Genomic DNA, 57,671 nt, shown 5'->3' with positions numbered 1-57,671 from the left:
TGCGCCGGAAGCGGCAATGAAGGGGCTGCGGCAGGCCATACCTCCGGACGGCTTCCGGGAGGACGTACGATGGGCACAACGGGGCAGACAGGGGGAAGGCAGACGGTAGAACTGGCGGTGGGAAATTATGAAAGCACAGTCAATGTACAGCTGTGGAAAAATTTTGCGGACAGTTTCCGGATTACTCTTCAGGCCCCTTCCGGAAGCCAGGCCGTGGTGCCGATGGATCAGCCCGGAAAAACCGAGCTTGTCATTGAGCAGACCCAGATTCTGATTTATGTGGGGGAACCCTCCCCTTATTCCGTGAATCAGGAGATCTATTTTGATTTTCTGCCGGTGGAAAATTATATCAATGCAGGAGTATGGGCCTTTTTGCTGGATCCGGTCAATATCCTTACCGGAGAATATCAGCTGTATCTGCCTGGGCAGGCCGTGAGGTCGGAGGATACCCGCTTTTTTGCCCCCACACCGGAGCTGACGCTCACCATTCCTTCCACGGCGGGGAAACTGATTACCGTGGGGGCGATTCAGGGAGCTTATGACGCCTATGCGGATTTTTCAGGAAGGGGTGTGCTGAGTATGGAGGAGATGCCGGGCTTCCCGAATACCAAACCGGATATAGCGGCTCCGGGTGTGAATATTATGGCGGCAAGAGCAGGTGGCGGCTACGAGTCTTATACGGGAACCTCCTTTGCAACCCCTCTGGTGACGGGGGCTGCGGCGCTGATGATGGAATGGGGGATCGTAAGAGGAAAGGATCCTTATCTGTATGGGGAAAAGCTGAAGGCTTTTCTAAGAAGGGGAGCAAGGAATGTGCGCGGGGAGAGAACTTATCCGAATGACAGGACGGGGTATGGGGCTTTGTGCGTGAATGACAGCTTTCCTGGATAAGGTGGGCCCAAAACGCCATCAGCAGGCATGATTTGTACCAGCGGCGGAGTTATCTTTTATAATCCTTTGAATAACATTGACGGTATGATAAGTATTGTATATAATAATACCGATGACCAGGTGGTCATTAGAGGAGAAAATAAATTTATGCCTGCTAAAATTTTTGAAGAGTTAAGTGAAGAAAAGCGCAGAAGGATTATAGCCGCCTGTATAACAGAGTTTTCCGAATATGGATATACTGGCAGCTCCACCAATAGAATGATACGGAATGCCGGTATCAGCAAAGGGAGCCTGTTTCAGTATTTTCGGAATAAGGAAGAACTTTATTTCTATGTACTTGATTGTGTGATTCAGGAACTGACGGAATATTTGGAACCAGGGAGTAAGGCGCTTCCGGAAGAGTTATTTGACAGAATAATCAAGTATGCTGAACTGGAGTTTTCCTGGTATATCAGAAATCCGGAAAAGGGCAGGCTGATTATAGATGCGTCGGCGGGGAAAGACACGGCAGTCTGCCAAAAGGTTGAGGAACGGTACCGCCTGAAAGGGCAGGATATTTATGATAGCCTGCTGGAGGATATCGATGTATCAATGCTCAGCGGAGATAAGCAAAAAACGGCAGATATCCTGAAATGGTTTCTTAAAGGATTTAATGAGGATTTTAATACACGTATTGAGCTGCAGGAGGGTATGGATTTCGGCGGGCTGCAGCATGATTATATAAAAAGTCTGAGTGATTATATGGAGCTTCTGAAGTCAGGCATTCTTACCGGAGAAAAGGAGAGGTGAAATTATGTTTTATGGGGCCCGCTGCTGCAAGGCAGTTCTGAAAAATGATACTATGAACTATATTATGTTTGGAAAAGGTACGAAACCTCTCGTTATTTTACCGGGCTTAGGCGACGGGCTGGCCCCTGTCCATGGACAGCTGCAGGCAGTTATTTTTGCAATTAATTATAAAAAGTTTGCGGAACAGTTCAAAGTATACATATTCAGCAGAAAGAACAGCCTGACAGAAAATTACTCTACAAGGGATATGGCAGAAGATCAGGCGGAGGCTATGAAAACACTGGGGATTTCCAACGCATATGTAATGGGAGTCTCGCAGGGAGGGATGATAGCCCAGTATCTTGCCGTGGATCATCCGGAGTTGGTTGAAAAGCTTGTGCTGGCAGTCACTCTTCCGGGGCCAAATGAAAACATGCGGAAAACGGTCAATGGCTGGAAGAAGATGGCGGAAGAAGGGCAGTATAAGAATTTAATGATCGATACGGCGGAAAACTCATATTCGGCTGAATATCTGAAAAAATACCGTGTTTTTTATCCGATTCTCGGGAGGATTGGAAAACCGAAAGATTTTGAAAGATTTCTTATTCAGGCGGATTCCTGTCTCCGGCATGATGCCCGATCCGAATTAGATAGAATAAAGTGTTCCACATTGGTTATAGGAGGCAGCTGTGACAAAATCGCAGGGGCTGATGCATCTGTTGAACTAAATGAAAAAATAAATAAAAGTGAATTGATCATGTATCAAGGCCTGGGACATGCCGCCTATGAAGAAGCAGAGGATTTTAATGACAGAGTTATCCGTTATCTGATGAAATAAAGGCTGATGAAATAAAAAAGGAAATGAAGTGGACACAGGGTTTTGACTGCCATTATAATAGGAGAGGGGGAGTCTTTTTACAGAAAGGGGACGGTTATGAAAAAGACACAATTTGAAAAGAAAAAAAAGTTCCGCCGCCTGGCAGCGGTATCTCTGGCATTATGTATGGCAGCTGTCGGTATGGCGTGCGGGAATGGGGAGGCTGTTTCTTCTTCCACAGAGGATCTTACATCAAAGTACCGCAGCGAAGCGGCTTCGCAGGAGGATGTACCAATAGAGGAGGCATTTGCCATATCCTATCTCGATTTTTCCCTTCAGCTGCTGCGGGACAGCAGAACTTCCGGAGAACAGAAAAAAACGGAGGGCGGAGAGGAAGATAAGGCTTCCCGGGGAAGCAATACCATGGTATCCCCTCTTTCCGTGCTGACAGCGCTGGAAATGACCCGGGGAGGAGCCGGAAAGGATACGCTCCGGCAGATGGGAGAAACCATGTATCCCGGAATAGATCCGGAAGAGGGGAGAAAAGAATTATTATCCTGGTGCAGACAGCTGCCGGACGGAAAGGGCGGTCAAATGAGCATGGCCAATTCCATCTGGTTTAACAACAGGAATGAGGATTTTGTCCCGAATGAGGAGTTTTTGGAAAAGAATGCAAAAGAATGGAAGGCTCAGATTTATGGAGCGCCTTTTGATCAGACAACGCTTAAAGATTTGAATGGCTGGGTGGAAAAGAACACGGACGGGATGATAACCAATATTCTGGATAAGATACCGGAGGCGGCGATTATGTATCTTGTCAATGCGGTGGCTTTTGACGGAAAATGGGAAAAGCCTTATGAAAGCTATCAGGTTCATGATACAGACTTTTATCCGGAAGACGGAAGTGAAGCTGAGGTTCCCATGATGTATTCGGAAGAATCCCGATTTCTTAAGGATGAGCATTCGACGGGGTTTGTTAAGCCATATGTAACAGGTTATTCATTCGTGGCGCTTTTGCCGGAGGAAGGCCTGGCTTTGGAAGACTATTTAAAACAGATGAGCGGTGAAGGATTTTTACGTTTGATGGAGGAGGAAGAGCAGACGGCTGTTTCCGCGGGGATGCCGAAATTCAAGGCGGACACAAGCCTGGAGCTGTCGGAAATCCTGTCCGGCATGGGGATGCCTCTGGCTTTTGACGCGGACCTGGCGGATTTTTCAGGGATCGGAAGCTGCGGAGACCTGACGATTCATATTGACAGGGTTATTCACAAGACACATATTGATGTGGATGAGCTGGGAACGAAGGCGGGAGCGGCTACCGTGGTGGAAATGCTGGCGGAGGGTGCTATGATGCAAATGGAGAAGGTTATATTGGACAGGCCGTTTCTTTACGCGATTGTGGATGAGAATACAAAGCTGCCGGTGTTTATTGGGACGGTGGAAAAGCCATAATGGCAATATCCCGGCATAGAGTTTCAGGAATGCTGTACCGGGCAGACAAAAATGGATAAAGTACAAAGGAGAGCGCCATGGCAACCTGGATGGTTCATTTAAGAATTGCGGACGGAATCATGAAAGAAATCCCCAAACTGGAACGACAGGAATTTATTATGGGGAATATAGCTCCTGACAGCGGAGTGCCGAATGAAGACTGGTCGGTATTTACGCCGAATACCAATGTCTCTCATTTCAAGACAGACGGAGAAATTACAGTTCCTTTATTCCGTGATAAATATATGAATAAAGAATTGTGGGTAGGTTATTCGGAAAAGGAAAAATCATTTTTTCTGGGTTATTATGTACATCTGCTGACGGATGTGCTGTGGAAGGAAAAGATTACTGACCCTTCCATGCAGCGTTTCAGTGAATTGTTTGAAAAGGATAAGGATGCTATATGGAAGTTAAAAGAGGACTGGTATGATCTGGATCATCTGTTCCTGAAAAAGAATCCTTGTTTCCGTACTTTTTTGGAATACGAAAATGCGGTGGGATTCACCAATACCTTTATGAAGGAATTTGCGGAGGATGCCCTGGATAACCGAAGGGCCTATGTTTCCGATTTTTATCGGGAAAAGCATGAAAACCTGGAAAGGGAATATCCTTATCTGAATGAACAGGAAATGGGACTGTTTGTAGGAAATACGATTGAACTTCTGACCCAAAGGCTGCTCGAAGAAAAGTGGCTGGTGGAATAAAAAAGTATTGCATGGCGTAATGAATAATGTATGGAGCACTGGATGAGAGGATAAAAAATGCCGTTTACGATGATACATCTGCACGTGGCCATGAGAGCGGCGGGCAGTAAAACAGAAAAGAAAGAAGAATTTCTTCTGGGCAGTATTGCACCGGATGCGGTGCATTATCTGCCGGATTATACCAGTTCGTATAAATGCAGAAGCCATTTGCTTCCGGACGGGATCCCGTGGGGAACCTGTGAAGGAAGAAACAATGAATTGTGGGAAGAAAATATAAGGAAGTTTGTAATACAATGGGCCGGGGTGGTGGAGAAGGATTTTATCCTGGGATATGCAGTCCATTTATTGACGGATCTTTTTAATAATGTTCATGTGTGGACACCGTTAAGGTCGGGCGGGCTGGTGGATACCAGCCAGGGGATGGAAAGTGTATATCACAGGGAATCGGTGCGGATGAATACGTATTTGACCTGTCAGATGACGGAGCGGGATGGAATCCGGGAAGCGCTGGAAAAGGCGGAGCCTCTTTCCATTCCGGGAATTATCGGTATTCCGGAGATTGTAAAAATGAGGCAGCACGATTTGGCGTTTATGTGTGAGCCAAAGGAGGCACCGGATATCCAGATGAACCAATACTGTACATTGGAAAAGACGGAATGGCTCATAAGGGAAGCGTCGGATTATGCCGCCGGAGTATTGGGGCTTTAGCATTCTGCCCGCTTCTGTACAGGGGTGACGCGATCCTTTTAAAGCTTCATATCGCGGATACATAAAGCGATCTGATAAGGAAACAGATCAGCGGTGGTTTTCAGATCATTGTTCAACAGCCTTTTTATATTCTGAATCCGGTAATTTACCGTATTGCGGTGGGTATATGTAGACCGGGCGACACCGATGAGGCTTCGGTCGTTTATTATGTAACTGCGCAGGGTCTCCACATAGCCTATACCTTCCCCCTGGTCTGAATAGTGAATTTTGTCATATTCCTCCAGAGGACCCAGAAGCCTGTCCGCGTAGCTTCTCAGAATATCAGGATCCTCCGTGGAAAAAAGGATACCGAAAACACCCATTTGATTAAAATCAACAATAGGCCTTCCCATTTGCCTGGACATCTGTACGGCGATCCGTGCCCGCCCAAGCGCCTGCTTCAGATTGTGTATGCCCCGGCAAGCGGGGCCTATCCCCAGAGAAAGCTGCTTCCTTTCAAAGAAACTTGAAAAAATACTTTTCATCTGGCAGATGAGTTCTTCCGCTTTTTCCTCAGGAAAATCATTTATGGCAAGAATATATAAATCGTTCACTTCTATTAAAAAGTAAGGGAATCTGATTTTGCTTCCGTTCTGCCACAGGCCGAATACGTTTTCCAGCTTCAGCACGGACTGACGGAACAGGACTTTTTCTTCCGCGGTATATTTGGGCAGGAGGCAGAAAATCCGGAATGTGCCGTCCAGATTGTATCGGTTTCCGATGTCCTCCAGAAAATCTTCCGGAACCTCTTTCCCGCGAAGCAGGCGTTCAAAAAGAAGGGCTTCCTGTCTTTCCTTATGCATTTGGCTCATGATACGCATACAGTAATCCTGGATCAGATCGGTAATGGAAATTTCCCAGGGCATTTCCAGAAGAGGAAAATCGTGAGCTTCACACCAGTCGATAACTTCCTCGGGAATCTGCTTCAGATACATTCCCGTATTGATGATAATTCCGGTGCTTTCTGCATTTTTCATGGAGGAAACCAGGCGAAGCAGCCAGCCTTCATTGCCGGCTTTCATTCCGGTAGTGACGGCGAGTTCTTCTCCGCTGAACCGGTTGATTATGGTTTCGTCCTCCAGCATATGAACCCAGCCGGTAACATTATCCATCCCGTTTTTCCCCGCCAAAATCCGCAGCTTATATTTTCCTTTTGTCTCTTCATAAATTTCCCAGAACCGGATCGCCATAATAATCCTTCTTTCCTGTGCTTATGTATCGGCAGTACATATTTTTCCTGTTTTTTTCAGGCTAGCAGATTATAGACGAAAAGTCCAGGAAAATATATAGTATAGATGTAAAGAAACAACAGGGATCTACCTAAGGAGGTCGGGTTATGAACGCATTTGATCTGGACTATATGAATAATGTAATGCTGTCTGAGCAGAAGGTTGAATATCCCGAGTGGGTGGCAACCGAGAAGTTTTATAACTGTGAGAATTTCGGAAGAATATTCGCAGGCAGAGAGCCTTTAATCAGCAGTCTGTTCGGAAGAAAACGAGGGAAGTGATGACTTTCGTACAGGACTCGTATCATGTTATTCAGGAATAAAATGTAAATATAAGATATGGAATGTGTATTTGTCTCCGGATCCGTTGGATCCGGAGTTTTTTTTGAAGAAAGGCCTTATATATGGCGTTTGTTTTGTGTGTCGGGATTGCGCAACCTCAAAGTGACAAAAAGATAAAAAAAGATATGCCAGGTTGGTGGAGGAGATACCTGCCAGCTGGTACAATAGCCATATCAGAAAAAAGGAGGGACGAGAGATGAGTTTTGGAAAAAATCTGCAATTTTTAAGGAAAATGCATAATTCAATGACACAGGAGGAACTGGCGGAACGGATGGGGGTGTCCCGGCAGACAATATCAAAATGGGAATCGGAAACAGTGTATCCGGAAATGGAAAAAGCTTTTGAACTGTGTCAATTTTTTTCCTGTTCCATGGATCGCCTGTTTCGGGAAAATATGAATATGGAAAATGAAGCCTATTCCCCGGTCCGTATTGAGGAGCTGGAGGCTTTCCGAATGGTCCGTTATGTGGTTATCAGCCATGATCCGGAAACGGATGCACTCAATCATATGAAAAGATGGGCGGAAGAAAACGGCATATCCGGATCCTGGGGACATGTAAACCGGATTATAGGCTGGGATTTTCCCTATCTTTCACAGGAACAGGTTAATGTATTCCATATGCATGGCTATGCGGCGGCTTGTATTCTTCCTGAGGATTTTACGCCTTCCTGTAAAGATATGGAAGCAGTTGCCCAGGAAAAGGAAAAATATGCGGTAATCACTATAACGGAACCTTTTAATAATCCGTTCGAGCTGATACCTAATGCCTATAAAACCATCATGTCTTATATGGAGGTAAACGGGATAAAGCATAAGCCTGACGGGAAATGTCTGCCTTGCTTTGAATCGGAATATGAAAAGGACGGCGTGAGTTATATGGATATTTATGTAACAGTGGATATGAATTAAGGGCAGATAGCTATGCTGTTCTGCCGGGAAAAGGTATCATTCGGTTTCAGAGGTTCTTTTTTGTATCAGCCGGGTCCGGCTTGTAAAAGGAGATATGCCCGATCAATATTACAGGCCGGACATGGTATTAACTGGAATATTTGTGGACTGTAACTATAGCCAAACGAACAATCTGGTGACAAAATATTGGTTGAATGCCAAAGTAAATTCCAGTGACAAATGAAATTCTAGAATGCCAAAGAAAATGCGGGGTTGAGCCAACTTTTTCTTTGGCATTTTTGATAGAAAGATGTATGATAGTTAGGGAAACAGTCTGTTTTTCTGCATGGAAAACAGACAACCGGAAGGGTGTCTATCAAACTGAATTCCGGTTGTCTGACTGAAAGAGTATGCCGTTGTCGTGCAGTATGTCTGTTTCAAAAATGGTTAGCGCTGTTTAAGCAGTGCGGGTTTGAGTAGAACCTTGTCAGGTTCTACCGGTTCCAAACGAAGAAGTTTGAACAGCTTCTCGTCAAGCAGCATGGAGGCAAGTTCAAATGGCGTCCTGCCATTTAAACTGCCTCTTGCCGTGGAATTGATGTGATTCACAGCAAGGGTTATATATTTCTGCGTCATAGCGTCAAAAGAAGTTCCTTTTGGCATGATATAGCGTAAGAACTCATGATTCTTTTCTAATCTCCCTTTTTGATAAGGTGCATTTGCATTGCAGTAAAATACCTTTGAAAGAATTTCCCCATATTCATCGCATTCCATAGCCCATGGATTAGAAAATTCAGAACCTCTGTCAGTAAGAATTACAGGAAAGAGGCGGGAAAACACTTCCGTCCCTAATTCCCTTTGAAGAAAATGAAATACGTTAATGACAGACTCGCTTTTTGTATTATCCATGAGAAAAGCTAGCATAAAGGTACCGTTTCTAAAAAGCATGGTAAGAATAACTTTACCCGGCTCCGGACCAACTACCGTATCCATTTCAACCACGTTTGTTTCAGGATACTGTTCGAGATACTCAAGAAAATGGGTGTAGGTTCTGCCGATGGTACATTCTCTCGTTAACTTTTCGGAAGTGTCAGATTGCCTGCGTGGTTTATATTTTACTTTTCTTGGAAGATCAATGTTTCTTACGGAAAGAATACCGGAATCAATGTAACGATAAAGAGTGCGTTCCGAGCAGGGGATTTCTTCTTTGTGTTCTGTAAAAATATGATCCATGGTTTGTCCGTTGAGAATGAGAGGTGTCACAAGCTCGTCTAAGGCAGCTCTTTCTTCCGGGGTAAGATTAATTCCCTGTCTGCATTCATGCTTGGTCTGTTCATAAGAAGTATCCGCATCTTTGGCCCGATAGAAAAACTTATCGTGTCGGCAGGCATGATTGGAGCAGCCATTGCAGACATAGGGAGGCTTTTTGAGTTTCGGACAAAGATAAGGGAAGAAATCCGGGCAATGCTTTGTGCAGTCACAGGTTTTGCTGCGCTTGCAAGGATAATTGCAAAGTTTGCCATCACATATACGGCTGCGATTGCAGGAGGAAAGCAGAGCACAATTATTTTTCAGATGATAATGACTGCCGTCTTTAGGCCTTCTATGTTTTCGAATCTCTTTAGAGATAGTGGAAGGATCCTTTTTCAAAACGGCAGCTATATCTTTAAAGGAATCATGATTAGACAGAGCCTGTTCGATGTAGATTCTGTCAGAGAGAGTCATATATTTTTGTGTATGAATTGATTTGGACATAAAAACTCCTTTCCAACAGACATACTGCAATGTCCATTGTAAAGGAAGGAGTGTCAAACTTAAATCTGGTAGGATATATGAACTGGAATTCACTTTGGCATTCTAGGGGTGACAAAATATTCGTGATAAACAGCTTGCAGTCAGTCATAATTTATGGTAAAGTTTCTTTACGGCATCTTCTGGTTTACAGGAGGCCTTATCAAATCAATTCATTCGCCGTAACTATACGGCATCATGGCGTATCAGCCATCAGTTTTTCATTTTATTCTTAAATATGCTATGAAAGGAGGAGTGTCTGCGGATTAGATCAGATTATATTTTTTATACTTTTTTTCAGGCGTTCGGAAGTCAGAAAAGGTAGTAATGAAAAAAGAAACAAGGAAAAAAATAAGAAAATGTATTTTTACGGCAGCCTTTTTCCAGGCTTTTATTTTCGTGGGTGCATTTCTGATAAAATTACCGGCTGCAGCGGAGTCTGACGGAAGTGTGTCCACTGCTATTGTTCATCATCATGAGGGAGGAGAAGACACAGGAGGAGGCTGCTACACAGAAATACGACATCAGCATTCCAAAGAGAATGGCTGTTACCGTTCCGGTAATTGTACGGTGACGGTCCATGGAAACGGCGGTTTCTGGTCTCAGGGAGATGCCTGGTGCGGCTGCCATGGACAGGTGCATGAAATCTATCAGAACGTGATTCGAAAACACAGCAGCTGCGGCGCGGCGGATCAATATACACAAATCCATTTTACGGAACATCATGGTCCCGGAACGGATGGTTTCAAGGGATATGACAGCAGTACGCACGGCTTTGATACCTTAAACTGCAGCCGTGAAGGAGAAGTGCTGGGTTATGAGAGAAAATGCGGCGCGGAGGAAGGGGAGGAAGTGGCTGTGTTCACTCTGCGTCCTGGCACCACAGTGTGGACAAGAGAGCTTACTCTCCGTGCATCCTGTGAAATAAAAGGAAATATTTCCATAGCATCGGAGGGCTATATATGGAATGATGGAAGCCCTTCGTCACAGTCGGAATTTATCGTGGAAAAGAACGGGACATATACCTGCAGGCTGAATGCGGGTACAGATAATAATTCGGCGGAAGCGCCGGTTTCCATTACTGTTGCCAATATCGATCGGAAAGGTCCGGAGATCACTTCCATTACATGCCCTGAGGAATGGACTGCAGATAATGTGACGGTTAGCGTGCAGGCCGGTGATTTGCAGGAAGACGGCAGTGAAGGCAGCGGACTTGCCGATGAAGCATACAGTTTTGACGGCGGAAGCAGCTGGCAGGGGAATACGTACACTTACATGGAAAATGGATCTTACTTAATAAAGGTCAGGGATATTTTGGGCAATACAGAGGAAAAGGAATTAAATATCCGTACGATTGATCGGACGGCGCCGAAAATAACTGTTGCACAGGATACACAGGCAAATGTACTGATGAATACGGTAACAATCAGCGCAGAGGATCTCCAGCCGGACGGAGAACCAGGCTGCGGATTGGCTGAAGAGGCATATTCCTTTGACGGAGGAAAAACGTGGAGTACCGATAATGAGCTTATCATAAAAGAAAATACTACTTTGACGGCAGCCGTCAGAGATGCGTTGGGGAATATAGCGACAGAGGAAATATCCGTTTCCAATATTGACACGACCCCTCCGGAATTCAGCCTTTCCATATCTCCTCTGGATTGGGCTGAGGAATGCCGTATAACAGCGGAGGGACGGGATAAAAATGACGCAGGCGGGGAGGGATCCGGCAGCATCCAATACTCCTTTGACGGAGGAAAAACATGGAGTACCGGGAACTCATTTACAATAACAGAGAACGGAACCTATCTGATAAAAGGAAAGGATGCACTAGGAAATACGGCGGAAAAAGAGATTACAGTAAACAATATTGACCGCACCGGTCCCACGCTCAGGCTGACTCAGACTCCGCAGGTGTGGCTGTATGGGAACGCGGTAATTAAAGTAGAAGCACAGGATCTCCAGCCGGACGGAAGCCAGGGCTGCGGACTCGCCGAACAGCCTATTTCCAGGGATGGAGAGGAATGGAGCACAGATACGGAATTCGAATGCAGCGAACCGGGAACCTATACCTTTTACGGAAAAGACCTGCTTGGAAACATATCGGAAAGTACAATTGTGGTACGCAGGTTTGCAGTTTCAGGAGACGATGGAAATAATGGGGGAGGCAATAACGGAGGAGGCAGTCCGGGAGAAAAGGAAAGTAACGATTCCTGTTCCATGCCGCAGGAAAAAACGGAAAGAGATATGCTGCCAGGGATCGCCCTTTTGCCTGATACGGATATCAGCAGCAGAGGCGGCAAAACAGAGAATGTAAAAAAAGCGGAAAACACCAGGAAATTAAATTTACATAACAGGGTAAAAGGCTCGGAGGACAAACAGACAGAAGCGGAAAACGGCATCGGAAAAGAGCGGCTGTCCGGAAATGAAAGTCCCCGGGAAACGGAAAAACTGACTAAAACGGATAGACAGCAGGAATGTATCTGTACTGACAAATGCGGAAAACAGGGAAATGAGAGCTGTCCTTTGTGCAGTCTTTGGCCGGAAAGATGCCGGGCCAAGGGATTCCAAAATACGCAGCTTTGCCTTATCATATTGGGAATTTCTGTATTTCTCGGCGTATTTCTTTTGGAACTTCTCGTCTATATCAGACCGGTATTTCTGTATGGGAAAAAGGAGAAAGGCTCTTATGGTTTTGCAGGAATTCTCTTTGTCGGCAAAAAAGAAGACCTGTGGCAGATCACCCTTTACAAATCCCGTTATGATTCGTATAAAACAGGGGAGTTCCGTCTGCAGTGCGGTTTATGGGGATATTTTCATGAAGGTGAGCCGCTTATGATTTCATTGGAAAATCTTATTTTCAAAAAATTTGAAGTATCCGGTAAATTAGATTTCCGTCTTTAAATTATTGCGGCAACCCATTCGGAAATGCCGCCGGAGAGAAAATACTCTAAGAGGCAGGCGCTAAGGAATCCTGGGAACTGCAGTCAACGGATACCATAAGATGTTTGAACTGTTGATTTTTATTGATCGGAAAACAAGATTATTGTATAATGGAGGTAAATAATTGAGTGAAATAAAAATAAATGCAAAATATAAGGACAGGCTGTTCCGCTGGATTTTCAGCAGCAAAAAGGAACTGTTGGATTTATATAATGCGGTAAGAGGCACAAACTATACCGATCCGGAAGCCCTGGAAATCACGACGCTGGAGGATGTGGTATATATGGGTTTTAAAAACGATATTTCATTTTTAGTGGATGATGTTTTGAATTTATATGAGCATCAGAGTACTTACTCACCCAATATGCCGGTGAGAGGGTTCCTGTATCTGGCGGATATTTACCGGAAATATTTGGAGAGCCGTGATGAAAATCTGTACAGCAGCCGTCTGGTGCAGCTGCCATTTCCTCAGTATCTGGTTTTTTATAATGGAAGCAGGGAAGAACCGGATCGAAGGGTACTGAAGCTGTCAGACGCATTTTACAGACTGCCGGGATTGGAAAATACGGAGCCTTCCCTGGAGTGCCATGCGATTATGCTGAATATCAATCTGGGCCATAATAAAGAGCTGATGAGAAAATGCAGGAAATTATGGGAGTATGCCAAATTCATTCAATGCATAAGGGAACGGCTGGCTGAGGGGAAAACGCTGGAACAGGCCGTGGATGAGGCGGTGGAAGCCTGTATCAGAGATGGTGTTTTAAAGGATTTTTTAATTGGCCACAGAGCGGAGGTAAGAGATATGATCTTAGCCGAATATGATGAGGAACGCCATATCGCAAGTGAAAAGCAGATTAGCTGGGAAGAAGGAAATGCTGCCGGAAAAGCAGAAGATATCCTTTCTTTGCTTGAAGAATTAGGGGACATACCGGAGGGACTGCGCAGTAAAATACTGCGGGAGTCCGATTTGAATGTTTTAAGAAAATGGCTGAAAGAAGCGGCAAAGGCGGAATCAGTAGAGGCTTTTGCAGAACATATATCGTGAGGAAAAGCTATTCATCACGATGATGAAAGGGACAATTCAGGGAAGCTGTATCTGTATGTACAAAGCGGCAGATACAGCTTCCTCTGTTTTTTACTCTCTTTTTATGGTATACTTAAGCCGTTTGTACAAAGCAGAACAGGGAGTGGTTGACCGGGGAACGGGCAACATTCCCAGGCTGTATGGAATAGAATTTTCTGACACAGGGATCAAAACAACAGATAACAGGACAATATATGAAAAAATTAGTGATAGGAATTCTGGCTCATGTGGATGCCGGAAAGACAACTTTATCGGAAGGAATTCTTTACCGGAGCGGCATGCTTCGGAAAATAGGCAGGGTGGATAACGGAGATGCCTTTTTAGATACGTATGCGCTGGAAAAAGAGAGGGGAATTACCATTTTCTCCAAACAGGCCAACTTCCGTTGGAAAAATATGGACGTGTGCCTGCTTGATACACCGGGGCATGTGGATTTTTCTGCGGAAATGGAACGTACCCTTCAGGTACTGGATGCGGCAGTCCTTGTAATCAGCGGGGCCGACGGCGTTCAGGGGCATACACAGACTCTGTGGCAGCTTTTGAAGAGATACCGGATTCCCGTCTTCCTTTTTATCAATAAGATGGATCAGAACGGAACGGATAAGGAGGCGCTGAAACGGGAACTGAAGGCCAGGCTGGATGAAGGCTGTGTGGATTTTGGGGAAGGCTTTACGGAGGACTTTTACGAGCAGTGTGCCATGTGTGATGAGACGGCTTTGGACTTTTTCCTGGAAAAAGGGGAGCTTCCGGAAGAAGAGCTTCGCCGCCTGATCCGGGAACGGAAGCTGTTTCCCTGCTTTTACGGTTCAGCCCTGAAGCTTACCGGTGTGGATGAATTCCTGGATGGACTGGAACGTTTTGTTTCTGTGCCGGTTTATGGAAAGACCTTCGGGACGAAGGTCTTTAAAATTGCCAGGGATGATCAGGGAAATCGTCTTACTTATATGAAAATAACCGGCGGAAGCCTGCAGGTAAAAGCCGTGCTGACCAATGAGGGGAAGGCGGGAGAAAAAGAGGTATGGGAAGAGAAGGTAAACCAGATCCGTATCTATTCCGGCGATAAATATGAGCTGGTGAATGAAGTGCAGGCGGGCAGCGTCTGCGCTGTGACTGGTCTGAATCACACCCATCCGGGGGAAGGGCTGGGTGCCGAAGCGGCGTCTGCGGCCCCCGTACTGGAGCCGGTGCTCACCTATTCCATCCGTCTGCCGCAGGAGTGCCCGGTTCCGGTGATGCTCCCCAGGCTGCGCCAGCTGGAAGAGGAGGAGCCGGAGCTTCATATTGTATGGGATGAAAGGCTGCAGGAAATTCAGGCGCAGGTTATGGGAGAGGTTCAGATTGAAATCCTGAAAAGCCTGATTCAGGAACGGTTCCAAACGGCTGTAGAATTCGGTGCGGGAAATATTGTGTATAAGGAAACGATTACGGATACGGTGGAAGGCGTGGGACATTTTGAACCCCTCCGCCATTATGCAGAGGTTCATTTGCTGCTGGAACCGGGGGAAAGGGGAAGCGGTCTTCAGTTTGATACGGACTGCAGCGAGGATATTCTGGATCGGAACTGGCAGAGGCTGGTAATCACCCATCTGGAAGAAAAAGATCACAGAGGAGTACTGACGGGTTCGGTGATAACGGATATGAAAATCACATTGCTCACAGGCCGTTCCCACATCAAGCATACGGAAGGCGGCGACTTCCGGCAGGCCACATACCGCGCTGTGCGGCATGGGCTGATGCAGGCTCACAGCATCCTTTTGGAGCCCTGGTATCAGTTCCGGCTGGAGGTGCCGGAAAAAATGGTGGGTAAGGCGATGACCGACATTGAAAAAATGCACGGAACCTTTGAGGCCCCACGTACAGAAGAAGATATGGCAGTCCTCACTGGTGAAGCCCCCGTGTTTACCATGCGGGATTATCAGAAGGAAGTGATTGCCTACACCAAAGGCTATGGCCGTCTTTTCTGCACCCTGCTGGGCTACCGGCCCTGCCACAATGCGGAAGAGGTGATAGCAGAAGCCGGTTATGATCCGGAGAGGGATACGGAAAATCCCGCCGGTTCGGTGTTTTGTGCCCATGGGGCCGGCTTCGTGGTGCCCTGGGATAAGGTGAAGGATTATATGCATCTGGAATGCCGTATCCTGCAGCGCGACGTTCCGGAAGAGACAGCAGGGCTTACCCCGAAAAGCAGGGAAATACCGGAAGAAAAATGGATGGGAGTGGAGGAAATCGATGAAATTCTCGCTCGTACCTATCATGCCAATAAAAGAAACAAGGAACAGCCCAGAAAAGACGGATGGAACCGGAAGCTGACCAGGCCCTCTACCCCTCCGCCCGGGGATCCCGTTTATAAAGGAACCGGGAAAGGGGCGGTCAGAGAAAAATATCTGCTCGTTGACGGTTATAATGTGATATTTGCCTGGGATGATTTGAGGGAGCTGGCGGAAACAAATATTGACGGCGCCAAAGGAAAGCTGTTGGATATCCTGTGCAACTACCAGGGGATTGTCCGCTGCCAGGTGATAGTGGTTTTTGACGCTTACCGTGTCCAGGGACATGTGACGGAAGTACTTGACTATCATAACATTCATGTGGTATATACCAGAGAGGCGGAAACCGCGGATCAGTATATTGAAAAATTCACCCATGAAAACGGGAAAAAATATGATATTACCGTGGCAACCTCCGATGGTCTGGAGCAGGTTATTATCCGCGGACAGGGCTGCCGCCTATTATCTGCCAGAGAGCTTGAGGAAGAAGTGAAACGTGCCAGCGGCAGGCTCCGGGAAGAATACCTGGATCAGCAGAAAATGGATAAAAATTACCTTCTTGGCGCGATTTCCGAAGAAGCGCGCAGGCAGGTTGAAAAGATACAAGAGGATGAATCGAATTGAAATTTTTATATGATATCCCCGCCTCCTTCTGGGGGCTTTTCCGGTCGGTGAACCGGGAAATTTATATGGAAGCCCTTCTGACGATTGATGATGAATATCAGTATAATAATTTTTTCCTGAGCAGGGAAGCCTGCGTGCAGATTCTGGGAGAGATGTGCGCACAGCAGAAGCTGCTGATGGAGCAGGAAGAGACGGAAACGGAGGAAGAAGCCCAGGAAGCAGTGCCTAAGAGGATACTGAACTGGCTGCTGCGGGCCAAATGGCTTCGTAAAGTCGAGGATTATACGACGATGACCACCAATATAGTCATCCCGGATTACGCGGCCGTTTTTATCAGCGCGTTCGATCAGCTGGTCAACCAGCCTCTGGAGGATACCGATATTTATATTCAGAACGTGTATGCCACTCTTTTTTCCTTCAAAAATGATTCCAGAATGAATATTACCATGCTGAAAACGGCACTGGTAAATACGAAAAAACTGAACAAGGCTCTTCAGGATATGCTGCATAACATGGATAAATTTTTCGAACGCCTCTTATCCAAGCAGTCCTACGGGGAACTGTTGGAGGAGCATCTGGAAGGCTATGTGGAAGAAGTGGTGAATAAAAAGTACCACATCCTGAAAACGAGCGATAATTTCTATATATATAAAATGGACATCAAACGCTGCCTGAAGGAAATGCGGGAGGATGATGCCTGGATAGGACGGATCCGTGCAAAGCAGGAGCTTTCCCGGGAGAAAAAGGGAAAAGAGCCGGAGGGCTTCTACCGAAGAAGGCAGGAAGAGGATGTGCTGGATCTCATTGATCAGATTGAGAGGGGCTTTGACGATATTGAACACCGTATTGCCAACATGGATCGGGAGCATAGCAAATATGTGCGGGCCACGGTAAGCCGCCTGAACTATCTGCTGAGTGATGAAAGCGATCGCCATGGCCTGATCATCCAGCTGCTGAATCATCTGGGAGAACCGGAGGAGGAAAAAGAGCAGGCTGACCGTCTGCGGCTTGTGGCGCAGAGAATGAATCTTTCCGCCTATGAAATCCTGAATGATAATCCGCTGTATAAGCGGAGAAGGAGAAGGAATTTTACTGAAGAGCTGGTTCCCGATGAGGAAAATAAAGAGCTTTCCCGGGAAGAGGTCCTTCAGATGAACAAGATACATCACCGGTTTACGAGGCAGCAGATCGAAAGCTTTATCGAGGAGCGTATGACGGATGGGGTCCTGGAAACGGGCAGCCTGCAGTTAACCTGTCAGGAAGACTTTGAAAAGCTGATCCTGGCTTACGATATCAGTATGCGCAAGAACAGCAGGTTCCAGGTGGTCACCTCGGGAGAGCAGGTGGAAGGCGAGCGCTACACCTATCCGGCTATGATGTTTGTGGAAAGAAAGGGCAGCGGTTCGGCCCGGTCTGACTGATAAGAGAAAGGGAAAAAGAGATGCTTCCATATATAAATGAATTATCCCAGGAGGATCAGGAAAAGCTGCAGGAGATGATCCGAAGGCTCTTCCGCCAGACTTTTCTCCTGGAGAGAAAATACGATAAAAAAGCAGGCAGAATGGTAGCCGACAAGGACTTCTATTTTGCAGACAGGCACATGGATTTTCTGAAGGATTATTTTGCCGCCGCAGGAATCTGCCTGGAACAGAATACGGAGCTGGGCACCATTTACCTGACGGGAGAAACCACCATGGGAGAACGGATTCCCAAGCTGGCAACCATCTACCTTCTGCTTCTGAAGCTGATTTATGATGAACAGATGGCGGCCGTTTCCTCCAGCGTGAATATTGTCACCACCTTCGGGGAATTGAACGGTAAGGTGGGCGAGTTCCGGCTTTCCCGCAGCCTTTCTTCCCTTACGGAAATCAAACGGGCCTTTGCCTTTCTGAAAAGATACCAGATGGTGGAACTGATGGATGCCCTGGATGAACTGGGAGAAAATACCCGGATTATTATTTATCCCTGCATCAATCTGGTGCTGATGCGTGAGGATGTCCTTAAGCTGCTGCAGAGCTTCGGAGAGGATGGAGACGAAGAGGGGAATGCAGAGGAAGAGGGCATCATAGGTGAAGAAGACAGCATAGATGAAGAAACCGATGCAGAGGAAGAGAGAGGCATGGACGGCGAGGTTAACGGGGATGAAGAAGATACGTTAGAAGGAGACAAAGCAGATGGAAACACCGCAGATGATGACAGCACAGCTTTTGGAACCGCAGACGGCGGAGCAGCAGGAGGGGATGCCTCAGCTGGAGAGCAGCCGCCAGTCCTTTAAGGCGATTACCAGAATTGCGCTGAATAACTGGCACTACATAGATTCCAAGATACTTACATTAAATAAAAGCATCAATTTTTTTACCGGCCATTCCGGAAGCGGAAAGTCCACCGTTATCGATGCCATTCAGATCGTCCTGTATGCCAATACGGACGGAAGGGGCTTCTTTAATAAAGCCGCCGCGGATGATTCGGACAGGAGCCTGCTGGAATACCTGAGAGGCATGATCAATATCGGGGAAAACAACCAGGCGGAATACAAAAGAAACCATAATTTTTCCACCACCATCGCGCTGGAGCTGGAGCAGACAGGAAGCGGGGAAAAGGAATGTGTGGGTGTGGTTTTTGATGTGGACACCTCCACCAATGAAATCGGCCGCCTGTTCTTCTGGCATAAAGGAGGAATTCCGGAAAACGGTTACCGGACCGCCGGACGCGCCATGGCGATCGGGGAGCTTAAAAATTACCTGCAGAAAAACCTGACCCGTGAGGAATGGTTTCTTACCTCCAATAACGAACGATTCCGCAGGAATCTGTATGATGTCTATCTGGGGGGCCTGGATATGGAGAAGTTCCCCAGGCTTTTCAAACGCGCCATCCCGTTCCGGATGAATATCCGGCTGGAAGAGTTTGTGAAGGAATATATCTGTATGGAGCAGGATATCCATATTGAGGATATGCAGGAAAGCGTGGTCCTTTACGGGCGTATGCGCAGGAAGATTGAAGAGACGCAGACGGAAATCGGAGAGCTGACAGGGATCAGGGATCAGTTCAGCCGGTTTGTGGAAGGCCGACAAAGAACCCGGAGCCTTCGTTACCGTCTGGACAAGCTCACTATCCTGCAGCTGACGGAAGTCATCCGCGAGCTGCAGACCCGGGCCGGGGAAGGGAAAAAGGACCTTCTGGCCCAGAAGGAGAGCCTGGAAAACCTGCTTTCCACAAGGGCTGATTATGCTTCCCAGCATGAAGAAATAAACCGCCAGCTCATCAGCAGCGGATATGCAGAGCTGGAAGCCAAGCAGAGAAGCCTGGAAGAAAACCTGACTCTTCTGGAAAGAAGTGAGCGGAAATGGAAGACTCTCTCCGACAATCTGGAACGATGGGAAGAGGAAGAGAATATATCCAACCAGACCATATGGGATATGGATAAATTCCGGAAGGGAACCATTTCCGGCGAGGAGCTGGAACGGCTGAAAAAAAGCCTGAAGGAAGTGGAAACCGATCTGGAAAAGCAGCATCAGGAAGCGGCAGCGGAAGGAAAGGCCCTTCAGAAGGAAGCGGATCTCATCCAGAAGGATCTCATGGAAATCATGCTGGGCCGCAAAGCCTATCCCAGGGAGCTGGAGGATGCCAGAAGCCAGATTCAGAGACAGCTTTACGAGAAAACCGGCAAAAATATCCCGGTTCGTATTCTCGCCGATTTGCTTGATATCAAGGATGAAAAATGGAGAAATGCCATAGAAGGTTATCTGGCATGGAACAAGCTGGCGCTGATCGTGGAGCCGGCTTACGTCAAAGAAGCCATGGAAATCTACGAAAGCCTGGATGCCAAAAAGTACTGGCGGATATCCCTTGTGGATACGGAAAAACTCGCTGCCCAGGAATACCAGGTGCGTGAGAATGCCCTGGCGGAGGAGGTTGACTGCAGAGAATCCTATGTAAAAGCCTTCATCCATTTCCTCCTCGGAAACGTGATCAAGTGTGAGGATGTGCAGCAGCTTCGCCGGTGCAAAATCGGTATTACCGCGGACTGCCTGCTGTATCAGAACTTCCAGCTGCGCCGCCTGAACCCGGATAACTATACAAGAAGGGCTTTTATCGGGGAAAAGAGTATGCGCAGGCGTCAGAAGGAGCTTCAGGCCCGTCTGGAGGAGCTGAACAAGAGCCTGGAAGAATACTCCGCCGCAGCCGCACAGGCCAAACGCCTGTTAAGCTATGAATATCTGCAGGACCCTGTGGAAAGCTATGTGGAGCTGTTTCAGGATATAGAAGAAAAAAAGAAAAAAGAAGCACAGCTTAAGAAGCTGGAAAAAAGGATGGAGGAGCTCAGCGCCGGTTCGGTGGAGCTTCTTAGGAAGCAGCTGCAGGAAATAGCGGAAAAAGAAAAGATTCTGGAAGGCCATATCGATAGCCTGAAAATCCAGATCCATGACAGGGAAAACAAAATCAAGGCGGACGATGCCGCCTATATCGAAAAGAACGAAGAACTGCTGGAAAAACAAAGACAGCTGGTTTCCTCCCCCGCATGGGAGGAGGACTGGGAACGCTTTTTCTCCCAGGTGAAAAATCCCAGATACGATACCCTGATCCGCCAGGCGCTTGCCGCCATCACGGAGGCTGAGGAGGATCTTGAGGTACAAAGGAACCGTCTTGTGGACATCCGTTCCGAATACCTGAAGCGCCATCCGAACCGGGACTTTTCCGCCAGCGGTGAGAAAAATGAGGATTACCAGGCCCTGCTTGATGAGCTTTCCTGTGACCGCATCAAGGATTTTGAAGAAAAGGCGATGGAACAGGCCCGGATTGCGGTTGACCACTTCAAGGAAGACTTTATCTATAAAATCCGCAGCGCCATAAAGGAAGCATATATCCGCCGCGATGAGCTGAACCGCATCATCCGCAGGCTGAATTTCGGCAAGGACAGATACCAGTTCAAGATAACGAAAAACAAGGGGCTGGACGGAGAATACTACGATATGTTCATGGATGAATCTCTGGAAATCGATCCCTCCACCCTTTCCGGTTCCGTGGAGCATCAGATCAATATGTTTTCCATGGATCATGAAGACAAGTACGGCACCCTCATGAATGATTTGATCCGTATTTTCATCCCTCCGGATACGGCAAACGCCCAGGAGCAGGAAGAAGCCAAAAAGAATATGGAGAAATACGCGGATTACCGCACCTATCTATCCTTCGAAATGGAACAGATCGTGGAAGGAGAGGAAAGGCTGGTAATCGGGCTGAGCAAAATGATAAAGAAAAATTCCGGCGGCGAGGGTCAGAACCCCCTTTATGTAGCTCTGCTCGCCAGCTTTGCCCAGGCCTATCACATCAATCTGTCACCCAAGCTGTCCCGCAGGCCGACCATCCGCCTGGTGGTGCTGGACGAAGCCTTTTCCAAGATGGATGCGGAAAAAGTGGCCAGCTGTATTGAACTGATACGCGGACTCGGCTTCCAGGCCATCATCAGCGCGACCAACGACAAAATCCAGAACTACCTGGAAAACGTGGACAAAACCTTCGTTTATGCCAATCCCAACAAGAAGAGTATTTCCATCCAGGAATTCGAAAAAAAGGATTTTGCCCAGCTCATACGGGAGGAAGAGATGTAGCATAGTTACGGAACCGGCTCCCGCCCGGGTTCCTTCCGAAACTGCGAAGGCGTGATAGAGAAGTGCGCCTGAAAATGATGACAGAAGGAAGCACTGTCCGCAAACCCGCAGGAATTGGAAATTTCCGTAATGCGCAGATCCGTGGAGGCAAGCAGCCGCTTGGCCATGGACAGCCGCAGACGGATCAGATACTGCTGGGGAGAAATCCCCAGCTCCCGGGTAAAAAGCTTGTACAGGTAGGTCCGGTCAATTCCCACATACCTTGCCACATCCTGGATTTTAATCACATAAGCATAATTATGCTGCAAATAGTCCAGCGCCTGCTGCAGATAGGCGCTGGAATTTTTTTCGGCATTTCCCGCATCCGGAGACAGAAGAGAGAAGAATCGGTAAAGCAGGGAAAGATGAAGATAGGTATTCCCCGGCTGGGAATACAGCATATCGTTTATGGAAAGCAGGCATTCCCCCATGGGATCCCCGGCGGCCTGTGCCTCACCTACCTTTACGGAACATAAGGATAGCCCGCAGGGCGCGGCATCCGTTGATCCCGATACCGGAGAAATCCGTCCTTCTGCAGCTTTGCCGTCAACAGAGGCAGGAGAGGAGGAATGATATACCGGAGAAGCGGCGGTGAGGCCGCAGGCGGACAGAATATCCGCCGCATCCCGTCCGTCGAAGCCTATCCAGCAATATTCCCAGGGGTCGGTACTGCTGGCCGCATATGCCGAAACAACGCCGGGGATGATCAGAAAAGCATCTCCGGCAGTAAGCCGCCAGCTTTGTTTTTCACTTTGAAAGGTACCCGTTCCCGAAAGCACATAATGCAGCAGATAATGGGGCCATATCCCGGGACCGCAGGCATGGGAAGGAGACGTTTGTTCGTGTCCGCTGAAATAGAGACGGACAGGCGGTTCCATGACAGACAGGTTATGGATATCAGACATAAAGGTCCCTCCTGAAAAGTTATTTCTCAAAATTTTAAAATATATGTTCCGGTCAGACGGAACCGTTTTTTGCCAGGCAACATAATGACAATAAAAAGAAACAGAGACAGCTTTTCTTTCCAACAGTATAAAGTATAATGGATAAAAAAGCAAAACACTGTATGAGATAAAAACGGAGGTATTTTTATGGGGATCAGAGTCTGTGAAGAAAAGAAAATATTCAGCATCAGCACGCCGAACACCACCTATCTGATGGGAGTTTCCGGTGAAAACCTGCTGGGCCATATGTATTACGGAAAACGGATGGAGGATATGGACGGCTATTATCTGCTCCGCAGCGGCGACAGCCCGGAGGAGAAGCATAATCATCTTAGAGACAAAGTAGGATACCTGGACAGCTTCTCCTTTGAGTATCCGGTCTGGGGAACCGGTGATTTCCGGGATCCCTGTCTGCGCGTTCGGGATGAAAACGGTTACCGGGCCTGTGAACTGCATTACGAAGCCTACGAAATCCTGGAAGGAAAACCGGCCCTGTCCGGAATGCCCTCCACCTTTGCTGGAAAAGAAGAAGGACAGGGTGCCCGGACCCTTATCATTACGCTCAGAGACGAAGTACTGGGCTTAAAGGTACTGCTGCGCTACAGCATTTTTGAAGATTCCGATGCCATTATACGCAGCGTGGCAGCCGTAAATGAAAGCGGGAAAAAACTCTATCTGGAAAAAATCCTCAGCGCCTGCCTGGACATGGACAATGAAGATTTTGACCTGATCACACTGCACGGCTGCTGGGCAAGAGAAAGACATATCACCCCACATAAGGTCACAGAGGGCAAACATACCGTATCCTCCCTTCGCGGGGAGACAAGCCACCACATGCAGCCGTTTATGGCCCTGACAACAAACGGCACCAGCCAGACCGAAGGAAGCGTTTACGCCATGAACTTCGTTTATTCCGGCAATTTTATTGCCCAGACAGAGCTGGATCACAGAGAAAGCGTGCGCATGAGCCTGGGCATCCATCCCGACGGCTTTGAATGGGTCTTAAATCCCGGCGAACAGTTTGAAGCCCCGGAGGCTGTACTGATTTACTCCGCACAGGGACTGGGAAAAATGACCCGCACCTTCCACGACCTCTATAAAAACCACCTGATCCGCAGCAAATACCTCCACTCCAAACGCCCGATCCTGATCAACAACTGGGAAGCAACCTATTTTGATTTCGACGACGACAAACTCGTGGCCATTGCCGCGGAAGCCAAAAAACTTGGCATAGAAATGCTCGTTATGGACGACGGCTGGTTTGGAAAACGCTGCAATGACGAATGCGCCCTGGGAGACTGGCAGGTCAATGAAACCAAGCTCAGAGGCGGCTTAAAATCCCTCGTTGACAGAGTGAATGCCGAAGGGCTCAAATTCGGAATCTGGTTCGAACCGGAAATGATATCGCCTGATTCCGACCTCTATCGTGCCCATCCCGACTGGGCGATACAGATACCCGGCCGCCCCATTAATATGGCCCGCCATCAATATGTACTCGACCTCACCCGCCAGGAAATCGTGGACTATGCCTATGAATGCGTGGCAAAAGTCATAAGAAGCGCCAACATAGAATATGTGAAATGGGACATGAACCGCCCCCTTTCCGACATCGGCAGCGCAGCCCTGGACAGCGAACACATGGGAGAATTCTATCACCGCTACGTACTTGGCGTATACCAGATGCAGGAAAGACTCATCCGGGAATTCCCCGACCTTCTTCTGGAGAACTGCTCCGGCGGAGGCGGACGCTTCGATCCCGGCATGCTGTACTACAGCCCCCAGATCTGGACCTCCGACGACATGGATCCCATTGAACGCCTCTCCATCCAGGAAGGAACCGCCCTCCTTTACCCCTTAAGCTCCATGGGAGCCCACATCTGTGTCTGCCCCAACCACTCCGTAGGCCGCATAACCCCCATGGAAACCCGTGCCCACGCAGCCCTCGCCGGAACCTTCGGCTATGAACTCGACATCACAAAACTGACCGAAGAAGAAAAAACAAAAGCCATTGCATTCAACCGGGATTACCACAAATACAACGACCTCATCCGCGAAGGAGACTACTACCGCATCGCCTCCTACCGCGAAAACTACCTCTACGACTGCTGGCAGGTAACAGACAAAGACCAGACCCGCACCCTCGTAACCTACATCCAGGTACGCTACGAAACCGAACGAAAATCCAGACGCCTCAAACTCTCCGGCCTGGACCCCAAAGCCCGCTACCGCCTGGAACAAACCGGAGAACTCTACTCCGGAGAAATGCTCATGAACGCAGGCTACCTCCAACCCATGCTCTTCGGAGACTACCGCAGCATACTCCTGTACTTCACCAAAGAATAACACCACCAGCCCCTGACAAATAAACTACACTCATTTTGCAAATTTCACACTTCTTCTATACATAAAATATAAAAAGACACCAAGTCAGCTGATACCCGGCCCCGCCGCCATCACAGACTTGGTGTTCTTCTTACATCCCTCAATATAAAAAAGTCTACTCCGTCACTCCCATAACCTATTTGAAAATTCATTTCTACCATCTGCCCGCCCCACTTTGCATTATATTTAATTCCAATTCAGTCAACATAGCCCACTACGCCTCCCTTATTGTAACCCAATCTCCCACAAACCAATTTTCAAACAAACTCCTGCATTCCCCTTTATCCGCCAATACCCTTCGCCAGGCTGCTGAGTCCTGTTTTTGGGCTGCCGGTCCGCTCCCGGCTTCTGTATCTGCGTCCGGGGGGCGTGTCCGGGTATCGGGCGGCGGAGTCTTTGCCCTGACAGCCGCATCTCAAAAAAAGGGAGCTGTTTCTTACTGCTTTGTACCTATGTTCCACTGCCGCTTATAGCGGCGCCTGTCTGACGACCGTAGGGAGGAGTTTCAGCCGCGTTGGCAGTGGAACATAGGTACAAAACAGTTAGAAACAGCCCCTTTTTTTGTCTGTGACTGCCAGGGCAAAGACTCCGCCGCCCGATACCCGGACACGCCCCCCGGACGCAGATACAGAAGCCGGGAGCGGACCGGCAGCCCAAAAACAGGACTCAGCAGCCCTCCATACCCCCACGCCCCATAAAATTTATCCCCCAAAGTGTCATATCATACAAGACAAGCCCGCCCTCCTATGTTAAAGTATTCTGTAAAAGGTTTACAAGCAACGTAAAGAGAGGTCTGCCATGCTTCAGGAACAGGAACAAAGACACATTTACTATGACAGGGATCTGGATATTGAGGCCTATAACCTCAGCGGCATCGTACAGAAATTCCCCAACCATTTCCACGAATACTATGTAATAGGTTTTGTGGAAGGCGGAAAGCGCCATCTATGGTGTAAAGGAAAGGAATACGACGTGTCGGAAGGGGATCTGCTGTTATTCAATCCCAGGGATAACCATTACTGCGGGCCCATCAACGGGGAAATCCTGGATTACCGGGCCGTGAATATCAACCCCGAAGTGATGGAACGGACGGTAGGCGAAATCACGGGAAAACCCTATATGCCCTATTTTACGGATACGGTAGTCTATAAAAGCGATATTACCCAATCTGTCCGGGATCTGTACCTTGCCATCCTGGAGCATGCCCCGAAGCTGGAAAAAGAAGAAACCCTGTTTTTCCTCATAGAACAGATACTCAGGGAATATGCCTCGGATTTTGAAAGCGCCGATATCCTGCAGCCCAATCCCCGGATAAAAACCTTGTGTACCTATATAGAAGAGCATTATGCCGAAAATCTTACCCTGGACGATCTGCTTGCCATGACGGATTTCGGCAAGTCCTACCTTCTGCGCTCCTTTACCAAGCAGACAGGTGTTTCGCCCTACCGATATCTCCAGACAATAAGGCTGGATAAGGCCAGAAAATTTCTGGAACAGGGAATTGCGCCTATTGATGCCGCGGGAATGGCTGGTTTTGCGGACCAAAGCCATTTTACCCATTTCTTTAAAGAATTTATCGGGCTGACACCCAAACAGTATCAGCGTATTTTCCAAAATAATACAGAACAGGCGGAAACAGATGATGACGAAAAATAATACCTTACAGGGACATTTGGCGGCGTTCCTGACAATTTTCATATGGGGAACCACTTTTATTTCCACGAAGGTACTGCTGAAGAGCTTTGGCCCCATAGAGATTCTTTTTATCCGTTTCCTTATCGGATACCTTGCACTCTGGATAGGATGTCCCCACAGAAAAAGAAAAGGGGAAAGAAAAGAAGAGCTGTACTTCGCAGTGGCAGGGCTGTGCGGGGTAACCCTGTATTTCCTTCTGGAAAATATAGCCCTTACCTATACCTATGCCTCCAATGTCGGCGTAATCATCTCCATCGCCCCGTTCTTTACGGCAATTTTCTCTTTCCTGTTGAAAAAAGAAGAAAAGCCGGGAAAACGGTTTTTCCTGGGCTTCATCATGGCAATGGCTGGTATCTTCCTCATTAGCGGCTTCGGCGGCCTGAATCCCTTCGGCGATCTGCTTGCTGTGGGAGCGGCCATACTCTGGGCGGCCTATTCCCTGCTGACCAGGAAAATCAGCGATTTCGGCTATCCTGTGGTACAGGCCACAAGGCGTACCTTTTTCTACGGACTGGTATTCATGATACCGGCTCTCTTTCTCATGGATTTTCATGTGGAGCCGCGGCTTTTTCTGGAACCGGCCAACGCAGGGAATCTTCTTTTCCTGGGACTGGGGGCCTCCGCGCTCTGCTTCGTCACCTGGAATTTCGCGGTGCGCGTGCTGGGAAGTATAAAGACCAGTGTCTATATTTATATGGTTCCTGTTGTTACGACAGTGACTTCCGCGCTGATTCTTAAGGAGAAGATCACGGCTGTTTCCGCCGTGGGCATTCTGCTGACTCTGGGGGGCCTCTTCTTGTCACAGAAATGGGGAAAGGAAGAGGGAGACAGCCCCGCTGCAGCGAAAGAAATCGGGGAGACCGGTGAGAGTATATGAGAAATGCAGGTATGGAATAGAAAGGAAGATGTAAAATGGAACTTCAGGACAGAAAATGCGTGATGATATTAAATGAGGAGCTGCCTGCGGGCGTGCTGGCTAATACCGCAGGAATTCTGGGAATCACTCTGGGGAAAAAGGTGCCGGAGAATATAGGGCCCGATATTTATGATAAAGACGGAAGAGAGCATCTGGGAATTGTTGCGCTGCCGGTTCCGGTGCTTAAGGCGGATAAGGAAAAGCTGAAGGCTATCAGGGAAAGGCTCTATCAGCCGGAATTCGCGGAATGTGTGGTAGTGGACTTTACGGATGTGGCCCAATGCTGCCAGAACTATGAGGATTATATAGCCAAAGCAGCCGGGGCGGGCGAGGAAGAGCTGACCTATCTGGGTATCGGGATATGCGGCTCCAAAAAACTGGTCAACCGGCTTTCCGGAAGCCTGCCATTATTAAGATGAACAACAGGATGCGTCGTTTTCACGAAAAGAACAGCATTATCCGAAGCTATGAACCAGAGCAGGTTTCCTCAAAAATAGTATAACCGTTCTTACCCCGTTTCTTAGTCTGATACAAAGCGGTATCCGCGTTTTTAAAGAGTGTCTCGGCATCGGTTGCATTTCCCGGGGAGAGAACCACACCGATACTGGCGGAAAGCTTCCAGCTTATGCTGCCGCTGATATGAGTCCGGCATAACGCCAGGGATAACCGTTCCGCGCGTTCCATCGCTCCGGCGTAATCCACTCCCCGCACAAATGCTACAAATTCGTCTCCGCCGATTCTTCCCAGAGTATCATCTTTGCGGAAATACTCAAAGAGCGTCTGGGTGAAAGAACGTATGACCGTATCGCCGAATGCGTGGCCAAACTGGTCATTGGCCTGTTTGAAATTATCGATGTCAAAGATGAAATAAGCGAAATACTCATCGGGATACTCTTCCAGCAGTTCATCTATCCTTCTCCGGGTGGCCGATTTCGTCAGCAGCCCGGTCATTTCATCCGTCTGGGCCAGAAGCTGCATCTTCTGTTCCCGCCGTTTCTCCGTATCGATATTCTGTCGATAGACCAGCATGTGAATGCTGTCATCTGACTCCAGTTTTACAATCCGGGCAGTGATACGCATCCAATAATACTGTTCGGAATCTTTGCTGATCATGAACTCATAGATCAGTTTTTCAGTACCCTCCGCATAGGCCCGCAGGACGTGTTCCGGCGAGAAGGTTTCTATGTATCCCTTTCGGAATTCCTCTTTGATCTGTTTTTGGGCTATAATACGGAGCGCCTGATCAAACGGACAGCTTGACGGAGCGCCCAGACTCTCAAAATAAGCCTCAGTGGCGGGATTGGCCGGCAGGTTGTGCGTGATATCTATTTCATAGATATTTTCGAAAAGATCCTCGGTGGCCTTTTCGAAAATATCCTGACGTTCCTTCTCCACTGTATGGGTCAGATCGATAATCTGCCGGTTAAAACGGCGGATGACACGGGTAATGACGATCAGTATGATTATGAGGATGACGGCGAGAATACATGCGGTCAGAACAAACTGCTGATTCAGCCTGGTCAAAAGGATACTGGTATCCCGTTCTACGACAAGATGCCATTGGATTTCGGGCAGATAACGGGACACAATATAGTTCCGCTTTTGTCCCAGGGCGTTCTGATCCCAGAAACGGAGGGCATCACTGTCTTTCCAGTCCAGGATATTCTGACGGCTCTGTGCGCCGGAAATAGTATTCATTTCGAACAGATTGACATTTTCATACCCTGAGTATTGAGTGGACAGCTCAATGATGCCTTCGTCGTCGATGAGATAGGAATTGATGCCAAACTGATTCTGGTAATCCTGCAGGGTACGCTGGAGACCGTCGATACGCACGCCTACCCCCACTACACCGAGAAACTCCCCGGCGCTGTCCCGGACCTTGCAGTTTACAAAGACAGTAATGGCATTTCCGGCCCCTTCCACCTGATCGTTATCCACATTCATGGTATAATCCTCATCCGTACCCAGCAGAGAATCGAAGTACCAGAAATTTTCCGGATCATCCGGCGTCAGTACCCGGTCCAGACCATTAAAATTGTAATACCGCGATGTGGAGGCGGATACAAGAAAGACGGAATCATAGCCGTATTTTTCCTGATAGGTACTCAGATATTCCCGGATTGTCCGGATAAAATCCGGATCATCCATACGCTCCTTCTCCTGAATGAGCACATCATGAAGCAGGCTGTCATTCGCCATCGTCAGGGAGATATTCACAGGTTTATTGAATGTCGTACTGATTTGATAATAAATTCCTTCCGATGTCAGATCCGACACCTGCTGGATGTTTTCCAGCGACGAGCTGAAATTGGCCCGATAGCTGAGAATGGTGGTCAGCAGAAATCCCACCACAATAATTGAGCAGACCAGAAGATTGGTCTGTATCAGGATATTCTTTTTCACTATATTCCCCTTTTCCTGCAAAGCCTGATTCAGACATTTCATCCAACAGGCTTTGGAACCGTTTTGACTGCATAAATACGATATAACCGGGAGTGATATAGACTGACTGTAATCAGTCATATAATTAACTTAAAAAAAATATTTATTTAAAAATTCATCAGCATCGCGCTATAGTACTACACAATAATCACACTACACCTTTTCAGAATCAATAGCAAGTTTTTTTGCAGCAGCATCTGCGGAAAGGCCGGGAGTGGGAAACGGGGGGCAGGCGGAGGGATAAGGCATTACAGGAAAGCCGTGAGCAGTAACTTCCCCCATTATCGGCAGCTGAAAATAAAAATAAAAATTCCTGGATAAAAGGGGTGAAAAAAGAAAGCTGATTTGCTATACTATAATCTGAAAGCAAACGGAGTCTTTTTTGATAACGGAAATAACAGGTGCAATGAAAAATATGGTAAAGTTTAAATATATAACGACAGTCCTGGTATGCAGTCTCTGCATGACATCGGCATCGGCCTGCGGTTCGCCGAAGCAGGAGAATATTGACCAGGGCATGCAGCTGATACAGCAGCTGCAGTATGAGGAGTCTCTTAATTTTTTTGATGCGGCGCTTCTGGACAAGGAAAACGCACAGATGTCTTACCGGGGGCAGGGGCTTGCATACATGGGGCTCACACAGTATGAAAAGGCAGTGGAGTGCCTGGAAAAGGCCCTGACCTACAGTGACGCCAAGCTGGGGGAGATTGATTTTGATATCAATTATTATCTGGCAACCGCCTATTATAAACAGGGGGAGCTGGACAAGGCCAAAGCGGTCTATGAATCAATCACCGCATTGCGGCCCAAGGAAAAAACGGCCTATTACCTGAAGGGGGTCGTTGAAATCGAACAGGGGGATCAGGAGGCGGCCCAGGCGGATTTTGACCGGGCTGTGGAGATTGATCCTGAAGATTATGATATGCGGATTAATATTTTCTGTTCCTGTTCGGAAAACGGACTTCAGGAATTGGGAGAAGGCTATCTGCAGGCTGTGCTGGACAGTAAGGATAAGAAGCTGACCGATTATAACCGGGGCAGGATGAATTATTACCTGGGCGATTACAATAATGCCAGAAACAGCCTGGAAAAGGCGAAGGATTCCAACGGAGGCGTGGATGTGGTCCGCCTTCTGGGACAGACCTATGAGAAGCTTGGGGATAATAATTATGCGGCCAGTGTTTACAGCAATTTCCTCAGCACCACGCCGGATGCCCAGATCTATAACCAGCTGGGCCTGTGCAATTTAAAGACAGGGGATTATGAGGCTGCGCTGAATGCTTTTCAGTCCGGGCTTGCCATAGAGGGAAACCAGCTCATGCAGGTGCTTTCCTTTAATGAAATTGTGGCTTACGAATATCTGGGAGATTTTAAACAGGCTACCGTTCTTATGCAGAAATATCTGAGCACTTATCCGGATGATGAAAAGGCTCTCCGGGAGTACGAATTCCTCCAGACAAGGTAGTGTTCCATGTCACTTTCTACTATATTTATGACAACATATTACCACTTCCACAATATGTTGTATGTGTCCATTGACTTCATAAAAGAATGGTGATACAATAATTTCATCGCCCAATCAGGGGCAAGTGTCCATCGGTTTTGATGGACACTTGTCCATTTTTAAGCCTATAGGAGAGCTTTGACGGATAAGCCGCAGGATGGTTTTTCCCTGTCAAAGCCGGGAAAAAGTATGAAGAGAGAACGAAAACCACAGAGGGGGAAGGAAAATGTTTCATGTAATTAAAAGAAACGGTGAGACTGCCGATTTCACATTAACCAAGATAAATGATGTGATTATGAAAGCATTCAATGCTACGGATATGGAGACTACCAATGATATTATCGATCTGCTGGCACTGCGTGTCACCGCAGATTTTCAGGATAAGGTGAAGGACGGCGCCATTCATGTGGAGGATATTCAGGACAGCGTGGAGAAGGTCCTGGAGCAGGCAGGCTATACGGAAGTGGCAAAGGCATATATCCTTTACCGCAAGCAGCGTGAGAAGATCCGTAACCTGAAATCCACCATCCTGGATTACAAGGATGTGGTAAACAGTTATGTAAAGGTAGAAGACTGGCGTGTGAAAGAAAATTCCACCGTCACCTATTCCGTAGGAGGTCTTATCCTGAGCAACTCCGGCGCTGTTACAGCCAATTACTGGCTTTCGGAAATATACGATGAGGAAATCGCAGAAGCCCACAGGAATGCAGACATCCATATTCATGACCTGTCCATGCTCACCGGATACTGTGCCGGCTGGTCTTTGAAGCAGCTGATTACGGAAGGCCTGGGAGGAATTACGGGAAAGATCACTTCCGCTCCGGCGGCCCATCTTTCCGTGCTGTGCAATCAGATGGTAAACTTCCTCGGGATCATGCAGAACGAATGGGCGGGAGCCCAGGCTTTCTCCTCGTTTGACACCTATCTGGCCCCCTTTGTTAAAGTGGATAACCTGACCTATCCGGAAGTGAAAAAATGTATTGAATCCTTTATTTATGGCGTAAATACCCCCAGCCGCTGGGGAACCCAGGCGCCGTTTTCCAATATCACCCTGGACTGGACAGTGCCCGACGACCTGGCGGAGCTTCCTGCCGTGGTGGGCGGTAAAGAAATGGATTTCCTTTATAAGGACTGCAAGAAGGAAATGGATATGGTCAACAAGGCCTTCATTGAGATCATGATTGAGGGCGATGCCAACGGAAGAGGCTTCCAGTATCCTATCCCTACATATTCTATTACCAAGGATTTTGACTGGTCCGACACAGAAAACAACAGACTCCTCTTTGAAATGACAGCAAAATACGGAACCCCTTATTTCAGCAATTATATTAATTCCGACATGCAGCCCAGCGACGTACGTTCCATGTGCTGCAGGCTTCGTCTGGATCTGAGAGAACTGAGAAAGAAAACAGGCGGGTATTTCGGCTCCGGAGAGAGCACTGGCAGCGTTGGGGTGGTAACTATCAATATGCCCCGTATCGCGTATCTGTCTGCGGACAAAGAAGATTTTTACAAGCGCCTTGACAAGATGATGGATATTTCCGCCCGTTCCCTTAAAATAAAGAGGCAGGTTATCACCAGACTGCTGAATGAAGGGCTGTATCCTTATACCAGAAGATATCTGGGGAACTTTGATAATCATTTTTCCACTATCGGATTGATCGGAATGAATGAGGTAGGGCTTAACGCCAACTGGCTCAGAGAAGATATGTCCGCTGAAAAGACGCAGGATTTTACGAAGGAAGTACTGAACCACATGCGTGAAAGACTGGCTGATTACCAGGAGCAGTACGGTGATCTGTACAACCTGGAGGCAACTCCTGCGGAAAGCACCACTTACCGTCTTGCAAAGCATGACAAGAAAAGATGGCCGGGAATCAAAACGGCAGGAAAGCCGGGAGATACCTGTTATTATACCAATTCCTCCCATCTGCCGGTGGATTATACCGTGGATATTTTTGACGCTCTGGATATTCAGGATGAAATACAGACCCTGTATACCTCAGGAACCGTATTTCATGCGTTCCTGGGCGAGAAGCTTCCGGACTGGAAGGCGGCGGCGAATCTGGTACGTACGATTGCCGAGAATTATACGCTTCCTTATTATACCCTGTCACCCACCTATTCCATCTGCTCCGAGCATGGCTATCTTACCGGAGAACAGAAGGTATGTCCCAAGTGCGGCAGAGTGACCGAGGTTTGGAGCCGTATCACAGGATACTACAGGCCGGTTCAGAACTGGAATGACGGAAAAGCGCAGGAATTCGAGAACAGGACGGAATACGACCTTTCCCATTCTGTTTTGAAGCATCCTTCCGCAAGAGTGGTCACCTTATCCGATTATGAAAAGAATTCGGAAGTAAAGATAGAGGCGCCTGAAGACGTAAAATACCTCTTTACGACCAAAACCTGCCCGAACTGCAGACTGGCTAAGGAATACCTGAAAAATGAGAACTATATTCCCATTGATGCGGAAGAAAATGCAGTGCTGGCAAGCAAATACGGAGTAATGCAGGCTCCGACCCTCGTTGTGGTTAACGGGGAGGAGTTCCGGAAAATTACCAATGTATCCAATATTAAAAAGTATGCGGAGCAAAAAGAAGCAGTAAACGCATAAATATGCGAATGTGAAAAAAGGCGTTCCCCGGCGGCGGGGGCGCCTTTTTGTGCAGGGAAAAATTACGCAGGGATTTATATCGGATACTTCCATGCCGCATATGTATCTGGCATGAAACCGCCATTTGCGATATAATCGGAAGAAAGAGGAACCGCACGGGTCAGCAGGAGCGGACCGGGAAAGAGAGGAACGGAATATGAAGCTTTATATGCCAACCAAAGTATACAGTGAGAAAAATTGTGTGGAAAACCACAGCCGTGAGCTTGCGGCGCTGGGGACAAAGGCCATGGTGGTCACAGGAAAGCATTCTTCACGGATAAACGGTTCCCTGGAGGATGTAACAGGGGCGCTGGAACGGGAGAGAGTTCCTTATGTGGTTTTTGATGACATTGAAGAGAATCCTTCCGTGGAAACAGTCATGCGGGCAAGAGCGCTGGGAATCAAAGAAGGAGCGGATTTCGTGATCGGTGTGGGAGGCGGTTCTCCTATGGACGCCTCCAAAGCAATCGCCCTGATGATGGCCAATCCGGAGCATGATGAACGGCTTTTATATACGAAAGCGCAGGTCAGCGCACAGGGGCCGGTATATCCGGCATTTCCGGTAGCGGAGGTTCCCACTACTGCGGGGACGGGTTCGGAGGTGACCCCGTATGCTATCCTTACCAAAAACGTCCTTCCGGATATTGTGCTCACCACAGTGCCGGGATCGGCGGCACAGGGTGCCTTTTCCCATCTGGAAAAGAAAACGAAGCAGAGTATAAGCCATCACATCTTCCCGGCCCTGGCCCTTGTGGATGTCTCCTATCTGCAGACGGCATCCCGCAGCGGCTGTATTCATACGGCGGTGGATACACTGGCCCATCTGATAGAAAGCCATTTGAATACTAATACTACGAGTTACAGCCGGATCTATAGTGAGATGGGGCTTCGGACCTGGGCCAGGATAAAGGATAAGCTTCTTCGGTATGAAATCGGAGAAGAAGAGAGGGAGGCTCTGATGCGGGCATGTACATTGGGCGGCATGGCTATCACCCATACGGGAACCAGCCTGCCCCATGGACTGAGTTATCCCATTACCTGTGAGATGGGACTCCCTCATGGAAAGGCTGTGGGGATTTTTCTGCCCGGCTTTATCCGGAATTACGGAGATCAGGAAGAGGTCATGAAAATGCTCTCTCTTCTTGATTTTGGAGGAGTGCAGCCTTTTTCCGAATATATCAGGCAGCTTCTGGGAGAGGTGTCTGTTCCGGAGGAATTATGGGAGCGCACCATGGATGAGGTTCTTGCGAATCCTGCCAAGCTGAAAAATTATCCGTTCATGCTTGACAGGGAACATCTGCAGCTGTTCCGCTAGAAAAACTGCAGATGCTCCGCCGGAAATGAGTCCGGAGGAACGAAATCCGATTCGCCGGTACAAATGGAATATTTTACATGATTTTACATTCATTTTGCGGGAACCCTTTAATGAACTTAAGTTTTCTCCTTTATAATAAGCATGTCAGTTTTATTACATATTAAGAAGGAGATTACAAAAAAGTGAGAAAGAAAATTGTATCTGTATTATTGGCAGGAATGATGCTGGCGGCGGCTCTTACAGGCTGCACCGGCACGGGAACCCAGCAGGAAAGCGCCGGCCAGACGGGCCAGAGCCAGGAAGAGTCTTTGGCACCGGCAGAAAGTCAGGCATCGGCAGAAAGCACTGGCGTGGAAGAAACTCAGGCAGGCGTCCCTAAATATGTATTTTTGTTTATCGGCGACGGGATGAGTTATCCCCAGGTACAGCTGACCAATTATTACCTCAGCGCCTCTCAGGGACAAAATGCAGGAACCGTAACTGTGGAAGGAGAAGAAAAAACAAAACTGGACAGCAAAAATAATCTGACCATGATGAATTTTCCCATAGCAGGCTCCGCACAGACCTATGACAGCACCTCTTTTGCGCCGGATTCCGCATCCACGGCTACCTCCATTGCAACCGGCAATAAGACCTGGAGCGGCAGCATTAACGTGAGCGAAGACTTTACACAGACCTATGAAACTATCGCAGAAAAGCTGAAGGCCCAGAAGGATATGAAGATAGGCATCCTTTCTACCGTAAACTTAAACCATGCGACACCCGCAGCATTCTATGCCCATCAGGCATCCAGAAGCAGCTATTATGACATTGGTCTGGAAATGATTGACAGCGGGTTTGATTATTTCGCAGGCGGCGGTTTGCTGCAGCCTACGGGAAAAGAAAAAGATAAGGAAGATCTCTACGCTCTGGCGGAAGCCGCCGGATATAAGGTGGTTCAGACTCAGGCGGAGGCGGAAGCCTTAAAGGCAGAGGACGGCAAAGTTATTGCCATTGATGAGCACCTTGCAGACAGCAGCGCCATGTCTTATGAGCTGGACAGAGCCGAAGAGGAATGGGCGTTGGCCGACTATGTGGAGAAGGGCATCGAGGTGCTGGATAACGATAACGGGTTCTTTATGATGGTGGAAGGCGGCAAAATCGACTGGGCATGCCACGCCAATGATGCGGCGTCTACCATCACGGATACGATTGCCTTTGACAATGCGGTGGAAAAGGCAGTGGAATTCTATAATGAGCATCCGGAAGAAACACTAATCATCGTAACAGGAGATCATGAAACCGGCGGCCTTACTATTGGCTTTGCAGGAACCGACTATGACACCTTCTTGAAAAATTTTGAAAATCAGAAGATTTCCTACGCGAAATATGATTCCGACTATGTATCCGGATATAAGGAAAATAAAACAGATTTTGAAACCGTGATGAAGGATGTAACGGAGCTGTTCGGCCTTCAGGTGCCTGCCGGAACGGACAGTGAAACGACACAGCAGAAGGACAGCGCGGATCAGCATCCGGAATCCGATAATGACGGCGCGCTTGTCATGACGGAGTATGAGTACGGACAGCTGAAAACAGCCTATGAGACTACCATGTCCCGCACCGGAGAGGAAGCGGAATTCGCCCAGGATGAGTATATCCGCTACGGAAGCTATGAGCCGCTTACCGTAACTATTACCCACATCCTGAATAATAAGAGCGGTATTAATTTCGGATCCTATGCCCATACCGGCCTGCCTGTGGAGGTGCTCGTGCAGGGCGTCGGTGCCGAGAGCTTTGACGGTTACTATGACAACACGGATATTTACAGCAAAATGGCTGCCCTGTTAGGAGTACAATAATGAAGATAATGCCTTTTCTGAAGAGGCAGAATTCAGTTTTCCTGACGACTTTAATAGGTCTGATTCTTATCGGTATCCTCATATGCCTGCCTACAGGCTATGAGGATGCCCTTATTTATCAGGGTACGGAACGGGCGGTAGGCAAAGTCGTGGAGACAGATAATTCTGCAATCATTACATCCGGGCTCATCCAGTCCGGGGAACAGAGCTGTATGCTGGAAATAGAAAACGGGAATTTTAAAGGAAAAATTCTGGAGGGAGTCAACTTTCTTAGCGGATCCCTGGAAAAGGACAAAATTTTTAAGGAAGGGGATCGGGCGCTGCTCACTATAAGCTGTCAGGGGGATACGATCCGTTCTGTAGTGATTTCGGATCATTACCGCCTGGATAAGGAAGTGATCCTTCTGGCAGTCTTTGCGGTTTTCCTGATAATTTTTGCCGGAAAAATCGGTTTTCAGGCTATTCTTTCCTTTTTTATAACCATATTGATGATCTGGAAGATTCTTGTTCCCTGCTACCTGAAAGGCTATTCTCCTGTCTGGGTGGGAATCGGAATTACGGCAGTACTGACGGCGATCATCATTTTTTTTGTTTACGGTCTGGACAAACGTACCCTGACTGCGGTGTCGGGGGCCTTGTTAGGCATAACAACGACCTGTATTCTCGGTATTCTGTTTACCGGGTTATTTAAAATCCACGGCGCCGTGATGACAAGCTCCGAATCTTTGCTTTACAGCGGTTACCAGGATTTGGATCTGACCTCTATTTTTATGGCAAGCATATTTATCGGCGCATCGGGAGCCATGATGGATCTGGCGGTGGACATCACCTCCGCCGTTTGGGAGGTGATCGGCAAGAAGCCGGATATCAGCGCCCCGGAAGCCATTCTGTCGGGACTCCGTGTGGGAAGGGCCGCCATGGGTACTATGACGACCACCCTTCTGTTAGCATACTCCGGCGGGTATATTTCATTATTAATGGTGTTCATGGCCCAGGGAACCCCGGTGGATCATATCCTGAACTATAAGTATGTGGCGGCAGAGGTCCTGGATACGGTCGTGGGAAGCTTCGGGCTGGTTACAGTCGCCCCCTTTACCGCCCTCATGGCGGGACTGCTTCTTACCAGACGGAAAAAGCGGCGGATGTGGTAATACAAACGGAAAACCGCAGATAGACCAGGCTGCATATCACATCGGTATTCCTAACAGGGAAAGGTCCTGCTTCACCATCTGGAAAGTGTTCCGAAAGAAAACATGCAGCATTAGTATTATGAAAGACTTCAAGGCTACAGAATTATACTGTACTTGAAGTCTTTTTTTTACGAAACAAAATGTTAAATAAGTACTAATAGAATATTTTTATTTATCATTTACGAAATTTATAGTTATTTACAAAAATTGGAGAATTGTATAAGGAGTCATTATAGTATACTTTATTTACCATATTAAGATAAAGGAAGTAATATTGATGAAGATTAAAAATGAATTACGAAGAAGAAGTTATAGATATTTATATAAAATCTTTGTTTTTTTAATGATTTTTCTCACAGTGTTTATCCTTCCTTTTACGCTTGCTGTACAAAGAAAAGCGGAGTCTCAAATGAGTAATATTATTAGAAAAGCTAACAAGCAGGTATTGCAGCAAATTCATCATGATTATGAATATTATAAGGAATATATATCTGCATTATGTTTGACCGTATATTCTAGAAATGATGTAATGGCACTTATGTATAACCATGAATTGTCCTATATGGATGTACATGCAACGATGCGTTCGTTGGATACTAACATAGTTAATGCACAGCCGTCAGTCCTGTCTATTTCTGTTTATAATTGTAAAAAAAAGGAATGGTATTCTACTGAAAAAAGAGGAGTTGATTATTACAATGAAGATGGTGTGTTCTTAGCAGAGACAGAAGAAATTTCACGATTAACTCCCATCTTTCGGAAAATAAAAGTATCGGAGCAGCCGGAGGCATATAGTTATGTTTTCTCTTATTTGATGTATGAATACGAAAATCCCGGAAAGGATTCAAGTCTTGTTATTATTAATCAGAATGCAGATTGGCTTATAGAAGCTCTGACTCAGGTATCCAAGAATAATGGAGAAGCCAAGGCATACTTGGCGGGAAAAGATGGAACGTTTTTTTCCCATGAAGATATGGGAGAAGCAAAGGAAGTAGATTTATTAAATGAGTGTATGGAAAAAATCCGCAATGGAGAATTGCAGAATTCTTACGGAGATTATCTGGCAAGAGATGAATCAAGTCTTGTCTCCTATTTATGCGTAAATGACTATGGAGATGTATTAATACTTCTTCAGGATTATGAAAAGGTTTTTAAGGATATCACGGACATACGAAAAGTGTTTTTGCTTTTTACGGTGATATGTATTTTCCTTGGATTGTTTATTATATGTTTTTTTTCAAAAATATTATATAAACCAGTGGATGAACTTATAAAATTTACAGAAGAAATGAAGGAATTGCCTGAACTGCAGAAAAAGAAACATGGAAGTGAGTTTCAACGTGTACAGGAAATTTTAGAGTATTCCGCAAAGAAAAATGAGATTTTACAGCAGCAGAAAGTTGCCAACGATGATATTTTAAGAAGACTGCTTTTAGGAAAATTACTTTGCGACCATGATGGAAGCATATGGAAAGAATACAAAAAAGTATTGCCGAATACAGCTTTTGCAATTCAGGAGTTCTGGGATATCACGGTTGTCATTGTAAAATTGAATGAATTTGATAATAACAGATACGATTTTAAGACTTCCGATGAGGAACTATTATTGTATTCTGTCGGGAACGTGTGCATGGAAATGCTTGGGACAGAATATCTGGTGGAGAATACAAGGCAAAATGAGATGGAAACTATATTTGTTTTAAACCGGAAATCACAGGAGGGAGGCCAAAACTCCCTTCTGAAAATATTGGAGGAAGTTAAAGAATTTTGTTCGGAAAATCTGGATATTGAATTAAGCATTGCAATAAGTGAAAATGCAAATGATATCAGTAAACTTGCAGGATTATATAAAGATGCTCAAGATTGTCTGAAATATCGGATGATATATGGCAGTGAGAATATTCTGACAACTAAATTATGCGCAGAAAATATGAAAAATAATGCTATGAGCTGTTCTTCGGAGAGCAAGAAGCGGCTATTGGATGCCCTGAGAATAAGAAAGACAGATAAAATAGAAAATGAGCTGGACAACATAGGAAAAGAAATCGCCAAATTAAATTGCGACTATGTTTTTTTCGCTGTTACAGAGGTGCTGACATTGATTTATACATGTATAAACGATATGTACGATTTAAGCAGAAAGGGAAAGCGAATTGATTTTAACAAATTTTCAGTAATGGTGCTTGAGGAAGAAAGATTATCAGATATGCTCAAAAGTCTTAAGAAGATTGTGTCAGGTGCTTTTTATTGTAAAGATGAAGCCTGTTCGGAGGAAGAACCGCAATTTTTAAATTCGGTAATAGAATACATAGAATTGAATTATACGGATATTAATCTGTCCCTGCAGAATATTGCAGATTTTTTGTCTTTGTCTCCCCGTTATCTATCAAAGAAATTTAGGCAGTGTACAGATATTTCATTGAATGACTATATACTTAATTACCGGATGAAGCAGGCAGCAATTCTGCTGACAGATACTAATTTGTCAATTAAAAAAGTAGCGGAATCAGTAGGTATAGTTAATGAGAATTATTTTTATCAATTATTTAAAAAGCAGTTCGGATGCACACCAAGAGAATTTAAGATAAATGGAGGAAAAAATCAGTATGTGTAACTTTGATGAAAATTTAATTGAAATTAAGAAGTTTGAGGTGTTGTCAGAACTGCCGAATCCTTTTTTGTTTGAGAATGGAACGATGCTTGAGAAAAAAGAACAATGGGAAGTGCGCCGGCGGGAACTGTACAAGCTTGCAGTAGAAATGCAATATGGAACACAGCCTCCGGCTCCGGAGTTTATGAAAATACAGACTCTATGTTGTAACGAAGAAATGCAAATGGATTCTTACCGCATTATCGCTGGTAGAGATAACAATTCCCTTTCTTTTAAGATGGTGGTTTTTAAACCAAAGGGTAATGATAAATATCCTGTGGTAGTAGATGGAGATTTATGTTGGAGATACATTTATGACCCCCAATTTATTGACAGCTTTACAGACAGAGGCATTATGCTTGTTATGTTTGACAGAACAGAGATTGCATCTGATTTGGTTCCCGGAGTAAGGAGCGGCCCTTTGCACGAGCTATATACAGAATATACTTTTGGAACTATTGGGGCATGGGCATGGGGATTTTCCCGTTGTATAGATGCTCTTGGAATATTGGGAATAGCGGATATGACTTGTATTGCCTTTTCGGGCCATTCGCGTGGTGGAAAGGCGGCACTTCTTGCGGGTGCTTTGGATAATAGGGCAGCAATTGTAAATCCAAATGCTTCAGGTCAGGGAGGAAGCGGATGCTTTCGGATTCATATGAGGGCCATTGACGAAAAGGGATCAGAGCTTCGTAGCGAACAAATGTCTGATTGCGCATTTTACGGCATCTATCATTGGTTTGGTCCTGAAATGAAGCAATATACCGGTTCGGAAGGAAATCTGCCCTTCGATGAACACTATCTGAAAGCGCTGGTGGCTCCCCGTATTTTAGTGGAAACAGAAAGTGCAAGTGACATATGGGCTAATATCATAGGAACATGGGAAACTGCAATGGCTGCCAGAGAAGTTTATCGTTTTTTAGAGGCAGAAGATAATCTTCTGCTGTATTTCCGAAAGGGAGAACATGAACATACGGTAGAGGATGTGGAAAAATTAGTAAGTGTAATACGTAACAGAATGTGTGGAGAGCCGGTTGCGAAAGGTGCGTTTGTACTTCCTTTCAAAAAACAGAGGCTCATATACCATTGGAAATGTCCGCGGAATATATAGAATAGTACGGAGTATACCAAATTTGCAGGAAAGAACAGTATTTATAGTAGAAAAGAGGGAAAACAGCGATTTATAATACTTCATACAGAGAGGATTTCGGCTGGATTACAAAAGGATGAGGTTATTAATATGATAAAGAAAAGCAGAAAAAGCAAAATAAACTGGGGACTTACATTACTGGCAATACCGGGAACTGCAGTGCTGTTTGCAATCTACTATATACCAATGTTTGGACTTGTCATTCCCTTTAAGAGAATTGATTATAGCAGGGGAATATTTGGAAGTGATTGGATATCACCTGTTTTTAAGAATTTTGAATTTTTTTTCAACTCAAACGATGCTGTCAGAATAACATCCAATACGCTAAGCATGAATTTTTGTTTCATTTTGATAACAGTTTTGGTATCCATTGGACTTGCACTGCTCATGTATCAATTTTCAGCACGGAAAGTAAAGTTATTTCAAACATGTATGTTTGTGCCTTATTTCATATCCTGGGTAGTTGCCAGTTATGTGGTTTATGCACTGCTTTGTCCCGATATGGGAGTAATGAGTGTTTTGTGCAAAAAGCTTGGCTTTTCCGTTCCTAATTTTTATAATACTCCCCATTATTGGCGTATTATTATGCCTCTGGCCTATTTGTGGAAAAATGTGGGTTATATGACATTGCTCTATTATGCAACGTTATTGGGGATGGATATTCATCTTTTGGAGGCGGCGGCTATTGACGGTGCGACTAAAAAGCAAAGGACATGGTATATTATGCTTCCCTTTTTAAAGCCGACCATTGTTTTAATGGTTCTGCTGCAGACAGGTAAAATTTTTAATGCAGATTTTGGTATGTTCTATTTTTTGCCCCGGAATTCAGGCACCCTGTATCGGGTAACGGATGTGATTGATACTTACGTCTACCGGGCGCTTCGTGACACGGGTGATATTGGAATGGCATCTGCAATGGGACTCTTCCAAACATTAGCAGGGTTTGCAACACTTTATGTAATAAATGTAGTTATCAGAAAAATTGACAGAGACAATGCATTATTTTAGAGGAGGAAGGACAATGGCAGGTAAAAACGGAGGGAAAATAATAGCCAATCTTATTTTTATAATAATATCTATATGCTGTGTGCTTCCCGTTTTTCTGATTCTGTCAGCATCATTTTCGGATAATACACTCCTTCGGCAGCAGGGGTATTCTCTGATACCGAGAGGTTTTTCCGTGGCAGCATTTGAATACATATTTAAGGTCCCGAAAGCTATTTTAAGTGCTTATAGAGTAACGATTACAGTGACTGTAATAGGAACAGCAGGAAGCCTGTTTCTGACAAGTGCGTTGGCCTATGTGATTTCAAGACAGGACTACTACCTGGCGAAGGTACTATCCTTTCTGGTTCTATTCGCTATGCTGTTCAATGTAGGAATGGTGCCTACATATATTACTATGGTAAAAATATATAATTTGAAAGATACATTGTTTGCACTGATTTTTCCATATCTCATTGTTCCGTGGAACGTTTTTCTTATGAAAAGTTTTTTAAGAGAAACGCCGGTTGCATTAATTGAAGCGGCTAAAATAGATGGGGCAGGAGAAATTCAGATTTTTTTCAGAATTGTTATGCCTTTAGCAAAACCGGCACTGGCAACGGTGGGGCTATTTATTGCCTTTATGTATTGGAATGACTGGTACTTATCTATGCTATATGTGGACAGCGCAAATCTGTCATCGCTGCAGTATTATATGTACAGATTGATGAACAATATTACATTTCTCTCTCAGAGTATGGTATCTGCAAATGTGGATCTTACCCAGATGCCGGGGGAAACCACAAGAATGGCGCTTTGTGTACTTGCGGCAGGTCCCATGCTGATAGTGTTTCCTTTCTTCCAGAAATACTTCGTACGAGGTATCTCCGTAGGTGCGGTGAAAGGTTAGTTCATGTGAAAATAAGTTGGTGGGGGGTGATAATAAAAAGTGATTGGTGAAACTTATTGTCTGACAACATAATTTAGAAGGAGATAGTGAGATGAAAAAGGAAAAAATTATTGCCATGTTATCTTTAGCGATACTGATGACCGCATTGATAGCGGGATGCCGGTCGGCGGATAAAAGTTCTAATCTGTCAAAACAAAATGCTTCCATCCAGGCCCAATCCGATGTTTCCGGGAAAACGGGCTCTTTAAAATGGTATGTAGTTGCAGCGACAGGTCCTCAGGCAGACAGTGACCGTGTACAAAAAGCGATGAGCGATTATATCAATGAAACGTATGGGTGGAATATAGAACTGGAATTGGTTTTTAATGATTACGCTTCCCACACGGATAAAATGCAGATGGTAATTGCAGGTGGTGAGGAATATGATCTTTGTTATACCTCCAGTTGGTGTAATAATTATACAGTTAATGTTAATAAAAATGCGTATATACCTTTAGATGACCTTTTGGAAGAATACGGGCAGGAGTTATATAATTCGATTCCTGAAGGCGTGTGGGAAGGTGTAAAAATCGGAGGACAGATCTATGGTGTACCGAATTATCAGTTAATGTATAAACAATGCTCCGTTGCAATTCCGGTTAAATATGTGGAAGAATTTCAATTGGATGTAGATAGTGTAAAAACAATATACGATTTGGAAGATTTTATGTATGCAGTTAAGAAAAAATATCCGGAAATTTATCCTTTAGCTGCCTATCCTATGTTTGCCAACCGAATGAAAAACGGGCTTGGTATGGAGGAAATCATAGATTATGATTATCCGGGAATGTTTAAAATGTTTGATGAATCCCTTACTGTCTATAATCAGTATGAATCTGAAGAATATATGAAATTTTATGAATATATGTATAAATGGGCACAGGATGGCCTCATAAAAATGGATGCTATAAGCGTTCAGGACCAGTCTCTAGCCGATTTACAGGCAGGTATTCATGTGATTGGCCTGGAGGATACATATCAGCCGGAAATTGAAAAATCAAGATGGAATAATTATTTTGGCGGACAGGAATGCGTTATGATAAAATTGTCGGAGCCATATATGTCAACAGCAGCAACCATTGCGACACTAACATCTATCAGTACAACTTGCAAAAATCCTGAACTGGCGATACAGTTTTTGAATTTGATCAATACGGATCCGGTTTTGTATAATATGGCATGTTTTGGAATAGAGGGGGTTCACTATACATTAAATGACAATGGTACAGTTACTTCGGATGAGGCATCTGGGTATAACCCTAATTCAGACTGGGTATTCGGCAATCAGTTTAATGCGTTTCCCCGTGACAGCCAAAGTCCGGATATATGGGTAAAAATAAAGGAATATAACGATACTGCTAAGGTATCCTGTGCAATGGGATTCAGCTTTGACAGTTCGGTAGTGGATTCTGAATTATCAGCAATCAGTGCTGTGACGGGCGAATATCTGCCCCAGCTTTCGGTAGGGGCAGTAGACCCGAAGACGGCTGTTCCGGAGATGATGAAAAAACTGGAGGCTGCCGGTATGGATGCTGTATTGGAAGAAATGCAGAAACAGGTAGATGAATGGAAAGCCGAAAAATAGTTTCCTGCAATCATAGCCGGACAATTAAAGGAAGCAGTCAGTGGACAGAGTCTATGCTCTGTCCACTGTTAATATGATGGAAAAAAAGAGTTAATTCGAGAGAGCAATAACAGTAGATTAGATATTTTACAGAAAGGAAAGGCTGGATATTATGATACGTGTTTCGGTGGTTCAAACCATATATGACGAGAAGGCATTTGGTACTGATGACAGTAAAGAAGTAGTGCGGGCAGAACAGAGAGCTTTTGACGCAGTGGAAAAATGTTTGAAAATGGTTGAAATGGCAGCACAGGCAGGGACAGATTTAATTGTGACTACGGAAGCTGTTAATCATTGTTTGTTTTATTCCTTGGAACATATTCACATCAAAAGGTTGAAAATAATTGCGGAGAAATATAATACTTATATTGTGGCAGGGCTTCATATTCAAAGAGATGGTAAAAAATATAATTCGGCTCTCTTATTTGGCCCAACAGGAAATATAGAAGAAATCTATGATAAAGTACATTTGCCGGCAGAAGAGGCGGCTATTGTTTCTGCGGGTGATGATTATAAGGTTGTTGAGACAAGATGGGGACGGCTGGGACTCTTAATCTGCTGGGATTTACAGTTCCCTGAGGCGGCGCGTATTCTTGCATTAAAGGGGGCAGACATCATCGCATGTCCGACACTTGGTTGGGAGGATATTTATGGTTTGGCAAGAGCCTATGAGAATTCGTTATATATTGTAGCGGCTATGGGAATATCGGTTAACTATAACGTTTGGAACGAGTACATGGGGACAAGTTGCATTGTTAATCCCATAGGGAAAAAGATTGCCTCTTCACAAAAGGAGGACGATGATATAATCAGCGCAACTATTGATGTTTCCATAGAACCGGCACCTCAATATGGCTCTGGATTAATTACGGGACACAAATCTATGCGGTATACAAGAACTATGCAAAGAAGGGCAGATACCTACGGTTTGCTTACGGAAGAGAACCCCCCTGTTTTAGGGCGGTATCAGAAAATCCAGAAAAGCCGGATACAATGATATATTTAAAGAGTAGCATTTTGTATACCGTGCGGTAAGCCTCCTGCCAATTCCCATTACCCGGAGGAAAGGATGTTGGAACACATTTTCTACTTCTGCGGGAGAGGATAAAAATGGATCAGACAATTCGGGGGACCGGCTATTACGGCATCAGAAATGCGTACAGTTTTTGCTGTCAAGGATTATTACCGTCCTTCCACTGCTGTTTTATTCAAAAGGGATAAGCCGGATACTATACAGCCTTACGGGCATGTTTGTGACTGTATGAATGGCAATGGATAAGTGTGAACAAGAAACATTGCGGAGAACACGTAAACAGGATATAATCAGGATAGGAAAGAGAGTGCGCGTATATTTGCCTGTTAGAGAATAACTTGTTCAAAGAAATCTGTCAGGTTTTGGCGGAAAAATCGTAATATTAAGGGAGATACAATAATGAGACCGCTTCCAATTGGTATCGATGATTTTAAAAAGCTCAGAGAAAATAATTTCTGCTATGTTGATAAATCACTCTTCATTCAGGAATTATTGGACAACAGAAGTGAAGTAAGTGTTTTTATGCGGCCAAGAAGATTTGGAAAAACGCTTGGGCTGAGTATGCTAAAATACTATTTTGAAAAAGAGTTCGATCCGGATGGAAATGAAATAGACAACAAAAAGCTTTTTGACGGCCTGAATATTTTAGATACCGGTGAAAAGTATACAAAATACATGGGCAATACCCGGTTATCAGTTTGTCATTAAAATGTGCGAAACAACCGGATTTCCAAACAGCTTATGAATGCCTGGTAGATGAAATTGCCCAGGAATTTGACCGGCACAGCTATATTCTTCTCAACTCCAAATTGAATAGTTCTGAGAAAAATCAATTTCGGGAAATGATTGAAAAAAAAGGCCCTGATTCGGTCTGGGCCAAAGCATTGAATTTCCTATCCAGGTGTTTAAAAAAAGTATACAGGAAAAATGTCATAATTTTGCTTGATGAATATGATGTTCCGTTGGAAAACGCATATTTCCTGGGCTTTTATGGGCAAATGTCGGACTTTATCCGTTCTTTATTTGAATCTGCGCTGAAATCAAATTTAAATTTGGAATTCGCTGTTATAACAGGCTGCCTTCGTATAACAAATGACTTCTGTCGAAGTCATTCAGAGAGTATTTTTACAGGCTTAAATAATCCTGAAATGATTACCATACTGAATACGAATTACGCCGAACACTTTGGATTTACCGAAAAAGAAGTAGCAGATTTATTATCAGTTTATGGAATAGAAGAGAAGTGCAAAGAAGTGCGGGAATGGTATGATGGCTATCTTTTTGGAAAGACAGAGGTTTATAATCCATGGAGCGTCATCAATTATGTAAAGGCGGCATCCGCCGACCATGACGCATTTCCCAGACCTTATTGGGCTAACACCTCCTCAAACAGCATTGTCCGCGAGTTGGTAGAACATGCGGATAACAGCGTGAAACAGGAGATGGAGAGCCTGATTGACGGCGGAACCATAGAAAAGCCCGTGCATGAGGATATCACCTATGGTGAAGTATATAAATCGGAGGATAACCTGTGGAATTTCCTGTTTTTTACGGGATATTTGAAAAAACAATCGGAAAGGTTTGATGGGGAGACTATCTACCTGACGTTAGGAATACCGAATACGGAATTCAAGATGATTTACCGGAATACCATTCTGGACTGGTTTAATCAGAGTATCCGGAAAAAGGATTTCTCGCAGATGTATCATGCCCTGCTGCATCGGGAAACAGAAATACTGGAACGGGAACTGTCCAAACCCTGATGGAAACAATCAGTTTTTATGACTATAGAGAGGACTATTACCATGGTTTCCTGGCGGGCCTTCTGAAAATGCTGGATGGCTATATCCTGAAATCGAACCGGGAAAATGGTCTGGGCAGGAGTGACCTGCTGTTATTGTCGGCTCCCTATGACGGAACTGCGTTCATTATCGAATTGAAAGTGGCAGATACTTTTGCACAGCTGGATAGCAGTGCAAGAGAGGCTTTGGAGCAGATAAAGCGGAAGCAGTACGATGCGGAACTGAAGCTGGAGGGATTTCATACCTTTACGTACTATGGGATTGCTTTTTTTAAGAAGCTTTGCCGGGTATTGACGGAATCATAAGAATTATGGTTTGGGTGTCATTTTTCCCTCGTTCTTTTGGCAATCCCAGCCTTGTTTCCGGCCTGTAAATATGATACAATTTTTTCGGATTAAAAGGTTATAATTCAGGCATGAGGCAAAGAGCATGGCTGAATGAAACATAAAAAGCGATAACGGAAAGGAACGGATATCATGATTAACAAGCTGGTGGAGAAAATAAAGAAAACCAATGCCCCTATTGTAGTGGGACTGGACCCGATGATGAAATACATTCCGGAGCATATTCTGAAACAGGCCTTTGATGCTTACGGCGAAACGCTGAAAGGGGCCGGAGAGGCGCTCTGGCAGTATAATAAGGGGATCGTGGATGCGGTATACGATCTGATTCCTGCGGTGAAGCCTCAGATTGCCATGTATGAGCAGTTTGGAATTGAAGGAATGATCGCTTACCAGAAAACAGTGGATTACTGTAAGGAAAAGGGACTTGTTGTAATCGGCGACATCAAACGGGGTGATATCGGTTCCACTTCCGAAGCCTATGCGGTGGGACATCTGGGCAGGGCGCAGGTGGGGAGCCACAGCTTTGAAGGGTTTGGCGAGGATTTTGCAACGGTTAACCCTTATCTTGGTTCCGACGGGGTAAAGCCTTTTATAGATGTCTGCAAAAAAGAGAAAAAAGGGATTTTCGTTCTGGTGAAAACCTCCAACCCCAGCAGCGGGGAATTCCAGGACAGGCTGGTGGACGGAAGGCCGCTTTATGAGCTGGTAGGAGAAAAAGTAGCTCAGTGGGGCGAGGAAGCCATGGGAGAGGATTACAGCTATGTAGGAGCCGTGGCAGGGGCGACCTATCCGGAAATGGGTGCCGTCCTCAGGAAAATCATGCCCAAGTCCTACATTCTGGTGCCCGGTTATGGCGCGCAGGGAGGAAAGGGCGCGGATCTGCTTCCTTTCTTCAATGAAGACGGTCTGGGTGCAATCGTTAATTCCTCCAGAGGGATCATCGCCGCTTATCAGCAGGAAAAATATGCCCATTTCACAGAAGCCAACTACGCGGATGCTTCCAGGCAGGCCGTGCTTGATATGATTGAGGATATCGGTACCGCGCTGGGAACCATATAATAACGGGTGCAGATAAAAATTCTGAGTGGGCGGCTCCGTCTGCCCGGGATCCCCTTCCGTTTCCTCCAGACGGCCTGCGGCTTGGTAAGGATTCCTGTAAGGGCCGTATAAACACGCCGGTCCTTAGGTTGCGTACTTTGCAACCTTAGTACCGCTGCGTGTTTGTCCGAGCGAAAGCGCGCCCTGTAAGGAACCTTACCAAGCCGCAGGCCGTCTGGAGGAAACGGAAGGGGATCCCGGGCAGACGGAGCCGCCCACTCAGAATTTTATCTGCACCCTAAACCCATTGATTGATAATGGGGGAAAGATGTGGTAGAATTAGGAAAATAAGCCCCCAACAAAAGGAGAATGTGGATGATGGAAACATATAAATCAGAATTTATCGATTTTATGATTGAAAGTGATGTTCTGAAATTCGGTGATTTTACGCTGAAGAGCGGAAGAAAATCTCCTTTTTTCATGAATGCCGGTGCTTATGTGACCGGTACGCAGCTGCGTAAGCTGGGAGAATATTACGCAAAGGCCATCCATGATAATTATGGCCTTGATTTTGATATTCTTTTCGGGCCTGCCTATAAAGGAATTCCCCTGTCTGTAGCTACAACGATGGCTATCAGCGAGCTGTATGGGAAGGATATTAAATATTGTTCCAACCGTAAGGAAGTGAAGGATCACGGTGATACGGGAATCCTTCTGGGAAGCAAAATAAAGGACGGAGATCGGGTGGTCATTATTGAGGATGTTACCACCTCAGGCAAATCCATTGAAGAGACATTCCCTATTATCAAGGCTCAGGCTGACGTTGAGATAAAAGGGCTGATGGTTTCCTTAAACCGCTGCGAAAGAGGAAAAGGAGAGAAAAGCGCCCTCCAGGAGATTCAGGAGCTGTATGGTTTCCCCGCCAATGCCATCGTAAGCATGGAAGAGGTGGTGGAATATCTGTATAACAGAAATCATGATGGAAAGATTATTATTGACGATGCCATGAAAGCGTCAATTGATGCATATTATGCGCAGTATGGAGTGAAATAGGAGGATATCTATGGATGAAAAAATTTACAGGACAATGAAAGGAACCGGAGTTACGAACATTGTCCTGGGGATTGTAACTATGGTAACGGGAATTGTCGGCGGTGTTCTGTTAATTATAAGCGGAGCAAAGCTGCTGGCCGGAAAGTCCAGGATTATGTTTTGATTTTCAAAGGTGCCTTCCGGGGTACGGTGCTTACAGCCGGATACAATCGGCTGGCAGCGTGCCCGCGGAGGCACTTTTTGATAGTATGACAGTATGGAAAATCGGATGCAGGCGGAGGAATGAAATGGGCCGTAAATATATTTTTACCAATAAAAAGGAATCCAGGAAAGGAATTATGTCCACAGTATTAGGGGCGGTTTCCCTGTTTTCCCTGTTTCTGGCCGTGTACGGGACCTTTCAGAATCAGGGAGAGGCTCTGGTGAAGTACGGCATGGGCGTTTTGTTCGCCCTCCTTTTTGCCCTGACAGGAATTGTTTTGGGTATTATGTCCAAAATGGAAGAAGATAAATTTTATTTATTCTCTTACTTGGGAATTCTGTTAAATGTACTGGCAATTGCCGGGGTTGGTTTTATTTTATATGCAGGAGTGTATGGATTATGAGTGAAAAGAAAGATATCAGCATGGAAACAAAGGAAGAAGGCCTGCAGGAACAGATTCTTGCGGAACGATTTTTCCTGTGCAGGGAACGGATTTCCCAGATTGGGGAGGAGGAGCTTGCGGAGGAGGCCTTCAGGGATTATTTTGTAAAAACGGCAAAGCAGATAGAACTGTTCGTACAGGAGTATTTTAATGTGGCCGAGGGACTGCTTAAGGAAGCCGGTATCGGGGAACTGCAGGAAAACAACCGCAGGCTTTATTCGGATGTCCTTCCTGAAAATTATGGAAAAAGCTATGCGAACCCTGCTTTTGCAGCGGCGGCGCTGGGAAAGGAATTCGGACAGGTTCTGTCCTTTCTGGCGGCAGAGCAAAGAAGCCTTATCGCCTTTGCCTATGAACAGGATATGGAATCCATGGTAATACGTATGGAGCTTTTTCTTGAGGTATATCATGCCTTTGTTTTTGCGGGAGAAGAGAGAAAGGCTTTACCGGAATATGAGGAAATCAGGGACATGATCTACTGGTTCGCCAGTGACTATTCCGAAACCATGCTGGAAAAAAGCATGCGCTCCACCTTTGACTGGAAAGAAGATTTTGCCCTTAAAATAATCATGGAAAGTGATTTGACGGACCTGCGCTATCTGTACCGGTTCGGCGAATATATAACAGAAAATGAGCTGCGCATGGCGGGCTATCTGAATGCTCTTCCCGAAGAAAAAATCGCCTTGATGGCAGATACCTATACGGAAGGCTACCGCATCGGGTTTGAAGTGACCGGCAAGGATATTCATAAGAAGAAATCCGTGAATATCCGCTATTTCCTGGGATTTGAGAGAGTGGTTAAAAAAGCGGTGGAAAACTTCCGTAAAATGGGCCTGGAATCCGTCATTTACAGGGCGCCGGCCAGCTTTCTTGAGGGCCGCAAGCTGAATAAGAACGGTTTCTACGGTTCAGCTGCCAACAAGCAGTTTGATTATGATCATGAATACGATCAGGCATTGTTCTATGATAAGAAATATGTGCATCACCGTCTGGAAAATTACAGGAATGCTCTGGAAAGTGTGAAGGAGCTGGCGGCTGTGCACGGCGGCCCCGCGGTGATTGAGGAATTCGGGGAAATCCCCTTTGAGCCGGTGAGCAAGGAAGAAAACCTGCGTCTGAATGAGGAGCAGCAGAAGCTTGCGGTGGAATTCCAGTCGGCGGCAGGCGCTTTGATGAACGAGTATGTAAAAGGGGATGAGAGAAGCTTTACCATCATCGCGTTTCCTGTGCCGGAGATAGGGGAGAACTTTGAAACCATTTTTGACGGAGTACTCCGTATCAATACGCTGGATTATAAGCTTTATCAGGGAATCCAGCAGAAGATAATCGATACCCTCGACAAGGCGGAATATGTGCATATCAAAGGCTGCGGCGCCAACAAAACAGATCTGCGGGTAGCGCTTCATAAGCTGGAAAACCCGGCGGAGGAAACCAATTTTGAAAACTGTGTGGCCGATGTGAATATCCCCGTGGGAGAGGTGTTCACTTCTCCGGTACTGAAGGGGACAGACGGAATACTGCATGTGACCAGGGTTTATCTGAACGGGCTGAAATACCTGAACCTGGAAATAGAATTCAAAGACGGTATGATTGCGGATTACAGCTGCACCAATTTTGAAACGCCGGAAGAAAATAAGAAATTTATCCGTGAAAATGTGCTTCACCACCATGATACGCTGCCTATCGGAGAATTTGCCGTGGGCACGAATACCACCGCTTATGTATTTGCACAAAAGTACGATATCGGAGATAAGCTGCCCATATTGATTGCGGAAAAAATGGGGCCTCATTTTGCGGTGGGAGATACCTGCTATTCCCATGAAGAGGATCTGGTTACCTGCAATCCTGACGGAAAACGGCTGATAGCCAAGGATAATGAAGTATCCGCCGGACGTCGTGAGAATATGGCGGCTGCATATTTTAACTGCCATACGGATATTACGATACCTTATGATGAGCTGGGAGAACTGACTGCCGTGGACGGCGGCGGAAGGGAATATCAGATAATCCGGAACGGAAGATTTGTGCTGGAGGGCTGTGAAGAGCTGAACCGCGCTTTTGAGGAAGAGTAAGGAAGCGGATAAATTGGATACAGATTAAACAAAAGCATCACGGCGGTCTGCTTCCCGCCGTGATGCTTTCTGTTTTACTGTTTTTCCAGATTTATGGAGCCGCTGCCGGCGCTTACCGTAACAGGGTGATAAGGGCCGTTTCCATAACGGGCGGAAGTCCCGGAGTCTGCCTTTTTATAATCAGGAATGGAGAAGAAGGTATTGATGCTTCCGCTTCCGACAGAAGCAATGGTCAAGTCTATTCCCGTATTTTCCGGAATGGCGGCATGGATGCTTCCGCTTCCGGTTTCCATGGTCAGCGCTCCGGTAAGGGCCAGAGAACGGGTCCGGATGCTGCCGCTTCCGCTGGTGAGGCTGCCGGTACCGGCAAGGGACTGTATTTCCATTCTGCCGCTGCCCGTGGAAACGGTATATTCTTTTGCAGTAATCTGTCCGCCTGATACGGGGCCGGATACGGTGGTCAGCTTCAGAGAGCCGGATATATCCAGAAGCCCCAGATTGAGATTCCCGCTCATGTTTTCAATACTGCATTGACCAGCGGTAATATTTCCGACAGTCAGTTTACCGGATGCGTTGGTAAGAGAGCCGGCCTTCAGGGATGTGATGATTCCGGTGGTAAGCTTGCCGCTGGCGTTGTCCAGCACACATTGTTCCCCGGAAAGGCTGCCGGCGCTTGTGGAGCCGGAGTGATTGGTAAGGGCCAGCTGACCGTCCGCGCCGACATCCCCGAGAACCATTTTCCCTGAGGCGGTTTCGAAGGAAGCGGAAGCTGCCTGCAGGTTTGTGGTGCTCTGCAGACTGCCGCTGCCGATTTGTACCTGCAGATTTCCTGCAAAGCCGGCGGGCAGGTATATATAAACTTTAGGCTGCCATTTATCCGAGGACAGCTTGCTCCAGGCTTTGTTCATCTTGCCGGACTCCAGAGAAACACTTCCTGATGTCTGCCTGAGGGATGCGATTTCATCCTTCGCATAGGTGATGCGATTATTTCCGTAAAACAGCATTGTAACAGTATTATCCGCAGCTGGATAAAGGGTCACGTCTTCAAAAGAAAGAAGAAGCTTCAGATTCCGGACAGAATCCAGGAAAGCAGTCTCTGTCTTCAGAAGGGTAAAGCCGTCAGGGGCCTCTGCATCGGTATAGGAAGCAGTATTTTTCGAAGAAGACGGCGTATTAACAGCAGCGGACAGTTCTGTGAGAGAACCAGGCCCTGAGGTTTGTGACTGTTTGGAAAGAGAGGCAGGAACAGCATTCCCCGCCGGGGAGGAATCGGCAGGAGCGGCACAGGCCCCCAGATAAAAGGCGCCGAAGCAGATTCCTGTGGTAAGCAGAGGCGTGATAACTTTAATAAAAGTGCTTTTTTTCTTATTCATTTTGATCATGACCAACCTTTCTTTGATAAATGCAGCATTTTCGCACAGGGAGACGGAAGCGGCGGGAGTGCGGGAAAAGATACCCGATTCCAGGGCATCCAGCAGAGTGGTGCCATAAGCCTTCCGTTCCTGAAACGTCATATCCTTAACCACAGCTTCGTCACAGGAGAGCTCGCAGCAGCACTCCACCTGACGACGCAGAAGATAGGCAAAAGGATTAAAAAAGTGAACACATTCCACCAGCTGAAACAGCCATTTAAACCATATATCCTTCCTTTTATAATGAATCAGCTCATGCCGGAAAATAAAAGAAAGATTTTTCGGATGCTGCAGGACACTGACAGGAAGAACAATAGCAGGCTTCAGAAGGCCCGTAAGCATAGGAGACATAGCTTCCGTGCTGCCCAGCAGCTGCGGAGGCCGTCGAATGGACAGCCTGCTGCAGGCCTTTTCATAACAGGCATTTATTTCCGCCGAATCAACAGGAAAGGCTCCCCTGCGGATACGCTCCGGAAAAATACGGGAGGCCAGGACTGCCCGAAGAAAAAGAAAGATCGCCCCGATAAGCCATACAAAAAACAGAATTGCCGGCACGGCACCCGCGAGATGCCCGGAAAGGAAAGAGAGAACTCCATTTACTGGCCGGACATCTTCCGGGCTGCCTGCATGAACCCCCTCCTGCTCTTGTATATCATTCATCTCCCGGGAAGAGTTATCCTGCAGGTCAGCGTTTTCGATCCCGCCGTCCTCCATGTCGGAATTATCAGACATCAAAGTACTCTGCGAACCGATGTCCCCGGACGCCACCGATTCCTGCCGCACCGCTCCCAGACTGCCCGGAAAACGGTTAAGAAGCCCCTGCTCCGGCGTGAAAGGCAGGAGCATCCGAAGAGCCACAATAATCCAGATATAATACATCCACGCCCCGGAAAGCCTCCTGCCCAGGACAGGACGGAGCCCCCAAAGCAAAAGCACCAGAATACTTCCGGATACAGACATGGAAAGAAGCAGTATCAGAAAATCAGCCATCCGTCTCATCCTCCCAGAACTGCCGGAGCGAATGGATATCCTCCCGGCTTATTTTATTATTTTCCACCAACATAGACACCAGCTGCCGCGAATCCCCCGAAAACAATCTGTCAATAAGACGCTCCGTCTGCTCCAGCGTATACTCCTCCTCAGAAAGAGCCGCAGAATAATAAGAAACAGCCTTCTTCTCCCGCAGAAGAGCCCCCTTTTTCACCAGCTTGCTGAGCATCGTATAAATCGTCGTATCCTCCCACCCGCACCGCTTCTTCAAAATCCCCACAATATCACTGCTGGCCACAGCCTCCTGCCTCTCCCATACAATCTTCATAATCTCCAGTTCCGCTTCACTGATCTTATTTTTATTATTCATATAATCTCCCATTCACTCTATCACTATAGAGTACATTTCTACTCTATCACTATAGAGCACACAAGTCAAGCCCCCAAATCTCCGCTCTCTTGTTACTGTTCACTCCGTGACCAGTAACCTGCATAAATCCATTTCAAATCGCCTGCGGCGATAGGATTTATGCACTCTTGAACCACTTTCTCACGTACTGTGCAGTAAATGCACAGTACTGAGTGAACAGTAACTCCCTCTTCCCTGTTTTTCCCTTCCTCCCCCCCTTTACGCTACACCGTTCTCTTAGACACATCGAGAGGTGGATAAGAGACAGATAGAGAGGACTATTACCATGGTTTCCTGGCGGGCCTTCTGAAAATGCTGGATGGCTATATCCTGAAATCGAACCGGGAAAATGGTCTGGGCAGGAGTGACCTGCTGTTATTGTCGGCTCCCTATGA

At 46.3% G+C, this 57,671-nt stretch carries 43 protein-coding genes and 1 pseudogene (1 of these 44 running past the window's edge); 37 read left to right on the top strand and 7 right to left on the bottom strand.

Going from position 1 to position 57,671, the window contains the following annotated elements; genetic code table 11:
• The 6 genes from BLA28_RS30265 to BLA28_RS30240 form a co-directional block, all read left to right on the top strand.
• A protein-coding gene (locus BLA28_RS30265; protein WP_069155226.1) for a S8 family peptidase crosses the window boundary here: on the top strand, window positions 1-891 show its final stretch. Its footprint begins 918 nt before the window's first position; 891 of the gene's 1,809 nt are visible here — the last part of the coding sequence; its start codon lies off the left edge, out of view; it ends in the stop codon at window positions 889-891.
• Window positions 892-1,038: 147 nt separating this feature from the next.
• Window positions 1,039-1,680, top strand: coding sequence for a TetR/AcrR family transcriptional regulator (locus BLA28_RS30260; protein WP_169897324.1), 642 nt, complete (start codon window positions 1,039-1,041; stop codon window positions 1,678-1,680).
• A 4-nt stretch (window positions 1,681-1,684) separates the two neighbouring features.
• Window positions 1,685-2,497, top strand: coding sequence for an alpha/beta fold hydrolase (locus BLA28_RS30255; RefSeq protein ID WP_069155471.1), 813 nt, complete (start codon window positions 1,685-1,687; stop codon window positions 2,495-2,497).
• Window positions 2,498-2,593: 96 nt separating this feature from the next.
• Complete coding sequence (locus BLA28_RS30250) at window positions 2,594-3,928, top strand: serpin family protein (RefSeq protein ID WP_069155472.1); 1,335 nt, start codon at window positions 2,594-2,596, stop codon at window positions 3,926-3,928.
• A 77-nt stretch (window positions 3,929-4,005) separates the two neighbouring features.
• Window positions 4,006-4,671, top strand: a complete 666-nt coding sequence (locus tag BLA28_RS30245) for a zinc dependent phospholipase C family protein (protein WP_069155473.1) — start codon at window positions 4,006-4,008, stop codon at window positions 4,669-4,671.
• A 57-nt stretch (window positions 4,672-4,728) separates the two neighbouring features.
• Window positions 4,729-5,379: a zinc dependent phospholipase C family protein gene (locus BLA28_RS30240; protein WP_069155474.1), complete on the top strand. Its 651-nt coding sequence runs from the start codon at window positions 4,729-4,731 to the stop codon at window positions 5,377-5,379.
• Window positions 5,380-5,417: 38 nt separating this feature from the next.
• Here the strand turns inward: BLA28_RS30240 and BLA28_RS30235 are convergent, their stop codons facing one another.
• Window positions 5,418-6,608, bottom strand: a complete 1,191-nt coding sequence (locus tag BLA28_RS30235; protein ID WP_069155475.1) for a PucR family transcriptional regulator — start codon at window positions 6,606-6,608, stop codon at window positions 5,418-5,420.
• A gap of 146 nt (window positions 6,609-6,754) precedes the next feature.
• On the opposite strand from BLA28_RS30235, the gene BLA28_RS33900 reads away from it, so the two are divergent.
• Together BLA28_RS33900 and BLA28_RS30230 are read left to right on the top strand one after the other, a co-directional pair.
• Window positions 6,755-6,928, top strand: coding sequence for a hypothetical protein (locus BLA28_RS33900; RefSeq protein ID WP_169897323.1), 174 nt, complete (start codon window positions 6,755-6,757; stop codon window positions 6,926-6,928).
• Between the two features lie 256 nt (window positions 6,929-7,184).
• Complete coding sequence (locus BLA28_RS30230) at window positions 7,185-7,898, top strand: helix-turn-helix domain-containing protein (RefSeq protein ID WP_050018471.1); 714 nt, start codon at window positions 7,185-7,187, stop codon at window positions 7,896-7,898.
• A 426-nt stretch (window positions 7,899-8,324) separates the two neighbouring features.
• Here BLA28_RS30230 and BLA28_RS30225 read toward each other — a convergent pair whose 3' ends face one another.
• The gene (locus BLA28_RS30225; RefSeq protein ID WP_242880537.1) at window positions 8,325-9,725 is read right to left on the bottom strand and encodes an IS30 family transposase; all 1,401 of its coding nucleotides are present in this window, start codon (window positions 9,723-9,725) and stop codon (window positions 8,325-8,327) included.
• A gap of 270 nt (window positions 9,726-9,995) precedes the next feature.
• On the opposite strand from BLA28_RS30225, the gene BLA28_RS30220 reads away from it, so the two are divergent.
• The 6 genes from BLA28_RS30220 to BLA28_RS30195 all read left to right on the top strand — a co-directional run bounded on the left by BLA28_RS30220 (window position 9,996) and on the right by BLA28_RS30195 (window position 22,195).
• Window positions 9,996-12,572, top strand: coding sequence for a PKD domain-containing protein (locus tag BLA28_RS30220; protein ID WP_069155477.1), 2,577 nt, complete (start codon window positions 9,996-9,998; stop codon window positions 12,570-12,572).
• Between the two features lie 163 nt (window positions 12,573-12,735).
• Entirely contained in the window at window positions 12,736-13,656 is a 921-nt protein-coding gene (locus BLA28_RS30215; RefSeq protein ID WP_069155478.1) for a hypothetical protein, read from the top strand.
• Window positions 13,657-13,889: 233 nt separating this feature from the next.
• On the top strand, window positions 13,890-16,586 hold the full coding sequence (locus BLA28_RS30210) for a translation factor GTPase family protein (RefSeq protein ID WP_069155479.1): 2,697 nt from the start codon (window positions 13,890-13,892) through the stop codon (window positions 16,584-16,586).
• Window positions 16,583-18,007 carry a Wadjet anti-phage system protein JetA family protein gene (locus tag BLA28_RS30205; RefSeq protein ID WP_069155480.1) on the top strand — a complete coding sequence of 475 codons (1,425 nt, stop codon included), beginning with the start codon at window positions 16,583-16,585 and terminating at the stop codon, window positions 18,005-18,007. The genes BLA28_RS30210 and BLA28_RS30205 overlap by 4 nt, the downstream gene beginning before the upstream one ends.
• Before the next feature lie 20 nt (window positions 18,008-18,027).
• Window positions 18,028-18,861, top strand: coding sequence for a DUF4194 domain-containing protein (locus BLA28_RS30200; RefSeq protein WP_069155481.1), 834 nt, complete (start codon window positions 18,028-18,030; stop codon window positions 18,859-18,861).
• A complete protein-coding gene (locus tag BLA28_RS30195; protein ID WP_069156525.1) occupies window positions 18,827-22,195 on the top strand; it encodes an ATP-binding protein in 3,369 nt (1,122 codons plus the stop codon). Before BLA28_RS30200 ends, BLA28_RS30195 begins: the two co-directional genes overlap by 35 nt.
• Window positions 22,196-22,200: 5 nt before the next feature.
• Here the strand turns inward: BLA28_RS30195 and BLA28_RS33550 are convergent, their stop codons facing one another.
• A complete protein-coding gene (locus tag BLA28_RS33550) occupies window positions 22,201-23,139 on the bottom strand; it encodes an AraC family transcriptional regulator (protein WP_069155482.1) in 939 nt (312 codons plus the stop codon).
• 186 nt (window positions 23,140-23,325) lie between these two features.
• On the opposite strand from BLA28_RS33550, the gene BLA28_RS30180 reads away from it, so the two are divergent.
• Complete coding sequence (locus tag BLA28_RS30180; RefSeq protein WP_069155484.1) at window positions 23,326-25,521, top strand: alpha-galactosidase; 2,196 nt, start codon at window positions 23,326-23,328, stop codon at window positions 25,519-25,521.
• Between the two features lie 110 nt (window positions 25,522-25,631).
• Here the strand turns inward: BLA28_RS30180 and BLA28_RS34855 are convergent, their stop codons facing one another.
• Window positions 25,632-25,751, bottom strand: a complete 120-nt coding sequence (locus BLA28_RS34855) for a DUF6783 domain-containing protein (protein ID WP_408607646.1) — start codon at window positions 25,749-25,751, stop codon at window positions 25,632-25,634.
• Here BLA28_RS34855 and BLA28_RS34750 point away from each other — a divergent pair.
• The 4 genes from BLA28_RS34750 to BLA28_RS30160 all read left to right on the top strand — a co-directional run bounded on the left by BLA28_RS34750 (window position 25,701) and on the right by BLA28_RS30160 (window position 28,590).
• Window positions 25,701-26,033 carry a DUF6783 domain-containing protein gene (locus tag BLA28_RS34750; protein WP_334293110.1) on the top strand — a complete coding sequence of 111 codons (333 nt, stop codon included), beginning with the start codon at window positions 25,701-25,703 and terminating at the stop codon, window positions 26,031-26,033. The two genes, BLA28_RS34855 and BLA28_RS34750, sit on opposite strands and share 51 nt — an antisense overlap.
• Before the next feature lie 325 nt (window positions 26,034-26,358).
• On the top strand, window positions 26,359-27,216 hold the full coding sequence (locus BLA28_RS30170; protein WP_044972674.1) for an AraC family ligand binding domain-containing protein: 858 nt from the start codon (window positions 26,359-26,361) through the stop codon (window positions 27,214-27,216).
• Window positions 27,203-28,132 carry a DMT family transporter gene (locus BLA28_RS30165; RefSeq protein WP_069156526.1) on the top strand — a complete coding sequence of 310 codons (930 nt, stop codon included), beginning with the start codon at window positions 27,203-27,205 and terminating at the stop codon, window positions 28,130-28,132. The genes BLA28_RS30170 and BLA28_RS30165 overlap by 14 nt, the downstream gene beginning before the upstream one ends.
• A gap of 35 nt (window positions 28,133-28,167) precedes the next feature.
• The gene (locus tag BLA28_RS30160) at window positions 28,168-28,590 is read left to right on the top strand and encodes a DUF2000 domain-containing protein (protein WP_044972672.1); all 423 of its coding nucleotides are present in this window, start codon (window positions 28,168-28,170) and stop codon (window positions 28,588-28,590) included.
• Between the two features lie 46 nt (window positions 28,591-28,636).
• Here BLA28_RS30160 and BLA28_RS30155 read toward each other — a convergent pair whose 3' ends face one another.
• Entirely contained in the window at window positions 28,637-30,577 is a 1,941-nt protein-coding gene (locus BLA28_RS30155; RefSeq protein ID WP_069156527.1) for a sensor domain-containing diguanylate cyclase, read from the bottom strand.
• 454 nt (window positions 30,578-31,031) lie between these two features.
• Between BLA28_RS30155 and BLA28_RS30150 the strand changes: the two genes are divergently transcribed.
• The 17 genes and pseudogenes from BLA28_RS30150 (at window position 31,032) to BLA28_RS30075 (ending at window position 54,465) form a co-directional block, all read left to right on the top strand.
• Window positions 31,032-32,081: a tetratricopeptide repeat protein gene (locus tag BLA28_RS30150; RefSeq protein WP_159464013.1), complete on the top strand. Its 1,050-nt coding sequence runs from the start codon at window positions 31,032-31,034 to the stop codon at window positions 32,079-32,081.
• Window positions 32,082-32,346: 265 nt separating this feature from the next.
• Window positions 32,347-34,737, top strand: a complete 2,391-nt coding sequence (locus tag BLA28_RS30145) for a ribonucleoside triphosphate reductase (protein WP_069155486.1) — start codon at window positions 32,347-32,349, stop codon at window positions 34,735-34,737.
• A 196-nt stretch (window positions 34,738-34,933) separates the two neighbouring features.
• On the top strand, window positions 34,934-36,091 hold the full coding sequence (locus BLA28_RS30140) for an iron-containing alcohol dehydrogenase family protein (protein WP_069155487.1): 1,158 nt from the start codon (window positions 34,934-34,936) through the stop codon (window positions 36,089-36,091).
• 182 nt (window positions 36,092-36,273) lie between these two features.
• Complete coding sequence (locus BLA28_RS30135; RefSeq protein WP_176726793.1) at window positions 36,274-37,932, top strand: alkaline phosphatase; 1,659 nt, start codon at window positions 36,274-36,276, stop codon at window positions 37,930-37,932.
• The gene (locus BLA28_RS30130; protein ID WP_081329764.1) at window positions 37,932-39,083 is read left to right on the top strand and encodes a YibE/F family protein; all 1,152 of its coding nucleotides are present in this window, start codon (window positions 37,932-37,934) and stop codon (window positions 39,081-39,083) included. The genes BLA28_RS30135 and BLA28_RS30130 overlap by 1 nt, the downstream gene beginning before the upstream one ends.
• Window positions 39,084-39,399: 316 nt before the next feature.
• Complete coding sequence (locus BLA28_RS30125; RefSeq protein WP_069155488.1) at window positions 39,400-41,736, top strand: helix-turn-helix domain-containing protein; 2,337 nt, start codon at window positions 39,400-39,402, stop codon at window positions 41,734-41,736.
• Entirely contained in the window at window positions 41,711-42,883 is a 1,173-nt protein-coding gene (locus BLA28_RS30120) for a glucuronyl esterase domain-containing protein (RefSeq protein WP_069155489.1), read from the top strand. The genes BLA28_RS30125 and BLA28_RS30120 overlap by 26 nt, the downstream gene beginning before the upstream one ends.
• Window positions 42,884-43,012: 129 nt before the next feature.
• A complete protein-coding gene (locus BLA28_RS30115) occupies window positions 43,013-43,930 on the top strand; it encodes an ABC transporter permease subunit (RefSeq protein ID WP_069155259.1) in 918 nt (305 codons plus the stop codon).
• 13 nt (window positions 43,931-43,943) lie between these two features.
• Complete coding sequence (locus BLA28_RS30110) at window positions 43,944-44,816, top strand: carbohydrate ABC transporter permease (protein ID WP_069155260.1); 873 nt, start codon at window positions 43,944-43,946, stop codon at window positions 44,814-44,816.
• A gap of 91 nt (window positions 44,817-44,907) precedes the next feature.
• Complete coding sequence (locus tag BLA28_RS30105) at window positions 44,908-46,440, top strand: ABC transporter substrate-binding protein (RefSeq protein ID WP_069155490.1); 1,533 nt, start codon at window positions 44,908-44,910, stop codon at window positions 46,438-46,440.
• A gap of 151 nt (window positions 46,441-46,591) precedes the next feature.
• A complete protein-coding gene (locus BLA28_RS30100) occupies window positions 46,592-47,476 on the top strand; it encodes a carbon-nitrogen hydrolase family protein (RefSeq protein WP_069155491.1) in 885 nt (294 codons plus the stop codon).
• A gap of 435 nt (window positions 47,477-47,911) precedes the next feature.
• A pseudogene (locus tag BLA28_RS34850) lies at window positions 47,912-49,619 on the top strand (AAA family ATPase).
• A 171-nt stretch (window positions 49,620-49,790) separates the two neighbouring features.
• Window positions 49,791-50,717 (top strand): orotidine-5'-phosphate decarboxylase, encoded by a 927-nt coding sequence (pyrF, locus tag BLA28_RS30090; protein ID WP_009253925.1) that lies wholly within the window; start codon window positions 49,791-49,793, stop codon window positions 50,715-50,717.
• Window positions 50,718-51,074: 357 nt separating this feature from the next.
• A complete protein-coding gene (gene pyrE, locus BLA28_RS30085) occupies window positions 51,075-51,749 on the top strand; it encodes an orotate phosphoribosyltransferase (RefSeq protein WP_071699715.1) in 675 nt (224 codons plus the stop codon).
• A gap of 10 nt (window positions 51,750-51,759) precedes the next feature.
• Window positions 51,760-51,912: a hypothetical protein gene (locus BLA28_RS33895; RefSeq protein WP_169897322.1), complete on the top strand. Its 153-nt coding sequence runs from the start codon at window positions 51,760-51,762 to the stop codon at window positions 51,910-51,912.
• A 124-nt stretch (window positions 51,913-52,036) separates the two neighbouring features.
• Window positions 52,037-52,354, top strand: coding sequence for a DUF6142 family protein (locus BLA28_RS30080; RefSeq protein ID WP_009253922.1), 318 nt, complete (start codon window positions 52,037-52,039; stop codon window positions 52,352-52,354).
• On the top strand, window positions 52,351-54,465 hold the full coding sequence (locus tag BLA28_RS30075; protein ID WP_207650805.1) for an aminopeptidase: 2,115 nt from the start codon (window positions 52,351-52,353) through the stop codon (window positions 54,463-54,465). The genes BLA28_RS30080 and BLA28_RS30075 overlap by 4 nt, the downstream gene beginning before the upstream one ends.
• A 74-nt stretch (window positions 54,466-54,539) precedes the next feature.
• Here the strand turns inward: BLA28_RS30075 and BLA28_RS30070 are convergent, their stop codons facing one another.
• Together BLA28_RS30070 and BLA28_RS30065 are read right to left on the bottom strand one after the other, a co-directional pair.
• Window positions 54,540-56,867, bottom strand: coding sequence for a M56 family metallopeptidase (locus BLA28_RS30070; protein WP_071699695.1), 2,328 nt, complete (start codon window positions 56,865-56,867; stop codon window positions 54,540-54,542).
• The gene (locus BLA28_RS30065; protein ID WP_071699694.1) at window positions 56,860-57,237 is read right to left on the bottom strand and encodes a BlaI/MecI/CopY family transcriptional regulator; all 378 of its coding nucleotides are present in this window, start codon (window positions 57,235-57,237) and stop codon (window positions 56,860-56,862) included. The genes BLA28_RS30070 and BLA28_RS30065 overlap by 8 nt, the downstream gene beginning before the upstream one ends.
• 351 nt (window positions 57,238-57,588) lie before the next feature.
• On the opposite strand from BLA28_RS30065, the gene BLA28_RS34845 reads away from it, so the two are divergent.
• Window positions 57,589-57,671, top strand: an 83-nt coding sequence (locus BLA28_RS34845; protein WP_408607645.1) for a hypothetical protein, incomplete at its 3' end; no start/stop codon positions are given.

The organism is Eisenbergiella tayi, from assembly GCF_001881565.1.
GTDB classification, from domain to species: Bacteria; Bacillota; Clostridia; order Lachnospirales; family Lachnospiraceae; genus Eisenbergiella; species Eisenbergiella tayi.
This window is presented reverse-complemented; position numbering and strand designations above follow the sequence as displayed.

Bases quoted from the DNA above. Each gene is read 5' to 3' on its own strand.
- BLA28_RS30260 (WP_169897324.1), top strand. From the start codon at position 1,039: ATGCCTGCTAAAATTTTTGAAGAGTTAAGTGAAGAAAAGCGCAGAAGG.
- BLA28_RS30255 (WP_069155471.1), top strand. From the start codon at position 1,685: ATGTTTTATGGGGCCCGCTGCTGCAAGGCAGTTCTGAAAAATGATACT.
- BLA28_RS30250 (WP_069155472.1), top strand. From the start codon at position 2,594: ATGAAAAAGACACAATTTGAAAAGAAAAAAAAGTTCCGCCGCCTGGCA.
- BLA28_RS30245 (WP_069155473.1), top strand. From the start codon at position 4,006: ATGGCAACCTGGATGGTTCATTTAAGAATTGCGGACGGAATCATGAAA.
- BLA28_RS30240 (WP_069155474.1), top strand. From the start codon at position 4,729: ATGCCGTTTACGATGATACATCTGCACGTGGCCATGAGAGCGGCGGGC.
- BLA28_RS30235 (WP_069155475.1), bottom strand. From the start codon at position 6,608: ATGGCGATCCGGTTCTGGGAAATTTATGAAGAGACAAAAGGAAAATAT.
- BLA28_RS33900 (WP_169897323.1), top strand. From the start codon at position 6,755: ATGAACGCATTTGATCTGGACTATATGAATAATGTAATGCTGTCTGAG.
- BLA28_RS30230 (WP_050018471.1), top strand. From the start codon at position 7,185: ATGAGTTTTGGAAAAAATCTGCAATTTTTAAGGAAAATGCATAATTCA.
- BLA28_RS30220 (WP_069155477.1), top strand. From the start codon at position 9,996: ATGAAAAAAGAAACAAGGAAAAAAATAAGAAAATGTATTTTTACGGCA.
- BLA28_RS30210 (WP_069155479.1), top strand. From the start codon at position 13,890: ATGAAAAAATTAGTGATAGGAATTCTGGCTCATGTGGATGCCGGAAAG.
- BLA28_RS30200 (WP_069155481.1), top strand. From the start codon at position 18,028: ATGCTTCCATATATAAATGAATTATCCCAGGAGGATCAGGAAAAGCTG.
- BLA28_RS30195 (WP_069156525.1), top strand. From the start codon at position 18,827: ATGCCTCAGCTGGAGAGCAGCCGCCAGTCCTTTAAGGCGATTACCAGA.
- BLA28_RS33550 (WP_069155482.1), bottom strand. From the start codon at position 23,139: ATGTCTGATATCCATAACCTGTCTGTCATGGAACCGCCTGTCCGTCTC.
- BLA28_RS30180 (WP_069155484.1), top strand. From the start codon at position 23,326: ATGGGGATCAGAGTCTGTGAAGAAAAGAAAATATTCAGCATCAGCACG.
- BLA28_RS30170 (WP_044972674.1), top strand. From the start codon at position 26,359: ATGCTTCAGGAACAGGAACAAAGACACATTTACTATGACAGGGATCTG.
- BLA28_RS30165 (WP_069156526.1), top strand. From the start codon at position 27,203: ATGACGAAAAATAATACCTTACAGGGACATTTGGCGGCGTTCCTGACA.
- BLA28_RS30160 (WP_044972672.1), top strand. From the start codon at position 28,168: ATGGAACTTCAGGACAGAAAATGCGTGATGATATTAAATGAGGAGCTG.
- BLA28_RS30150 (WP_159464013.1), top strand. From the start codon at position 31,032: ATGGTAAAGTTTAAATATATAACGACAGTCCTGGTATGCAGTCTCTGC.
- BLA28_RS30145 (WP_069155486.1), top strand. From the start codon at position 32,347: ATGTTTCATGTAATTAAAAGAAACGGTGAGACTGCCGATTTCACATTA.
- BLA28_RS30140 (WP_069155487.1), top strand. From the start codon at position 34,934: ATGAAGCTTTATATGCCAACCAAAGTATACAGTGAGAAAAATTGTGTG.
- BLA28_RS30130 (WP_081329764.1), top strand. From the start codon at position 37,932: ATGAAGATAATGCCTTTTCTGAAGAGGCAGAATTCAGTTTTCCTGACG.
- BLA28_RS30125 (WP_069155488.1), top strand. From the start codon at position 39,400: ATGAAGATTAAAAATGAATTACGAAGAAGAAGTTATAGATATTTATAT.
- BLA28_RS30120 (WP_069155489.1), top strand. From the start codon at position 41,711: ATGGAGGAAAAAATCAGTATGTGTAACTTTGATGAAAATTTAATTGAA.
- BLA28_RS30115 (WP_069155259.1), top strand. From the start codon at position 43,013: ATGATAAAGAAAAGCAGAAAAAGCAAAATAAACTGGGGACTTACATTA.
- BLA28_RS30110 (WP_069155260.1), top strand. From the start codon at position 43,944: ATGGCAGGTAAAAACGGAGGGAAAATAATAGCCAATCTTATTTTTATA.
- BLA28_RS30105 (WP_069155490.1), top strand. From the start codon at position 44,908: ATGAAAAAGGAAAAAATTATTGCCATGTTATCTTTAGCGATACTGATG.
- BLA28_RS30100 (WP_069155491.1), top strand. From the start codon at position 46,592: ATGATACGTGTTTCGGTGGTTCAAACCATATATGACGAGAAGGCATTT.
- pyrF (WP_009253925.1), top strand. From the start codon at position 49,791: ATGATTAACAAGCTGGTGGAGAAAATAAAGAAAACCAATGCCCCTATT.
- pyrE (WP_071699715.1), top strand. From the start codon at position 51,075: ATGGAAACATATAAATCAGAATTTATCGATTTTATGATTGAAAGTGAT.
- BLA28_RS33895 (WP_169897322.1), top strand. From the start codon at position 51,760: ATGGATGAAAAAATTTACAGGACAATGAAAGGAACCGGAGTTACGAAC.
- BLA28_RS30080 (WP_009253922.1), top strand. From the start codon at position 52,037: ATGGGCCGTAAATATATTTTTACCAATAAAAAGGAATCCAGGAAAGGA.
- BLA28_RS30075 (WP_207650805.1), top strand. From the start codon at position 52,351: ATGAGTGAAAAGAAAGATATCAGCATGGAAACAAAGGAAGAAGGCCTG.
- BLA28_RS30070 (WP_071699695.1), bottom strand. From the start codon at position 56,867: ATGGCTGATTTTCTGATACTGCTTCTTTCCATGTCTGTATCCGGAAGT.
- BLA28_RS30065 (WP_071699694.1), bottom strand. From the start codon at position 57,237: ATGAATAATAAAAATAAGATCAGTGAAGCGGAACTGGAGATTATGAAG.